Source organism: Stenotrophomonas sp. LM091, assembly GCF_001806305.1.
Classification (GTDB): Bacteria; Pseudomonadota; Gammaproteobacteria; order Xanthomonadales; family Xanthomonadaceae; genus Stenotrophomonas; species Stenotrophomonas bentonitica_A.
In genome coordinates, this window is sequence record NZ_CP017483.1 from 1,832,452 (window position 1) to 1,887,659 (window position 55,208).

Annotated in this window: 55 protein-coding genes, 2 tRNA genes and 1 pseudogene (2 of these 58 only partly in view); 30 read left to right on the forward strand and 28 right to left on the reverse strand. The window is 67.2% G+C overall.

Translation table 11 applies throughout. The annotated features are described in order from the left end of the window. The 7 genes from BIZ42_RS07940 to BIZ42_RS07970 all read left to right on the forward strand — a co-directional run. On the forward strand, positions 1 to 1,495 hold the 3' portion of the coding sequence (locus tag BIZ42_RS07940) for an efflux RND transporter permease subunit (protein WP_070426098.1). 1,745 nt of this gene lie to the left of the window's left edge; 1,495 of the gene's 3,240 nt are visible here — the last part of the coding sequence; the start codon falls outside the window, past its left edge; it ends in the stop codon at positions 1,493 to 1,495. 34 nt (positions 1,496 to 1,529) lie between these two features. Continuing rightward, positions 1,530 to 4,655 (forward strand): efflux RND transporter permease subunit, encoded by a 3,126-nt coding sequence (locus tag BIZ42_RS07945; RefSeq protein ID WP_070426099.1) that lies wholly within the window; start codon positions 1,530 to 1,532, stop codon positions 4,653 to 4,655. 257 nt (positions 4,656 to 4,912) lie between these two features. Beyond that, entirely contained in the window at positions 4,913 to 6,982 is a 2,070-nt protein-coding gene (locus BIZ42_RS07950) for a TonB-dependent receptor (protein ID WP_070426100.1), read from the forward strand. A gap of 181 nt (positions 6,983 to 7,163) precedes the next feature. Further along, positions 7,164 to 9,341, forward strand: a complete 2,178-nt coding sequence (gene yccS / locus BIZ42_RS07955; RefSeq protein ID WP_070426101.1) for a YccS family putative transporter — start codon at positions 7,164 to 7,166, stop codon at positions 9,339 to 9,341. Positions 9,342 to 9,457: 116 nt separating this feature from the next. Next, a complete protein-coding gene (locus BIZ42_RS07960) occupies positions 9,458 to 11,347 on the forward strand; it encodes an MFS transporter (protein WP_070426102.1) in 1,890 nt (629 codons plus the stop codon). 214 nt (positions 11,348 to 11,561) lie between these two features. Further along, on the forward strand, positions 11,562 to 11,921 hold the full coding sequence (locus BIZ42_RS07965) for a CD225/dispanin family protein (RefSeq protein WP_019185331.1): 360 nt from the start codon (positions 11,562 to 11,564) through the stop codon (positions 11,919 to 11,921). Further along, complete coding sequence (locus BIZ42_RS07970) at positions 11,921 to 12,340, forward strand: DUF2752 domain-containing protein (protein WP_070426103.1); 420 nt, start codon at positions 11,921 to 11,923, stop codon at positions 12,338 to 12,340. Before BIZ42_RS07965 ends, BIZ42_RS07970 begins: the two co-directional genes overlap by 1 nt. A gap of 9 nt (positions 12,341 to 12,349) precedes the next feature. On the opposite strand, the gene ampE is transcribed toward BIZ42_RS07970, so the two are convergent. From ampE to BIZ42_RS07995, 5 genes and pseudogenes are all read right to left on the reverse strand, one after another. Beyond that, positions 12,350 to 13,243: a regulatory signaling modulator protein AmpE gene (ampE, locus tag BIZ42_RS07975; protein ID WP_070426104.1), complete on the reverse strand. Its 894-nt coding sequence runs from the start codon at positions 13,241 to 13,243 to the stop codon at positions 12,350 to 12,352. 120 nt (positions 13,244 to 13,363) lie between these two features. Beyond that, entirely contained in the window at positions 13,364 to 14,269 is a 906-nt protein-coding gene (gene nudC / locus BIZ42_RS07980; protein WP_070426105.1) for an NAD(+) diphosphatase, read from the reverse strand. Between the two features lie 69 nt (positions 14,270 to 14,338). Continuing rightward, positions 14,339 to 14,728 (reverse strand): iron-sulfur cluster insertion protein ErpA, encoded by a 390-nt coding sequence (gene erpA / locus BIZ42_RS07985; protein ID WP_019185327.1) that lies wholly within the window; start codon positions 14,726 to 14,728, stop codon positions 14,339 to 14,341. 150 nt (positions 14,729 to 14,878) lie between these two features. Beyond that, positions 14,879 to 15,244 (reverse strand): annotated as a pseudogene (locus tag BIZ42_RS07990) (polymer-forming cytoskeletal protein); the annotation flags it as partial. A 4-nt stretch (positions 15,245 to 15,248) separates the two neighbouring features. Then, positions 15,249 to 15,998, reverse strand: coding sequence for a DUF6776 family protein (locus BIZ42_RS07995; RefSeq protein ID WP_019185325.1), 750 nt, complete (start codon positions 15,996 to 15,998; stop codon positions 15,249 to 15,251). Between the two features lie 180 nt (positions 15,999 to 16,178). Here BIZ42_RS07995 and BIZ42_RS08000 point away from each other — a divergent pair, with 180 nt between their 5' ends. Genes BIZ42_RS08000 through BIZ42_RS08010 form a run of 3 tightly spaced genes read left to right on the forward strand, consistent with a single transcriptional unit; the run spans position 16,179 to position 21,040 of the window. Next, entirely contained in the window at positions 16,179 to 16,805 is a 627-nt protein-coding gene (locus tag BIZ42_RS08000) for a DUF4126 domain-containing protein (RefSeq protein WP_070426106.1), read from the forward strand. A gap of 57 nt (positions 16,806 to 16,862) precedes the next feature. Next, complete coding sequence (locus BIZ42_RS08005) at positions 16,863 to 18,722, forward strand: EAL domain-containing response regulator (RefSeq protein WP_070426107.1); 1,860 nt, start codon at positions 16,863 to 16,865, stop codon at positions 18,720 to 18,722. A gap of 2 nt (positions 18,723 to 18,724) precedes the next feature. Continuing rightward, the gene (locus BIZ42_RS08010) at positions 18,725 to 21,040 is read left to right on the forward strand and encodes an ATP-binding protein (protein ID WP_083279818.1); all 2,316 of its coding nucleotides are present in this window, start codon (positions 18,725 to 18,727) and stop codon (positions 21,038 to 21,040) included. A 1-nt stretch (position 21,041) separates the two neighbouring features. On the opposite strand, the gene bfr is transcribed toward BIZ42_RS08010, so the two are convergent. From bfr to BIZ42_RS08025, 3 genes are all read right to left on the reverse strand, one after another. Then, positions 21,042 to 21,512: a bacterioferritin gene (gene bfr / locus BIZ42_RS08015; protein WP_070426108.1), complete on the reverse strand. Its 471-nt coding sequence runs from the start codon at positions 21,510 to 21,512 to the stop codon at positions 21,042 to 21,044. A 146-nt stretch (positions 21,513 to 21,658) separates the two neighbouring features. Next, positions 21,659 to 21,865, reverse strand: a complete 207-nt coding sequence (locus BIZ42_RS08020) for a (2Fe-2S)-binding protein (RefSeq protein ID WP_019185320.1) — start codon at positions 21,863 to 21,865, stop codon at positions 21,659 to 21,661. Between the two features lie 116 nt (positions 21,866 to 21,981). After that, positions 21,982 to 22,611, reverse strand: coding sequence for an RNA pyrophosphohydrolase (locus tag BIZ42_RS08025; RefSeq protein ID WP_019185319.1), 630 nt, complete (start codon positions 22,609 to 22,611; stop codon positions 21,982 to 21,984). 121 nt (positions 22,612 to 22,732) lie between these two features. On the opposite strand from BIZ42_RS08025, the gene BIZ42_RS08030 reads away from it, so the two are divergent. After that, positions 22,733 to 22,809: transfer RNA gene (locus BIZ42_RS08030), tRNA-Met, on the forward strand. A 49-nt stretch (positions 22,810 to 22,858) separates the two neighbouring features. Continuing rightward, positions 22,859 to 22,933, forward strand: a tRNA-Gln gene (locus BIZ42_RS08035). Between the two features lie 256 nt (positions 22,934 to 23,189). Here the strand turns inward: BIZ42_RS08035 and rpsI are convergent. Together rpsI and rplM are read right to left on the reverse strand one after the other, a co-directional pair. Next, entirely contained in the window at positions 23,190 to 23,582 is a 393-nt protein-coding gene (gene rpsI, locus BIZ42_RS08040; protein WP_019185318.1) for a 30S ribosomal protein S9, read from the reverse strand. Positions 23,583 to 23,584: 2 nt separating this feature from the next. Continuing rightward, positions 23,585 to 24,013, reverse strand: coding sequence for a 50S ribosomal protein L13 (gene rplM, locus BIZ42_RS08045; protein ID WP_017354548.1), 429 nt, complete (start codon positions 24,011 to 24,013; stop codon positions 23,585 to 23,587). A gap of 181 nt (positions 24,014 to 24,194) precedes the next feature. On the opposite strand from rplM, the gene coq7 reads away from it, so the two are divergent. After that, positions 24,195 to 24,839 carry a 2-polyprenyl-3-methyl-6-methoxy-1,4-benzoquinone monooxygenase gene (gene coq7 / locus BIZ42_RS08050; protein WP_019185317.1) on the forward strand — a complete coding sequence of 215 codons (645 nt, stop codon included), beginning with the start codon at positions 24,195 to 24,197 and terminating at the stop codon, positions 24,837 to 24,839. 102 nt (positions 24,840 to 24,941) lie between these two features. Here the strand turns inward: coq7 and sugE are convergent, their stop codons facing one another. Further along, a complete protein-coding gene (sugE, locus tag BIZ42_RS08055) occupies positions 24,942 to 25,259 on the reverse strand; it encodes a quaternary ammonium compound efflux SMR transporter SugE (RefSeq protein WP_046273055.1) in 318 nt (105 codons plus the stop codon). A gap of 172 nt (positions 25,260 to 25,431) precedes the next feature. Next, positions 25,432 to 26,226: an adenosylmethionine decarboxylase gene (gene speD / locus BIZ42_RS08060; RefSeq protein WP_019185315.1), complete on the reverse strand. Its 795-nt coding sequence runs from the start codon at positions 26,224 to 26,226 to the stop codon at positions 25,432 to 25,434. A 170-nt stretch (positions 26,227 to 26,396) separates the two neighbouring features. Between speD and crp the strand changes: the two genes are divergently transcribed. Next, positions 26,397 to 27,062, forward strand: a complete 666-nt coding sequence (gene crp / locus BIZ42_RS08065) for a cAMP-activated global transcriptional regulator CRP (RefSeq protein ID WP_019185314.1) — start codon at positions 26,397 to 26,399, stop codon at positions 27,060 to 27,062. Positions 27,063 to 27,185: 123 nt separating this feature from the next. Then, on the forward strand, positions 27,186 to 27,947 hold the full coding sequence (locus BIZ42_RS08070) for a sulfite exporter TauE/SafE family protein (protein ID WP_070426109.1): 762 nt from the start codon (positions 27,186 to 27,188) through the stop codon (positions 27,945 to 27,947). Between the two features lie 50 nt (positions 27,948 to 27,997). Here BIZ42_RS08070 and BIZ42_RS08075 read toward each other — a convergent pair whose 3' ends face one another. The 6 genes from BIZ42_RS08075 to BIZ42_RS08100 form a co-directional block, all read right to left on the reverse strand. Next, the gene (locus tag BIZ42_RS08075; protein ID WP_070426110.1) at positions 27,998 to 28,714 is read right to left on the reverse strand and encodes a haloacid dehalogenase-like hydrolase; all 717 of its coding nucleotides are present in this window, start codon (positions 28,712 to 28,714) and stop codon (positions 27,998 to 28,000) included. Then, positions 28,711 to 29,505 carry an indole-3-glycerol phosphate synthase TrpC gene (trpC, locus tag BIZ42_RS08080; protein ID WP_070426111.1) on the reverse strand — a complete coding sequence of 265 codons (795 nt, stop codon included), beginning with the start codon at positions 29,503 to 29,505 and terminating at the stop codon, positions 28,711 to 28,713. The genes BIZ42_RS08075 and trpC overlap by 4 nt, the downstream gene beginning before the upstream one ends. Positions 29,506 to 29,568: 63 nt before the next feature. Continuing rightward, positions 29,569 to 30,606 (reverse strand): anthranilate phosphoribosyltransferase, encoded by a 1,038-nt coding sequence (trpD, locus tag BIZ42_RS08085; protein WP_070426112.1) that lies wholly within the window; start codon positions 30,604 to 30,606, stop codon positions 29,569 to 29,571. Positions 30,607 to 30,639: 33 nt separating this feature from the next. After that, the gene (locus BIZ42_RS08090) at positions 30,640 to 31,218 is read right to left on the reverse strand and encodes an aminodeoxychorismate/anthranilate synthase component II (RefSeq protein WP_019185309.1); all 579 of its coding nucleotides are present in this window, start codon (positions 31,216 to 31,218) and stop codon (positions 30,640 to 30,642) included. Positions 31,219 to 31,293: 75 nt separating this feature from the next. Further along, positions 31,294 to 32,769 (reverse strand): anthranilate synthase component I, encoded by a 1,476-nt coding sequence (gene trpE / locus BIZ42_RS08095; protein WP_070426113.1) that lies wholly within the window; start codon positions 32,767 to 32,769, stop codon positions 31,294 to 31,296. A gap of 222 nt (positions 32,770 to 32,991) precedes the next feature. Continuing rightward, positions 32,992 to 34,116: a hypothetical protein gene (locus tag BIZ42_RS08100; protein ID WP_152663720.1), complete on the reverse strand. Its 1,125-nt coding sequence runs from the start codon at positions 34,114 to 34,116 to the stop codon at positions 32,992 to 32,994. A 34-nt stretch (positions 34,117 to 34,150) separates the two neighbouring features. Here BIZ42_RS08100 and BIZ42_RS08105 point away from each other — a divergent pair, with 34 nt between their 5' ends. Genes BIZ42_RS08105 through BIZ42_RS08115 form a run of 3 tightly spaced genes read left to right on the forward strand, consistent with a single transcriptional unit; the run spans position 34,151 to position 36,142 of the window. Beyond that, positions 34,151 to 35,044: a hypothetical protein gene (locus BIZ42_RS08105; protein WP_156785708.1), complete on the forward strand. Its 894-nt coding sequence runs from the start codon at positions 34,151 to 34,153 to the stop codon at positions 35,042 to 35,044. 29 nt (positions 35,045 to 35,073) lie between these two features. Beyond that, on the forward strand, positions 35,074 to 35,415 hold the full coding sequence (locus tag BIZ42_RS08110; protein ID WP_070426115.1) for a hypothetical protein: 342 nt from the start codon (positions 35,074 to 35,076) through the stop codon (positions 35,413 to 35,415). Positions 35,416 to 35,425: 10 nt separating this feature from the next. Continuing rightward, positions 35,426 to 36,142 (forward strand): hypothetical protein, encoded by a 717-nt coding sequence (locus BIZ42_RS08115; protein ID WP_070426116.1) that lies wholly within the window; start codon positions 35,426 to 35,428, stop codon positions 36,140 to 36,142. A 66-nt stretch (positions 36,143 to 36,208) separates the two neighbouring features. Here the strand turns inward: BIZ42_RS08115 and yegS are convergent, their stop codons facing one another. The 4 genes from yegS to BIZ42_RS08135 all read right to left on the reverse strand — a co-directional run bounded on the left by yegS (position 36,209) and on the right by BIZ42_RS08135 (position 38,913). Continuing rightward, positions 36,209 to 37,141 carry a lipid kinase YegS gene (gene yegS / locus BIZ42_RS08120; RefSeq protein WP_019185303.1) on the reverse strand — a complete coding sequence of 311 codons (933 nt, stop codon included), beginning with the start codon at positions 37,139 to 37,141 and terminating at the stop codon, positions 36,209 to 36,211. 227 nt (positions 37,142 to 37,368) lie between these two features. Then, entirely contained in the window at positions 37,369 to 37,851 is a 483-nt protein-coding gene (locus BIZ42_RS08125) for a GNAT family N-acetyltransferase (protein WP_070427482.1), read from the reverse strand. Positions 37,852 to 37,863: 12 nt separating this feature from the next. After that, on the reverse strand, positions 37,864 to 38,541 hold the full coding sequence (gene rpe / locus BIZ42_RS08130; protein WP_070426117.1) for a ribulose-phosphate 3-epimerase: 678 nt from the start codon (positions 38,539 to 38,541) through the stop codon (positions 37,864 to 37,866). A gap of 42 nt (positions 38,542 to 38,583) precedes the next feature. Next, positions 38,584 to 38,913 carry a DnaJ domain-containing protein gene (locus BIZ42_RS08135; protein ID WP_019185299.1) on the reverse strand — a complete coding sequence of 110 codons (330 nt, stop codon included), beginning with the start codon at positions 38,911 to 38,913 and terminating at the stop codon, positions 38,584 to 38,586. A 143-nt stretch (positions 38,914 to 39,056) separates the two neighbouring features. On the opposite strand from BIZ42_RS08135, the gene BIZ42_RS08140 reads away from it, so the two are divergent. From BIZ42_RS08140 to BIZ42_RS08175, 8 genes are all read left to right on the forward strand, one after another. Then, positions 39,057 to 39,983, forward strand: a complete 927-nt coding sequence (locus BIZ42_RS08140; protein ID WP_019185298.1) for a phosphoribosylaminoimidazolesuccinocarboxamide synthase — start codon at positions 39,057 to 39,059, stop codon at positions 39,981 to 39,983. A 185-nt stretch (positions 39,984 to 40,168) separates the two neighbouring features. Next, entirely contained in the window at positions 40,169 to 40,648 is a 480-nt protein-coding gene (locus BIZ42_RS08145; protein WP_070426118.1) for an Mpo1-like protein, read from the forward strand. Between the two features lie 359 nt (positions 40,649 to 41,007). After that, positions 41,008 to 43,833: a monovalent cation/H+ antiporter subunit A gene (locus BIZ42_RS08150; RefSeq protein WP_070426119.1), complete on the forward strand. Its 2,826-nt coding sequence runs from the start codon at positions 41,008 to 41,010 to the stop codon at positions 43,831 to 43,833. Then, on the forward strand, positions 43,833 to 44,216 hold the full coding sequence (locus tag BIZ42_RS08155) for a Na+/H+ antiporter subunit C (RefSeq protein WP_019185295.1): 384 nt from the start codon (positions 43,833 to 43,835) through the stop codon (positions 44,214 to 44,216). Before BIZ42_RS08150 ends, BIZ42_RS08155 begins: the two co-directional genes overlap by 1 nt. Continuing rightward, positions 44,213 to 45,748: a monovalent cation/H+ antiporter subunit D gene (locus BIZ42_RS08160; protein ID WP_046273052.1), complete on the forward strand. Its 1,536-nt coding sequence runs from the start codon at positions 44,213 to 44,215 to the stop codon at positions 45,746 to 45,748. Before BIZ42_RS08155 ends, BIZ42_RS08160 begins: the two co-directional genes overlap by 4 nt. Further along, complete coding sequence (locus BIZ42_RS08165; protein ID WP_070426120.1) at positions 45,745 to 46,251, forward strand: Na+/H+ antiporter subunit E; 507 nt, start codon at positions 45,745 to 45,747, stop codon at positions 46,249 to 46,251. Before BIZ42_RS08160 ends, BIZ42_RS08165 begins: the two co-directional genes overlap by 4 nt. Then, the gene (locus tag BIZ42_RS08170) at positions 46,248 to 46,532 is read left to right on the forward strand and encodes a K+/H+ antiporter subunit F (RefSeq protein WP_019185292.1); all 285 of its coding nucleotides are present in this window, start codon (positions 46,248 to 46,250) and stop codon (positions 46,530 to 46,532) included. The genes BIZ42_RS08165 and BIZ42_RS08170 overlap by 4 nt, the downstream gene beginning before the upstream one ends. Continuing rightward, on the forward strand, positions 46,529 to 46,942 hold the full coding sequence (locus tag BIZ42_RS08175; RefSeq protein WP_070426121.1) for a Na+/H+ antiporter subunit G: 414 nt from the start codon (positions 46,529 to 46,531) through the stop codon (positions 46,940 to 46,942). Before BIZ42_RS08170 ends, BIZ42_RS08175 begins: the two co-directional genes overlap by 4 nt. An 84-nt stretch (positions 46,943 to 47,026) precedes the next feature. Here BIZ42_RS08175 and BIZ42_RS08180 read toward each other — a convergent pair whose 3' ends face one another. Then, complete coding sequence (locus BIZ42_RS08180) at positions 47,027 to 47,983, reverse strand: sodium:calcium antiporter (RefSeq protein ID WP_070426122.1); 957 nt, start codon at positions 47,981 to 47,983, stop codon at positions 47,027 to 47,029. A 100-nt stretch (positions 47,984 to 48,083) separates the two neighbouring features. Continuing rightward, a complete protein-coding gene (locus BIZ42_RS08185) occupies positions 48,084 to 48,692 on the reverse strand; it encodes a hypothetical protein (RefSeq protein WP_070426123.1) in 609 nt (202 codons plus the stop codon). 129 nt (positions 48,693 to 48,821) lie between these two features. On the opposite strand from BIZ42_RS08185, the gene BIZ42_RS08190 reads away from it, so the two are divergent. From BIZ42_RS08190 to BIZ42_RS08200, 3 genes are all read left to right on the forward strand, one after another. Next, positions 48,822 to 49,352 carry a hypothetical protein gene (locus BIZ42_RS08190; protein WP_070426124.1) on the forward strand — a complete coding sequence of 177 codons (531 nt, stop codon included), beginning with the start codon at positions 48,822 to 48,824 and terminating at the stop codon, positions 49,350 to 49,352. A 140-nt stretch (positions 49,353 to 49,492) separates the two neighbouring features. Continuing rightward, positions 49,493 to 49,960: a hypothetical protein gene (locus BIZ42_RS08195; RefSeq protein WP_070426125.1), complete on the forward strand. Its 468-nt coding sequence runs from the start codon at positions 49,493 to 49,495 to the stop codon at positions 49,958 to 49,960. Between the two features lie 68 nt (positions 49,961 to 50,028). After that, a complete protein-coding gene (locus BIZ42_RS08200; protein WP_083279819.1) occupies positions 50,029 to 50,256 on the forward strand; it encodes a hypothetical protein in 228 nt (75 codons plus the stop codon). A gap of 8 nt (positions 50,257 to 50,264) precedes the next feature. Here BIZ42_RS08200 and hmgA read toward each other — a convergent pair whose 3' ends face one another. Together hmgA and hppD are read right to left on the reverse strand one after the other, a co-directional pair. After that, positions 50,265 to 51,566, reverse strand: a complete 1,302-nt coding sequence (gene hmgA / locus BIZ42_RS08205) for a homogentisate 1,2-dioxygenase (protein WP_019185285.1) — start codon at positions 51,564 to 51,566, stop codon at positions 50,265 to 50,267. Between the two features lie 119 nt (positions 51,567 to 51,685). Then, positions 51,686 to 52,801, reverse strand: a complete 1,116-nt coding sequence (hppD, locus tag BIZ42_RS08210; protein WP_070426127.1) for a 4-hydroxyphenylpyruvate dioxygenase — start codon at positions 52,799 to 52,801, stop codon at positions 51,686 to 51,688. Positions 52,802 to 52,928: 127 nt separating this feature from the next. Between hppD and BIZ42_RS08215 the strand changes: the two genes are divergently transcribed. Beyond that, positions 52,929 to 53,417, forward strand: a complete 489-nt coding sequence (locus BIZ42_RS08215; RefSeq protein WP_026070113.1) for a MarR family winged helix-turn-helix transcriptional regulator — start codon at positions 52,929 to 52,931, stop codon at positions 53,415 to 53,417. A 4-nt stretch (positions 53,418 to 53,421) separates the two neighbouring features. Here BIZ42_RS08215 and BIZ42_RS08220 read toward each other — a convergent pair whose 3' ends face one another. Next, on the reverse strand, positions 53,422 to 54,564 hold the full coding sequence (locus BIZ42_RS08220) for a hypothetical protein (protein WP_070426128.1): 1,143 nt from the start codon (positions 54,562 to 54,564) through the stop codon (positions 53,422 to 53,424). Positions 54,565 to 54,683: 119 nt separating this feature from the next. Continuing rightward, positions 54,684 to 55,208, reverse strand: partial view of a thioredoxin family protein gene (locus tag BIZ42_RS08225; RefSeq protein ID WP_070426129.1) — the 3' portion only. The gene runs 84 nt beyond the window's last position; only the last 525 of its 609 coding nucleotides appear in the window; the start codon falls outside the window, past its right edge — the gene reads right to left on this strand; it ends in the stop codon at positions 54,684 to 54,686.

Genomic DNA, 55,208 nt, shown 5'->3' on the forward strand with positions numbered 1-55,208 from the left:
CACCAAGGCCGTGGCCGAAGCCCTGCGCAGCGATCCGGCGGTGACCGGCGTGTCCGCCTTCATCGGCGCCGGCACGATGAACCCCACGCTCAACCAGGGCCAGCTGTCGATCGTGCTCAAGGAGCGCGGCGACCGCGATGGCCTGGATGAGATCCTGCCGCGCCTGCAGAAGGCCGTGGCCGGCATCCCCGGCGTGGCGCTGTACCTCAAGCCGGTGCAGGACGTCACCCTGGATACCCGCGTGGCGGCCACCGAGTACCAGTACTCGCTGTCGGACGTGGACAGCGCGCAGGTCGCGCTGCAGGCCACCCGGCTGACCGAAGCGCTGCGCCAGCGCCCGGAACTGGCCGACGTGGACAACAACCTGTCCAACCAGGGCCGCGCGCTGGAACTGACCATCGACCGCGACAAGGCCAGCGTGCTCGGCGTGCCGATGCAGACCATCGACGACACCCTGTACGACGCCTTCGGCCAGCGCCAGATCTCCACCATCTTCACCGAGCTCAACCAGTACCGCGTGGTGCTCGAAGTGGCGCCGGAATTCCGCACCAGCACCGCGCTGATGAACCAGCTGGCGGTGGCCTCCAACGGAGCCGGTGCATTGACCGGCAGCAACGCCACCAACTTCGGCCAGGTCACCTCGTCCAACTCGTCCACGGCCACCGGCATCGGCGCGCAGAACACCGGTATCCCGGTCGGTGCGGGCAACATCATTCCGCTGGCCGCGCTGGCCGAAGGCAAGGTCACCAGCACCCCGCTGGTGGTCAGCCACCAGCAGCAGCTGCCGGCGGTCACGGTGTCGTTCAACATCGCGCCGGGCTACTCGCTGTCCGATGCGGTCAAGGCGATCGAGGAAACCAAGGCCGGCCTGAACATGCCCTCGCAGGTGCATGCGCAGTTCATCGGCAAGGCGGCCGAGTTCACCGGCAGCCAGACCGACGTGGTGTGGCTGCTGCTGGCCTCGCTGGTACTGATCTACATCGTGCTGGGCGTGCTGTATGAAAGCTACATCCACCCCTTCACCATCATCTCCACCCTGCCACCGGCCGGTGTCGGCGCGCTGCTGGCGCTGATGGTGTGCGGGCTGCCGCTGTCGGTGGATGGCATCGTCGGCATCGTGCTGCTGATCGGCATCGTCAAGAAGAACGGCATCATGATGGTCGACTTCGCGATCGAGGCACGCCGCACCGGGGCCAACGCGCATGAAGCGATCCGCCGCGCCTGCCTGCTGCGCTTCCGCCCGATCATGATGACCACCGCTGCCGCGATGCTCGGTGCATTGCCGCTGGCGCTGGGCACCGGCATCGGCTCGGAGCTGCGCCGCCCGCTGGGCATCGCCATCGTCGGCGGCCTGCTGCTCTCGCAGCTGGTCACGCTGTACACCACCCCGGTGATCTACCTGTACATGGAGCGCTTCTCCGAGCGCCTGCGCCAGCGCCGCGAACAGCGCGCGCTGCGTCACGGCCATGGCCCGGTGCAGGAGCCGCAGGCGTGATGACGAGCACCGCAGACTGCCGCCGGGGCGTTCGATGAACATCTCCGGCCCGTTCATCCGCCGCCCGATCGGCACCGCCCTGCTGGCCATCGGCCTGTTCGTGGTGGGCGTGATCTGCTACCTGCAGCTGGGCGTGTCGGCACTGCCGAACATCCAGATCCCGGTGATCTTCGTGCACGCCAACCAGGCCGGCGCGGACGCCACGACGATGGCCTCCACGGTGACCGCGCCGCTGGAGCGCCACCTCGGCCAGCTGCCCGGCATCGACCGCATGCGCTCGTCCAGCTCCGAAGGCAGCTCGCTGGTCTTCATGATCTTCCAGAGCGACCGCGACATCGACTCGGCCGCGCTGGACGTGCAGACCGCGATCAACTCGGCCCAGTCCGACCTGCCCGCCGGGCTGGGCACGCCGATGTTCCAGAAGGCGAACCCGAACGACGACCCGGTCATCGCGATCGCCCTGACCTCCGAAACGCAGTCGGCCGACGACCTCTACAACGTGGCCGACTCGCTGCTGGCCCAGCGCCTGCGCCAGATCACCGGGGTCTCCTCGGTGGATATCGCCGGCGCCTCCACGCCGGCGGTGCGGGTGGACGTCAACCTGCGCCTGATGAATGCCCTCGGCCTGACCGCCGATGACCTGCGCAATGCGGTACGCGCGGCCAACGTGACCTCGCCGACCGGCTTCCTCACCGATGGCAACACCACCACCGCGATCATCGCCAACGATTCCGTCGCGCGCGCCGCCGATTTCGCCCAGCTGGTGATCAAGACCGCCGACGATGGCCGCGTGATCCGCCTGCAGGACATCGCCAACGTCTACGACGGGCAGCAGGACGCTTACCAGGCCGCGTGGTTCAACCACAAACCGGCGGTGGTGATGTATGTGTTCACCCGCGCCGGCGCCAACATCGTGGAAACCGTGGACCGGGTGAAGGCGCAGATCCCGACCCTGCGCGACTACCTCGAACCGGGCACCACGCTCACCCCGTATTTCGACCGCACCCCGACCATCCGCTCGTCGCTGCATGAAGTGCAGATCACCCTGCTGATCGCGCTGGCCATGGTGGTGCTGACCATGGCGCTGTTCCTGCGCCGGCTGGCCCCGACCCTGATCGCGGCGGTGACCGTGCCGCTTTCACTGGCCGGCGCAGCGCTGGTGATGTACGTGCTGGGCTTCACCCTGAACAACCTGAGCCTGCTGGCGCTGGTGATCGCGATCGGCTTCGTGGTCGACGATGCGATCGTGGTGATCGAGAACATCATGCGCCACCTCGACGAGGGCATGCCGCGCATGCAGGCCGCCCTCACTGGCGCGCGCGAGATCGGCTTCACCATCGTCTCGATCACCGCCTCGCTGGTGGCGGTGTTCATTCCGCTGCTGTTCGCCGAAGGCATGATGGGCGCGTTCTTCCGCGAGTTCACCGTCACCCTGGTCGCGGCCATCGTGGTCTCGATGATCATCTCGCTGACGCTGACCCCGGCGCTGTGCAGCCGCTTCCTGAGCGCGCATGCCGACGCCGGTGCGCCGAGCCGCTTTGGCCGCCTGCTCGATGCCGGCCACGACCGCATGCTGCGGATCTACGTGAAGCTGCTGGATTTCTCGCTGCGCCACGCGCTGCTGCTGTCGCTGACCCCGCTGCTGCTGATCGGCGCGACGGTGTTCCTGTTCGGTGCGGTCAAGAAGGGCGCCTTCCCGCCGCAGGACACCGGCCTGATCTGGGGCCGCGCGAATTCCAGCGCCACGGTCTCGTTCGAAGACATGGTCAACCGCCAGCGCCGCATCACCGACATGCTGATGGCCGACCCGGCGGTGAAGACCGTGGGTGTGCGCCTGGGCAGTGGCCGCCAAGGCTCGAGCGCGCAGTTCAACGTTGAACTGAAGTCGCGCAAGGACGGCCGCCGCGAAACGACCGCCCAGGCCTTGGCCCGCCTCAGCGCGAAGGCCGATCGTTACCCCGACCTGCAGCTGCGCCTGCGCGCCATCCAGGATCTGCCCAGCAACGACGGCGGTGGTTCCAGCCAGGGCGCGCAGTACCGCGTCTCGCTGCAGGGCAACGACCTGGCCCAGCTGCAGGAGTGGCTGCCCAAGCTGCAGGCCGCGCTGAAGAAGAACCCGAAGCTGGCCGACGTCGGCACCGACGTGGACGCCGCCGGCCTGCGCCAGAACATCGTGATCGACCGGGCCAAGGCCGCCCGCCTGGGCGTGTCGGTCGGTGCCATCGACGGCGCGCTGTACGGCGCCTTCGGCCAGCGCCAGATCTCCACGATCTACTCGGACATCAACCAGTACAGCGTGGTGGTCAACGCCCTGCCGGAGCAGACCGCGACACCCGGCGCGCTGGACCAGATCTACGTACGCGCCGGCAATGGCGAGATGGTGCCGATCACCGCGGTGGCCGAGCAGGTACCGGGGCTGGCACCGTCGCAGATCACCCACGAGAACCAGTACACCACGATGGACCTGAGCTACAACCTCGCCCCCGGCACCAGCATGGGCGAGGCCAAGGCCATCATCGACAGCACCGTCAACGGCATGCGCATGCCCGGCGACATCCGCCTGGCCGACGACGCCGGGTTCGGCTTCGATTCGGACCCGATGGCGATGCTGATCCTGGTGATGGCGGCGATCATCACCGTGTACCTGGTGCTGGGCATGCTGTACGAGAGCCTGATCCACCCGGTCACCATCCTCTCCACGCTGCCGGCAGCCGGTGTGGGTGCGCTGCTGGCGCTGTACGGCACCAACACCGAACTGTCGGTGATCTCGATGATCGCGCTGGTGCTGCTGATCGGCATCGTCAAGAAGAACGCGATCATGATGATCGACTTTGCGGTGGTCGCGCAGCGCGAGCACGGCAAGACGCCGCTGGAAGCCGCCCGCGAAGCCAGCATCGTGCGCTTCCGTCCGATCATGATGACCAGCATGGTGGCGATCCTGGCGGCGGTGCCGCTGGCGATCGGCCTGGGCGAAGGCTCCGAGCTGCGCCGCCCGCTGGGCATCGCGATGATCGGTGGCCTGCTGTTCTCGCAGAGCCTGACCCTGCTCAGCACCCCGGCGCTGTACGTGATCTTCTCGTGCCTGCGCGAGCGCTGGGTGGCCCGCCGGGCGCGGCGCCGCGAGAAGCGCGCGTTGAAGCGGGCCGCCGCCGCGCGGTAGGCATTGCACCGGTAGGTACCGACCGTTGGTCGGTACGCCGCTGTCGGTACGCCTCTGTCGGCACCCCCGGCCGGTGCGCCCCGGTTTGACGCCATGTAACAAAACGACAACAATTCTCATCCAGCCACGGTCCTGCATCGCCCTCTGCGATGCCCCCGCTGCCGGTTCCCGGCCAGCCTGCGCGATCCAGCCATCGACCCTCCCCCGCCCTCTGTAGATCGCGGACGGCGTTGTGCTGTCCGCCAAGGAACCCATCGATGCTGTCGTCCTCCCTGCCCCGCCTGGCCACGTTGGCCGTCGCGCTGTCGCTGGCCTGCGCCGCCCATGCCCAGTCCGTACCGGACGGCACCGCGCGGGCGCGCTCGGCCACCGACCTGGATGCGATCAAGGTCACCGCCGAACGTACCCACACCGATACCGGCGCCCTGGGCGACCGCGCCGTGCGCGATACCCCGTTTGCGATCTCGGTGGTCGGCCGCGAGGACATCGAAAAGCGCCAGGTGGTCTCGCTGGGCGAAGCCTTCCTCACCGATCCTTCGGTGGTCACCCAGGTCAGCGCCTACGCCAGCGGCTGGAGTTCGCCGATCCGCAACCGCGGCATCGATCTCAGCTACGACAGCTACCGCGTCAACGGCCTGCAGGTGTCCTCGTGGGGCACCGAGTGGCCGCTGGAAGTGATGGAACAGGTGGAACTGCTCAAAGGTCCCGGCGGCTTCATGTACGGCTTCGGCCAGCCCGGCGGCATCGTCAACTACGTCACCAAGAAGCCGACCGAGGTCACCACGCTGTCGGCACAGCTGGGCTGGCGCGAGGCGGGCATCGTCAGTGGGCAGCTCGATGTGGGCGGACGCTTCGGCAACGAGGACATGTTCGGCTACCGCTTCAACGCGTACCAGGAGAAAGGTGAAACCTTCAACGGCGGGGAGGTGAACCGCAAGGTCGGCGCCCTGTCGCTGGATGCACGCCTGACCGACCGGCTGACCTGGACCTTCGATGGCGTGTTCCAGTCGCGCGATCTCAGCAACGAGTCGCCGCAGTATTACTTCATCGGCCTGACAGAGCTGCCGCGCCCGCTCGCGGGCGACATCGACAACAGCATCGATGGCAGCTACTACGACACCCGTTCCAGCCTGCTCTCCACGGCGTTGAACTGGCAGATCAACAGTGACTGGAAGGCCAGCCTGAGCTATGGCGTGACCACCTCATGGAACGACGTCAACAAGATCTTCGCCTATATCGATGACGTCAACGGCGATTACAACGTCAACACCTACGAGCTCGGCGGCAAGAGCGAGTGGAAGCTGGCCCAGGCGATCGTGCAGGGCCGCTTCCAGACCGGCCCGCTGTCGCACCAGGTGGTCGCCGGCGTCTCCCACCAGACCGGGCTGGGCTGGGACCGTCCCTACGAGTGGAACACCATCGGCCGCGGCAACCTCTACCAGCGCCCGACACTGCGTCATGATGCGGTCGGCTCGCGCGTGCTCAGCCGCGGCAGCGAAACGGTGCAGCAGGCGGCGTTTGTCAGCGATACCGTCAGCTTCGCCGATGGCTGGTCGCTGCTGGCCGGCGCGCGCTACAACGACTTCGAGAACAAGGGCGCGTACCACACCTATCCCGTCACCCCGACCTACGCCCTGATGTACAAGCCGGCCGATGCAGTGACGCTGTATGCCAGCTACGTGGAATCGCTGGAAGCCGGCAGCCGCGTGGGCAGCGATTACATCAACGCCGGTGACGTGCTCGACCCGACCATCAGCAAGCAGTACGAGATCGGCGCCAAGATCGAGTACCCGCGCTGGAGCGCCAATGCCGCCGCCTTCCGGCTGGAGCGTGGCGCGAACATCGACCTGCTCACGCCCGCCGGCAAGCTGCTGGTGCAGGACGGCATCACGCTGTACGAAGGCGTGGAAGTCAGCGGCGACGTACGCCTGACCGATGCCTTCACGCTCGGTGGCGGCGTGACCTGGCTGGACCCCACCTACGACAAGCTCTCCCCCGACAGCGTCGCCCAGGAAGGCAACCGCACCGTAGGCGCCGCCCGCTGGCAGGGCGTCCTGCACGCCGACTACAGCGTCCCGCAGGTCGAGGGCCTGAGCGTGTATGCACTGGCCCGTTACTACGGTGACGTCTATTACGACGCCGACAACACGCTCAAGCTGCCCGACTACACGCTGGTCAACGCCGGTGTCGGCTACCGGATGCAGGCCGCCGGCCATCCCGTCACCTGGCGCGCCGGCGTGGAGAACCTGGCCAACAAGAAGTACTGGTCCAACGCAGGCGTCGGCCTGCCGCGCACCTTCGCGGTAAGCGTGCGCTGGGACATGTAACCGGAAGCACACAGGTAGTGCCGGCCGCTGGCCGGCTCTCCACACAGCGGTAGTGCCGGCCGCTGGCCGGCTCCTCGGCATTCTCGGGAGCCGGCCCGCGGCCGGCACTACCGTCGGTGGTAGAGGTGTCCCCTTCACTCCGCACCGGCAATAATGGCGGCCTCTCTTCCGCCGAGTCGCCATGCCCTCGTTCGAAACCCGCGTCAGCCGCCTCTGGGCACATGAAAAGGCCAGCTATGGCCTGCGGGTATTCATCGCGTTGTCGGCGGCCATGGGGCTGTGCTGGTACCTGGACCAGCTGCCCGCCCTGCCCGGCGTGTTCCTGGGCATCATCGCCAGCGCGATCGCCGAGACCGACGACAACTGGTGGGGCCGGATCAAATCGGTGGCGCTGTCGCTGCTGTGCTTCGTGGCGGCCGCCGCGGCGGTGGTGGTGCTGTTCCCGCATCCGTGGTGGTTCATCACCGCCTTGGCCGCGGCCACCTTCGGGCTGACCCTGCTCGGCGCGCTCGGCGAGCGCTATGCCTCGATCGCGCAGGCCACGGTGACCCTGGCCATCTACACGATGATCGGGCTGGAACAGCACGGTGCGGCCGATCTGCCCCAGGCGATCAATGCCGTGAGCCACCTGCTGGCCGGCGCGGTCTGGTACGCCCTGCTCTCGATTCTGTGGACGGCGTTGTTCGCCAATCGCCCCGTGCGCGAGCGCGTGGCACGCCTGTATCTGGAGCTGGGCCGCTACCTCAAGCTCAAGGCCGATCTGTTCGAACCGGTCCGCGATGCCGACGTGCAGAAGCGCCAACTCGCCCTGGCCGAGCAGAACCGGCGCGTGGTCGAGGCGCTGAACATTGCCAAGACCGCCATCCTGGCGCGCTTCGGCCGCTCCGGCCGGCCGGGCGTGCAGTCCGGCCTGTACCTGCGCCTGTATTACATGGCCCAGGACTTCCACGAGCGCGCCAGCTCCTCGCACTACCCCTATGGCGCGCTGACCGAAGCGTTCTTCCACAGCGACGTGCTGTACCGCTGCCAGCGTCTGCTCGCGCTGCAGGGTGAGGCCTGCGCCAACCTGGGCCAGGCGATCCGCCTGCGCCAGCCGTTCCAGTACGGCGAGCGCACCAAGCAGGCCACCGCCGACCTCACCGATTCGCTGAGCTGGCTGCGCGCCCAGCACAATCCCCAGTGGCAGCGCCTGCTGGCCTCGCTGGAACTGCTGGGCCACAACCTGCAGAGCATCGAACGCCGCCTGTCCGAAGCCGAGAAGTCCGAGTCCACGCTGGACAACGTGGACACCCGCCTGCGCGATACCAACCCGCACACCCTGCGCGAGATGGGCGTGCGTATCCGCCAGCAGCTCACCCCCGGCTCGGTGCTGTTCCGGCACGGCCTGCGCATGGCGCTGGCGCTGATCGTCGGCTTCGCGGCGATCCGCCTGTTCAACGCCCAGAACGGCTCCTGGGTGCTGCTGACCATCGTGTTCGTCTGCCGCCCGCACTTCGGTGCCACCCGCCAGCGGCTGGCGCAGCGGATCGCCGGCACCCTGATCGGCCTGGTGCTGACCTGGGCGCTGATGCAGTTGTTCCAGGACCTGCGCATCGAGCTGCTGATCGCCCTGCTCTCGGCGCTGCTGTTCTTCTTCACCCGCAGCGATCGCTACCTGGTGGCCTCGGCGGCGATCACGGTGATGGCGCTGACCTGCTTCAACCTGATCGGCGATGGCTTCCTGCTGATCTGGCCACGGCTGGTGGATACGCTGCTGGGCTGTGCGATCGCCGCGGCGGCAGCCTTCCTGATCCTGCCCGACTGGCAGGGCCGCCGCCTGAATCTTGTGATGGCGCGGGTGCTCGACAACTGCGCCAGGTACCTGCACGCCGTGCTCGGCCAGTACGGCAGTGGCATGCGAGACGATCTGGCCTACCGCATCGCACGGCGCGACATGCACAACGCCGATGCGGCGCTGTCCACGGCCCTGTCGAACATGCTGCGCGAGCCGGGCCACGTACGCCGCAACCTGGATGCGGGGTTCCGCTTCCTGGCGTTGTCCAACACGCTGCTCGGCCATCTCTCCGCGCTGGGTGCGCACCGCACCCAGCTGGACAGCTACGGCCAGGACCCACTCGCCCTGTCCGGCGGGGAACGCGTGGAGCAGGCGATGCAGCAGATCGCCAGCGCGCTGCAGCAGCGCGAGCCGGTGGCCGAGGACGCCAACGACGGCGACCGCGCCCTGGCCGAACAGCTCGAGCAGATCCCGGACGACATGCCGCCCCAGCTGCAGCTGATCCGGACCCAGATGGGCCTGATGCTGCGCCTGCTGCCCAAGCTGCGCGGTGCCGCCAACGAGGCTGCGCGCACGCTGCGGTAGGTATCGACCGGTGGTCGATACGGATGTTGAACGGGGCTGCCTGCCCCGAACCGCGGCGCTGCCATGCTGCGCCAACAGGGAGAATGCTAGGCTGCGCCGGTTCGCAAGGAGTCTCCATGTCCGGCCATAGTCAGTTCGCCCTGCTCAGGCAACGCCGTTTCCTGCCGTTTTTCATCGTCCAGTCGCTGGGCGCGTTCAACGACAACGTCTACCGCCAGGCGATCATCGCGCTGCTGTTCTTCCTCGGCACGCCGATCGAAGAGCGCTCGCTGTACACCAACCTGGCACCGGCGATCTTCATCCTGCCGTACTTCCTGTTCTCGGCGCTGGCCGGGCAGATCGCGGAGAAGCTGGAGAAGTCGCGGCTGATCGTGATCACCACGACCATGGAGATCGCGATCATGTCGCTGGCCGCGGTCGGCTTCCTGACCGAGAGCATGCCGGTGCTGCTGGTCGCGCTGTTCTGCACCGGCATGCAGTCCACCCTGTTCGGGCCGGTGAAGTACTCGGTGTTGCCCTCCATCCTCAAGCCCGAGGAGCTGACCGGCGGCAACGGCCTGGTCGAGATGGGCACCTCGCTGTCGATCCTGACCGGCATGATCGCCGGCGGCCTGATCTTCACCCTGGCGGGCAGCCATGGCCCGATCGTGGCGGCCACCGCGGTGATCGTGCTCGCCATCGCGGGCAACCTGACCGCACGGATGATTCCCAAGGTCGATGCGGGCGCGCCGGACCTGAAGATCAACTGGAACCCGCTGCCGGAGTCGCTCGCGGTGCTGCGCATGGCCAAGAAGCAGAAAGCCGTGCGCAACGCGATCCTGGGCGTGTCCTGGTTCTGGTTCGTCGGCACCATGCTGACCTCGCAGCTGCCCACCTACGCCGAAATCAATCTAGGCGGTGGCTCCACGCTGTACATCTTCGCGCTGGCGCTGTTCTCGCTCGGCACCGGCACCGGCTCGCTGCTGTGCGAAAAACTGTCCGGGCGCACCGTGGAAATCGGCCTGGTGCCGCTGGGCGCGTTCGGCATGACCGCCTTCATGCTCGACCTGTACTTCGCACGTGTCGGGGAAGCCGCCGCCGCCGGGCTGTCGATCTGGCAGTTCGTACAGGCGCCGGGCAGCGTGCGCATCATCATCGACCTGATCGGCATCGGCCTGTTCACCGGCTTCTTCGTGGTGCCGCTGTTCGCACTGATCCAGAGCCGCACGGCCAAGTCGGAGATGTCGCGCGTGTTCGCCGCGCTCAACATCCAGAACTCCGGTTTCATCGTGCTGGCCGCAGGCCTGGGCCTGCTCACCCAGCGGGTGCTGGACTGGACCATTCCGCAGCTGTTCCTGGCCCTGGCGATCGCCAACGCCGTGGTGTCGATCTACATCTTCACGATCGTCCCCGAATTCCTGATGCGCTTCCTCAGCTGGGTGATGGTGCGCGCGCTGTACCGCCTTCGCCCGCACGGGATCGAGGCCAACGTGCCGGACGAGGGCGCGGCGCTGATCGTGTGCAACCATGTGAGCTACATGGACGCGCTGATCCTCTCGGCCACGATCCCGCGCCCGGTGCGCTTCGTCATGTACTACAGGATCTTCAACATCCCGGTGATGCGCTGGATCTTCCGCACCGCCAAGGCGATCCCGATCGCCGGTGCACGCGAGGATCCGGCGCTGATGCAGGCCGCGTTCGACGAGGTGGACAAGGCATTGGCCGAAGGCGAGCTGGTCTGCATCTTCCCCGAGGGCGCTTTGACCCGTGATGGCCAGATGGGCGCGTTCAAGTCGGGCGTGGAGAAGATTCTCGAGCGCCGCCCGGTGCCGGTGGTGCCGATGGCGCTGCGCGGCATGTGGTCGAGCATGTGGAGCCGGCGCGACACGCGCCTGGGCCGGATGCGCGTGCCACGTCGGTTCCGCGCGCATGTCGGGGTGGTTGCGTCGGCACCGATCGCCGGCGAGGTCGCCACGGCCCCGATGCTGGAGACACAGGTGCGGCAGCTGCGGGCTGACCAGGCGTGAGTCCCGCCCTGCCTGCATGTAACCGTATACATGGACGCGGGTACATCGGTTAGATTACCGCCCGGGGCACCTCGCCCGCGCTGGCCGGCGCGGGCGGACGCTCGATGCCGGACATTGCCGTCGTGTCACCTGTTGCCGATCGTGCCTCATCGCGTGTGTTGTTCGCCCCGGATCCATCCCGTACACACCCACCCAAGCAAATGGAGCTTCGCTGATGAATGCCACCGCCCCCCTGCCGCCCGCCCCGGGCAGCATTCCGAACCACCTGATCTGGTCGATCGTCGTCACCATCCTGGCGTTCTTCGTATGCTGCCTGTCGTGCCTGAGCTTCCCGGGCATCGTCACCGGCGTGGTCGCGATCGTGTTCGCCAGCAAGGTCAACGGCCTGCTCAACCAGGGCGACCTGGAAGGCGCGCGTCGTGCCTCCAAGAACGCCAAGATCTGGGCGTGGGTCACCACCGGTTTCCTGATCGCCGGCGTCGTGCTGTTCGTGATCTCGCTGGCCTTCATGGGCGTTGACGGTTACATGCAGCAGATGCAGCAGTTCCAGCAGCAGATCGAAAGCGCCAGCTGATGATCGCGCTGCACGGCAAGCGCTGGTTGCTGGCGGCCCTGCCGCCGGCCGCCTTGGCCGCCGGCGCGGGGTTCTGGGTGCTGCGGCACTACGACCCCAACAGCGCCAGCAGTCCGTTCCCGCCGTGCAGCTTCCTGGCCGTTACCGGGTACTACTGCATCGGCTGCGGGCTGACGCGTGCACTGCACGCGCTGGCCCACGGCGATGTGGTCGCCGCGTTCTCGATGAATCCCCTGGCGATGCTGATGCTGGCCATCGCCCCGCTGGTGATCGGCTGGGCGATGGGCTGGCGCCCACGCGTGCTGCAGCCGCTGATCACGCTGTTGATGAAACCGGCGTTCTGGCTGATCCTGCTGCCGGCGTACTGGATCGCACGCAACCTGCCGTGGGTGCCGTTCACCTGGTTGGCGCCGGGCTGAGCTGAACCGCTAGGTCACCCAGCCGGCGATGACCAGCAACGCCAGCACTGCCATCCACAACAGCAGCATGCGCCACACCAGGCTCATCGCATCGCGCAGTTCCGGCAGCCGACGCCATACCGGCACCATGCCCGCATCACTGTAATCGTGCGCATCCTCGCGCAGCTCGGCACTGACGCTCGCCCGCGCGACAGCGCCAAGGAAGTGCGTGGAGGCGGCCCACTGGTTGCCATGCGCCTCGCGCCACGCCTTGAACGCCGTATCGAAGTTGCCGACCAGCGCCATCGACAACGACATCAGCTGCGCCACCGGCCATTCCAGCCAGGACAGCACCACGCGTGCACCGGCGACCGCTTCCACGCTGGCCAGCGAGCGCATCGGGCCGACCGCCAGCAACGCCAGCAGGCGATACAGCAGCGCGCCGACCGGGCCCAGCAGCAGGAACCAGAACAGCACCGCGAACCAGCGCCGCAGCGCGTTGAGCACGGTCGCTTCCACCAGTGAGGGGACGTCTTCGTGCAGGCTGCCACCGGCGGACTGCAGCTGCGCGATCGCCAGGTGGCGGGCGTGGGCGTCATCGGCATCGATCACCGCCTCGACATCGCGGTCCAGATCGCGCGGGCCCCAGCACATCACCAGCACCAGCACGCCCAGCAGCAGTGACGGCAGGCCGTACACCCGATCATCGAAGAGCCACTGGACCAGGCCCAGCACCACGACGAACGGCAGCACCGCCAGCCAGGCACCCTTGCGTCCGCGCCAGGCGCCGTCTTCGGCGGCATGCCGGTCCAGCCACTGCAGCCAGCGCCGGTAGAGGCCGAAACGCCGCAGCGCGACGGCCGCGCCCGGCGCGACATGGCCCAGGGCCAAGGCAACCAGCACGGCGACCAGGGTGGTGAACATGTAAGCCTCCGGCTCGGGACGTGGAACGCGCCGCTACTATGCCTTGCGGCCCGGCAATTCCCCGGGCCGTAGGTAATGTAACGCGCCGCGTGTTCAGCCTGCGGCAACGGCAGGCGACGGTCAGGCGACCTGCTGGCGGTACCAGTGTTCGATCAGGCTGCGCGAGATCGAGATGGGCGGGGACAGGCGGATGCCTTCGCCGTCGTCCTCGACATCCCGGGCCAGGGCAGCGCCCACTTCCTGGGCGGTGAACCAGCGGGCATCTTCCAGCTCGCCGTTCACGGTCGGCACGTCGTCTTCGGCCGTCGCGGCGAAGCCGAGCATCAGCGCGCCGGGGAACGGCCATGGCTGGGTCCCCAGGTAGCGGCACTCGCGCACGCGCACCCGGCTTTCCTCGAACACCTCACGGACCACGGTCTGCTCCAGCGATTCACCAGGCTCGACGAAGCCGGCCAGCACCGAATAGCGACGCGGGGCCCAGTTGGCCTGGCGGCCCAGCAGCAGCCGACCCTGGTTTTCCACGGCCACGATCACGGCCGGATCCACCCGCGGGTAATGTTCGGTTGCGCACTGGCCGCAGCGGCCGACGAAGCCGCCGCGGCTGAAGGTCACCGCGCCGCCACACACGCCGCAGAAACGGGTGCGCGACTGCCAGTAGGACATGCCACGGGCGTAGCAGAAGGCGGTGGAATCGGCGATGGACCAGGTCGCGGCGGACTGCCGCAGGTCGACCCGCTGCGGGGCCGTCACCGACAGGCCGGCGGCCTCCATCGAGAACCACGCCTGCTCGCCGCGCAGGCCGAGGAAGATCGCGGTACCCGGGCCACCGCCCAGCTCGGCGCCGGTCAGTGGCAGGGGCTGGCCGTCGTTGCCCGCCAGTGCGGTACCGTCCTGGTCGAGCACCAATACGCGCGCGTCCGGCCACAGCCGCAACAACGCATCGGCGTCATCGCGCAGGGTATCGGCGCGCTCCAACGGCTCGCTGACGAAGGCGAAACCGGAAAGCTGCGAAGAGAATTTGGACATCGCAAGAGCCTGCCCACATTCGGCGGGACTGGCAAGCGGCAACCGAGCCTCAGGCCGGTTGCGCGCGCATCACATGCTGAAACTGCTGCCGCAGCCGCAGGTGGTCTTCGCGTTCGGATTGCGGATCACGAACTGCGCGCCGGTCAGGCTCTCGGTGTAATCCACCTCGGCGCCCATCAGGTACTGCAGGCTCAGCGGATCCACCAGCAGGGTGACGCCGGCGGTATCCACCGCCAGATCGTCCTCGGCCCGGTTCTCATCGAACTCGAACCCGTACTGGAAGCCGGAACAGCCACCGCCTTCGATGTAGACGCGCAGGGCGAGGGCAGCGTTGCCCTCATCCTGGATCAGCTCCTTGACCTTGGCCGCAGCGGCCTCGGTGAAGTTCAGCGGACGGTCCAGGGACTGGTAGTTCGGCGCGGCGGCGGGTGCGCCGGGCAGGGAAACAAGCGTGCTCATGCCCCCAGCATGGGGCTGCATGAGCACGGTTTCAAGGTGTGGCGCCGGCGCGATTCAGGCCATCGCCTCGGCCAGCTTCCTGCGGGCGGCGGTGTCCTTGCCCTTGCCCTCGTCCGCATCCCCGGACGGCGGCGGCAGGGCCATCTGCGCCGAGGTGTGGATCAGGCGGCCGGTCAGCTGGGCACCGGCGTGCATTTCCACCACCTGGTAGTGGATGTTGCCGGTGACCCGGGCGCTGGGGGTCAGTTCGACCCGCTCGGTGGCGTGCACATCCCCATCCAGGCGGCCGCTGATGACCACCACCTGGGCGCGGATCTCGCCCTCGATGGCGCCGTGCTCGGCCACCGTCAGGGTGGCGTTGCTGGCGCCGTCCTGGGCGATCACCTTGCCCAGGATGGTGCCTTCCACATACAGGCCACCGCTGAATTCCACGTCCCCGCGGATCACCACCTGCGCGCCGATCAGCGCGTCCACGACCAGATGTCCGTCGCGGTTGGACTTGTTGCTGCCAAACATGGGCTTACTCCCCTTCTTTTGCCGATGCCGCCGGTGCCCCGGCCTGTTTCCAATCGAATACCTGGGTGGCGCCCCCCGCGCCCGATCCCAGCGTGACCCGCACACGTTGCGGGGTGAAGCCTTGGGGCAGCATCACGCTGCCGGTGAGCTGCTGGAAGTACCGGAAGGAATAGTCCTGACCCGGTACCTTGGTGCGCTGGTGCAGCTCGTCCCAGCTGACCGAAGTCAGCTTGCCGTCCTTGACGCCTTCCACGGTGAAGCGCATCTGCCCCTGGCTGATCGCCCCGCGGTTCAGGTTCTGGGTCAGCACCACGGCGTACTGCCAGGTGCCGCCGGTTTCCGGCGAAAACTCCACCGAATGGGTGTTCAGGCCCTTGCGCTGGCTGGTCGCCCCGACCAGGCGCTCGTAGAAGGCCACGTCGGCGCGCAGGCCGGCGATCTCTTCATCGCGCTCACCCAGCGAGGCCTGGACCTCGGTATTGGCAGCACGGCTGATGCGGTCGGAGGCCTGCAGGGTCGCCTGGCGCTGCTGCAGTTCGATGAGCTGCTGCTGGAGGCGCTCGTTGCGGGTCTCGGCGGCCTTGAGCTGGGTGCCGACGTCGCCGCCGGGCGAGCCCAGCCAGGCGCCGAGCAGCGCGGCCAGGATCAGCGACAGCAGCCAGGCACCGCCCAGCACCAGCAGGCGCTTGCGGTCCTGCACGGGCGGCGTGCCCGGCCGACGGATCTGGATGCGGGAAGGTGTGGGCTTATTCATGGCAGTCCTGGGCGACCGCGCCTGCCGGCGCTGTCGCAACGGCCCCTGTCTGGAACGACGGGCTAGTGTAAGTCAGGGGAAAGGCCTTGTCCGCGCAGGCTCGGGATCCGGGCAGTAGCGTTCATGGACGTCATCCACGATAGTGTGCGCCTGTGCACATCTGCCACCGGAGCGCGTGCCATGACCGAAGCCCACCTGTTCGTGATCGGCATCCTGCTGGCCTGGCTGGCCGGTATCCGCGTGTACCTGACCGTGTTCGGCGTGGGGCTGGCCGGCCTGCTCGGCTGGGTCGACCTGCCGCCCGCGCTGCAGGCCACCGAATCGTGGTGGGTGCTGGGCACCTCGGCCGCGCTGGCCATCGCCGAGTTCTTCGCCGACAAGATCCCCGGGGTCGATTCAGTCTGGGACCTGGTCCAGACCCTGGCCCGGGTACCGGCGGGTGCGTTCCTGGCCGCGGCCACGCTCTCGCCCAGCGGTGAACTCAGCGGTACCGCCCTGGTGGCCGGGGCCGGCGTGGCGCTGGCCAGCCACGGGCTGAAGTCCGGCACCCGTGCCCTGCTCAACACCTCGCCCGAACCGGCCAGCAACTGGGTCGCCTCGGCTGCCGAAGACACCGTGGTGGTCGGCGGGCTGGCGCTCGCACTGGCGCACCCGTGGCTGGCGCTGATCCTGGTGGTGGCGTGCAGCCTGATCGGCGCGTTGATCGTGTGGATGATCTGGCGGACGCTGTGGAAGGGGATGCGCTGGCTGATGCGCCAGGCCGACAGTGGGCAGACGCAGGTGAATCCGGGCACCCTGCCCCGGTAAGGCGCGCCCTGCCTCCGGGCGTTCATCGCATAATTGCGGCGCAGACTGGGAGTACGGATGGCCGTTCACGACAACGTTGTTGCACCCGCCCGCGCCGTGCGCGCTGAAACGCCGCCGGCCGAGCACTGGCAGCGCTGGCAACGCCAGGCCACGCCCGCCGCGTTGCCGCACAGCAATGTCGTCGCGCTCAATCCCGTGCCGGCCAGCCCGCCGCCGTTGCTGCCGCCAATGACCACCGATGCCAGCGACCTGGTGCCGCCAGGCATCGATTCGCCGTACCGCGTCCTGATCGTCGAAGACGACCGCTCGCAGGCGCTGTTCGCACAGAGCGTACTGCACGGCGCCGGCATGCAGGCGCTGGTGCACGGCGATGCCGAAGGCGTGCAGCAGGCCATCGCCGAGCATCGCCCCGACCTGATCCTGATGGACCTGCACCTGCCCGGCCTGGACGGCATGCGCCTGACCGCGTTGATCCGCCAGCAGCCTGGCCAGCAGCTGCTGCCGATCGTGTTCCTCAGTGGCGACCCGGATCCGGAGCGCCAGTTCGAGGTACTCGACAGCGGTGCCGATGATTTCCTCAGCAAGCCGATCCGCCCGCGCCACCTGATCGCGGCCGTCTCCAACCGGATCCGCCGCGCCCGTGCGCAGGCCGCCTCGCAGGCGGGCAACGCGGGTGCGCCGGCGATGAACAATCCCGAGACCGGCCTGCCCACCCGCCATCACGTGATGCAGGAGCTGGGCACCTCGCTCGCGCACCGCGATCGCGGCGGCCTGTTCTTCATCGAGATCGCCAGTGCGCTCGGCCTGCGCGAACGCTATGGCTATGCCGCCTTCGAACGGCTGATGACCCAGGCCGGCCAACGCCTGGCCGATGCCGCGCAACCGCACCTGCTGGCGCGCTTGAACGACAACAGCTTCCTGGTCCTGGCCCGCGATGCCGACGAGGACACGCTGGATACGATGGCGCACGCGCTGCGCGAACAGTTGTCCACGCGCGCGTTCGTGATCCGCGATGACGAATCGGTGCACCTGCGCGGCGTGGTCGGCCATGCCCAGCTCTCGCCGGGCTTCTCCGATGCGGGCAGCGCGCTGGAAGCGGTCGAACGCACGACGCTGCAGGCGCGCCTGCTGACCGCCGGCGTGGCCGCCTATGTGCGTCGCGAAGATGTGGCCGCACAGGAACATCTTGCGTTGCTGGAAGGGCAACTGGAACTGGCCTATCAACCCATCGTCGCCGTCGCCGGCGGCAACACCGCGCAGTACCAGGTGCTGCTGCGGCTGCGCCAGGCCGATGGCAGTGTGCTGGCCGCCGGCCAGGTGATTCCGGCGGCCGAAGCGGCCGGGCGCATCGCCGATCTTGACCAGCAGGTGCTCGACCACGCACTGGGCCTGCTGGATCTGTATCGCCACGCCGCACAACCGCTGCACCTGTTCGTCTCGCAGTCGCTGCGCACGCTGGCCCGCGATGCGTTCGGCGATTGGCTGCTGGAGTCGCTGGCCAGCCGCCAGATCGACGGCAGCGCGCTGGTCATCGACGTGCGCCTGCCTGATGCCCTGATCCACACCGTCACCCTGCAGCAGTTCTGCACGCGCATGCATGCAGCCGGCGTGCGCTTCTGCCTGAGCCAGTTCGAGCCGGGCGATGAGGCCAACGCCTTGATGGCGCAGCTGCCGCTGGCGTATGTGCGCATGGCCGCGCGCTTCTCCAACAGCCATGCCAACCAGCAGACCCGCGACGAACTGCGCGCAGCGATCGACCGGGCGCACCGCGCCGGGCTGCGCATCATCGGCCAGCAGATCGAAGATCCGCAGGCCGCGGCCGCGATGTGGATCAGCGGCGTTGATTTCATCCAGGGCAACATGGTCCAGTCCGCCGGCAGCGAACTGAACTTCGACTTCCAGAACTCGGTGCTCTGAGCATGGGACGCCACGGACGGACGGCCCCCTCGCCCACCCCGGCCTCGCTGTGGATCGCCGCCGGGTCGGCCGCGGCCTGCGCGACCGCCGGCGTGATGGCACGGATCGGCGCCAATGGCCCCTGGATCGACATCGCCGCGGGCACCGCCGTGCTGGCGCTGCTGGCTGCGCTGCAGGTGGTGCGCCGCTGGCGGGAGACGCAGGATCAGCTCCACACCCTGCAGCAGCGCAGCGAGTCGCTGCTGCTGGAGCGCGATCACCTTCAACAACGCCGGCAGCAGCAGAACCAGCTCGAACAGGAACTGCTCAGCGCCAAGCAGGCCGCCGAAGCCGCGGCGCTGGCCAAGGGTGAGTTCCTGGCCACGATGAGCCATGAGATCCGCACGCCGCTCAACGGCATCCTGCCGATGCTGGACCTGATCGCGCGCGGCCAGCTCGGCAGCGACCAGCGGCAGATGCTGCAGACCGCCGCAACCAGCTCGCAGCAGCTGCTTCGCATCGTCGATGACATCCTCGATTACTCGCGGCTCGAAGCCAGGGGCCTGAACCTGGAGATCACCACGTTCAACCTGCGCGAGCTGCTGGAAGGACTGGTGCAGCTCATGCAGCGTGCCGCCGATCCCAAGGGCCTGCAGCTGTCGCTCGAGCTGGACCCGGCGGTGCGGCTGTCGGTTCGCGGCGATCCGGTGCGGCTGCGCCAGGTGCTCAGCAACCTGCTGGTCAACGCGATCAAGTTCACCGAGCGCGGCCAGATCCGGCTGCGCGTGCAGCGCCAGGGCGAGACCAACGCACAGCACCAGCTGCGGTTCGAGATCGCCGACAGCGGCATCGGCATCGATGACGCCCTGCAGGCGCGCCTGTTCCAGTCCTTCAGCCAGGCCGATGCCTCGACCACGCGCCTGTATGGCGGCACCGGCCTGGGGCTGGCGATCTGCAAGCGCATCATCGATCTCATGCACGGCCGCATCGGCGTGCATTCCACGCCCGGGCGGGGCGCCACGTTCTGGTTCGAGATCCCGTTGCTCAAGGTGATCGGCGACCTGCCCGCCATCGGCACCGTGCGCCGCGCCCTGCTGATCACGCGCGATGCGTTGCTGGCCCAGCGCATCGAGCGCGTGGCCCAGCACCATGACCTGCGACTGCACACGGTGGAGACCGCCGCCGAAGCGATCGACGCCCTGCGCGCGCCGCAGCGCCCCGGCATCGACCCGGTGCTGGCCTGGGTCATCGCCGACACTGACGGCCTGCGTCACGGCACCCAGGCGCTGCAGAAGGCGCTGGTCGGCAACGAGCGGCATGCCGGAGCGCAGCTGTTGTGGCTGTACGGCGAGGAGGCACCCGCGCCCGAGGCCCTCGGCCCGGGACCGGCGCTGCCGCGGCAGGTTGCAGACAGCGAGCTGCATGCACTGCTGAGGCCGGTGGTCGCCAGCGCCCGGCCGGCCGCGCTGCTGGCCGAGGTGGAGTACGCCGGCTCGCCCATGGCCCTGCCGCAGTTCCCATTGCGCGTGCTGCTGGTGGAGGACAACAGCGTGAACCTGCTGGTCGCCCAACGCCTGCTGCAGGTATTGGGCTGCGAGGTGGAGCCCGCCACGCAGGGCGAGCAGGCGCTGGCGGCGCTGCACGCGCGGCCATTCGATGTGGTGTTGATGGATTGCCAGATGCCGGTGCTGGATGGCTACGACACCACCCGCCGCTGGCGCGCGCACGAGGCTGCACTGGGCACGGCGCGCCTGCCGATCGTGGCGATGACCGCCAACGCGATGGCCGGCGACCGCGAGCGCTGCCTGCAGGCCGGCATGGATGACTACCTGTCCAAGCCGATCAACCGCGAAACGCTGCAGGCCGTACTGGCGCGCTGGGGCAGTGCGATGGCCGATGACCCGGCAGTGCAGCCACCGTCCCTGCCTCAGCACGCGCCGGCTCCGCCCGCCGCTTCGCCAACCCGCGACGAGTCGCCGGCCCCGGTGCTCGATCAGGAGGTGCTGGATGAACTGCTGGAGGTAGTCGGCGCCGACACCGCGCGCATCATCGGCGTGTTCCTGGATGACACGCCACCGTTGATCCGGCAGCTGCAGGACGCCTCGGTCGCCGCGGATCTGGACCAGCTGCGCGCGTTGGCGCACAGCCTCAAATCCGCCAGTGCGAATGTGGGTGCGATGGCCTTGTCGGCCGCGGCCTGGCGGATCGAGCACGATGCCCGCGCCGGCACGCTGGAGCGCCCCGCGGTCGCGGTGGCGCTGTTGATCGCCGAGTTCGCGCGTGCACGGATCGCGCTGGGCGGCTATCACGCCCGCCTGCGCGCCCCGTTGCAGGGCTGACTCAGTCTTCGATCTTGGTCAGCAGGTAGTTCGGTTCGCCGATGCGCTCGATCAGATCCAGCTGGGTTTCCAGCCAGTCGATATGCTCTTCCTCGGACTCGAGGATCTTCACGAACAGCTGGCGGCTGACGTAGTCACCGATCGAATCGGCATAGGCCACCGCTTCGCGCAGGGTCACCACGCCATCGCGTTCCAGGGCGAGGTCGCACTGCAGGATCTCGGCCGGGTTCTCGCCGATGCGCAGCTTGCCCAGTGCCTGGAAGTTCGGCAGGCCTTCGAGGAAGAGGATGCGGTCGGACAGGATGTCCGCATGCTTCATCTCTTCGATCGATTCCTTGTACTCGTGATCGGCGAGCTCCTTCAGGCCCCAGTTCTTCAGCATCTTGGCGTGCAGGAAGTACTGGTTGATGGCGGTCAGCTCGTTGTAGAGGACCTTGTTGAGGAATTCGATGACTTTCGCGTCGCCCTTCATGAGCGTGCTCCTGCTGCGTGGAATCGCGGGCACTGTAGCGCGTCGCGCGGGAGCATGAAGGAACGCGAATCGTGCTCAGTTGCGACCCGGCAGAAGGGTGGCAAGCCCACCCTGGGCGGCCGGCGGCTCGCGGGCACGCCGCCCGGTCAGGCGGCCTGGAGGCCCAGGACCGGCAGGGGAAGATCGTGGGTGGCGCTGAACTTGGCCAGCAGGTCCGCCGCCATGTCCAGGCAGGAGCCGCAGGTGGCGCCGCAGCCGGTCCGCATCGTCAACTCGGACACGCTCGCGACACCGCTCTGGGCGGCTTCACGGATCTGATGGTCGGTAACCCCGTTGCAGATGCAGACGTACACGTGCGGACTCGGCAGGCAGGCCCGGATCGGCCTGCTGCTATTCCAATCGAAACGAGAATGGTTGTCAATTTCGAACCTGAATCATTCTCGATACGGTTCACGGCCACCGGGATCGCTCAGACCGCGCCCGGCTCGCCCTTGGTCTTGCGCGGCCAGTAGCCGCCGCCCCGCTTGGGCGTGGTGCGCTTGCGTGGCCGGTCGTGGCCGGCCGCATTGCCGGGCATCCAGGCTTCCTGGGCGGATTTCGGCATCGATTCCACCCCCGTCCCGGCCACTCCCCGGGCCAGCGGCGCCAGATGGCGCAGGGCGCGTGCGTAGACGCCCCGCTTGAACATCACCACGTGCTCCACCGGGTACCAGAAGTCGACCCAACGCCACTGGTCGAATTCGGGGCTGTCGGTATGGTCCAGGGTGACGTGGGATTCGTCCCCGGCCAGCCGCAGCAGGAACCACACCTGCTTCTGGCCGATGCAGACCTGCCGTTCATTGCGGCGGATGGCCCGTGCCGGCAGCCGATAGCGAAGCCAACCCGGCGTCGCCCCGAGCACTTCAACGTGCTCCGGCAACAGCCCGGTCTCTTCCTGCAACTCGCGATACATGGCTTCGACAGGCGTCTCGTCGGTGTTCATGCCGCCCTGCGGGAACTGCCAGCCATCCCGGCGCACGCGTCGTGCCCAGAAAACCTGCCCATCCTGCCGCATCAGCACAATACCGACGTTCGGTCGATAGCCGTCCGGATCGATCACGATGCGGACTCCTAGAAAAATCTACTGATCGGGACTGTGCCACGCCCGCTGCCCACTCACAAGCGCGGTGAAAAAGTGTTGACAGATTCCAGATACATCTCCAGAATTACCGGCTCCCTGAGGCTATGTAGCTCAGCCGGTTAGAGCACAGCACTCATAATGCTGGGGTCGGTGGTTCGAGTCCACCCATAGCCACCAAGTTCGCTTGGTTTTTCAGGGAGAAAGTGCAATAATTGCACGCACATTTTGCCCCGTCGCCAAGCGGTAAGGCACCTGACTCTGACTCAGGCATTCGGTGGTTCGAATCCATCCGGGGCAGCCAAACAAACAGAAAAGGCCGATCGAAAGATCGGCCTTTTCTGTTTGTTTGGGCGTTTGTCCGGGCGCGAAGCGCCCGGACCCCACACCTTGCGCAGCAAGGCATGGGCGCCGGCCCTCCCCTGCCACATCCCCGCGCCTGACGGCGCGCGCCCCTGGAGGGGACACCCACCCGCGAAAACGACAAAAGCCCGGCCGAAGCCGGGCTTTTGCGTACCTCCCAGGGGGATCCCGAAGGATCCCACGCCAGGCGCGATGGATCAGCGCTTGGAGAACTGGGTGGCGCGACGTGCCTTGTGCAGGCCGACCTTCTTACGCTCGACTTCACGGGCGTCACGGGTCATGAAGCCAGCCTTGCGCAGCTCGGACTTCAGGGTTTCGTCGTACTCGATCAGCGCGCGGGCGATGCCCAGACGGATCGCACCGGCCTGACCGGTGGTACCACCGCCAGCAGCGGTGACCATGATGTCGAAGGTTTCGGTGTTCTTGGTCAGTTCCAGCGGCTGACGCACGATCATGCGTGCAGTCTCACGGCCAAAGAACTCGTCCAGCGGACGGCCATTGACGGTGATGTTGCCGGCGCCCTTGCGCAGGAACACGCGGGCGGTGGAGGACTTGCGGCGGCCGGTGCCGTAGTTTTGCGTGATAGCCATGATTAGATATCCAGAACCTGGGGCTGCTGAGCGGCGTGCGGGTGCTCGGAACCCGAGTACACCTTGAGCTTGCGGTACATGGCGCGGCCCAGCGGGCCCTTCGGCAGCATGCCCTTGACGGCGGTCTCGATGACGCGCTCCGGGTGGCGCTCAAGCGCCTGGGCCAGAGTTTCGGTCTTCAGGTTGCCGATGTAGCCAGTGAAGCGGTGGTACAGCTTGTCCTGCAGCTTGTTGCCGGTGACGGCAATCTTTTCTGCATTGATGACAACCAGGTAATCACCGGTATCAACGTGGGGGGTGTAGACCGGCTTGTGCTTGCCGCGCAGACGGCGGGCCAGCTCGGTGGACAGACGGCCCAGCGTCTTGCCGGAAGCGTCGACGAGATACCAGTCGCGCTGGACGGTCTCGGACTTTGCAGTGAAAGTGCTCATGAAAGAACTCAAGTAGGTCGGGCTCATTACGGCGCAGTACGGCCGGAACTCTGCCACGCGTTGTGAAGAGGCGGGATTGTACTGGCCATCCCCACCACATGCAAGTTGACCCCGATCCCGGCTTGGCACACCGGCCCCATGGGGCGAGAATCGACGATCCCCCGCCGCGACACCGCCTGCCATGACCGCGCTCCGCCAGATCACCCCGCTCGACCACCTGCTGACCGAAGCCCAGCGGGCCCTGGATACGGTGTTCGGCAATCCGCCGGCCAGCCGCCCCTACCCCGCCGAGGGCACCCCGGACGTGCAGATGGCCGCGCCCGAGCGCCGCCACGCCGCCGGCCTGATGCGCATCAACCACGTCGGCGAGGTCTGCGCCCAGGGCCTGTACTTCGGCCAGGCCGCGGTCGCCCGCGAGCCGGAAACCCGCGCCCACCTGCTCGATGCGGCCCAGGAAGAGACCGACCATCTGGCCTGGTGCGCCCAGCGCCTGCGCGAACTGGACAGCCGTCCCAGCCTGTTCAACCCGATCTGGTATGCCGGCAGCTACACCATCGGCACCCTGGCCGGCCTGCGCGGGGACGGCTGGAACCTGGGCTTCGTGGTCGAAACCGAGCGCCAGGTGGAAGCCCATCTGGACGAACACCTGGACACCCTGCCGCCGGCCGACCTGCGCAGCCGCGAGGTGATCAAGGTGATGAAGATCGACGAGGCCCGGCATGCCGACCACGCCGAGCATGCCGGGGCGCGCAGGCTGCCCGCCCCGATCCCATCGGTGATGGCGCTGGCCTCCAAGGTCATGAAGACCATCGCGTACCGGTTGTAACGGCGTATCGACCAACGGTCGATACCTGCCGGAACGGCGCGCGCGGCATGGGTTGCGGGCCGACTTGCCACCGGTAGCGCCCGACCGTTGGCCGGGCGACGATCAGGCCGAGACCAGCTTCAGCCCGATCACCCCGGCCACGATCAACGCGATGCAGGCCAGCCGCGACGGCGAAGCGCTGTCGCCGAACAGGAAGATGCCCAGCATCGCCACGCCCAGTGCGCCGATCCCGGTCCAGATCGCATAGGCGGTGCCGACCGGAATGGATTTCATGGCCTGGCTCATCAGGTACAGGCTGACCAGGGCGGCGGCGACGGTGGCCAGCGTGGGAAGGGGCTTGCTGAAGCCTTCGGAGTACTTCATTCCGATGGCGAAGCCGATCTCGAACAGACCGGCCACAAGAAGATAGATCCAGGGCATGGGGGATTCCTTGGGTTAACAAAAACAAAACGGCCCGGTGTTTTCACACCGGACCGTCGTCGGTAGCTGCCGTGGAACCCGGTTTTGCGCAAACACCGGTTCCACAGGGCGGGCCGTCCCGCCTGGACGACGCCGGCCGGGGCCAGGCCCGGACGACATCGCAGGGTGTGCCTTACTCGGCCAGGTTGCGCCCGTGGAACAGCTCTTCGATCTCACGACGCAGCAGCGCCTCGATCTTCATGCGTTCCTTGAACGACAGGTTCTTGGCCTTCTCTTCGAACAGGTACTGGTCCAGGTCGAAGTCCTTCAGGTGCATCTTCGTGTGGAAGATGTTTTCCTGATAGACATTGACGTCGAACATCTCGTAGCGCGACTTGATGTTCTTGGCCAGGAAGTTCTGGATCGAGTTGATCTTGTGATCGATGTAGTGCTTCTTGCCCTTCACGTCACGGGTGAAGCCACGCACGCGGTAGTCCATGATCACGATGTCCGATTCCAGACTCTCGATCAGGTAGTTCAGCGCTTTCAGCGGGGAAATCACGCCACAGGTGGCCACATCGATGTCCGCGCGGAACGTGGCGATGCCCTCCTGCGGATGGGTTTCCGGGTAGGTATGGACAGTGATGTGGCTCTTGTCCATGTGGGCGACCACGGCGTCGGAGATCAGCTCCTTGCCGGCCTGCTTCTTGTCGATCACCGGCTCTTCCGAGATCAGGATCGTCACCGACGCACCCTGGGGATCGTAGTCCTGGCGGGCCACGTTCAGGATGTTCGCGCCGATGATCTCGGCAACGTCGGTCAGGATCTGAGTCAGCCTATCGGCGTTGTACTCTTCATCAATATATTCGATGTAACGCTGACGCTCCTCTTCGGTGCGGGCGTAACAGACGTCATAGATGTTGAAGCTCAGCGCCTTGGTGAGGTTGTTGAAACCCTGCAACCTCAGGCGAGGCAACGGCTTGACCACGGCGGTCGATCCTGTGTGTGGTGGGAAAGAAGTAATTATGGGGCAAAGTGATCGGGGGCGAAACTTGCATTGAAACGAGTACCTGTGCTCGGTTTGCCCTTAACAATTCGGATCGTTAAGCTCCCGGCACATAGCCGTGAATTCTTCATGAGCAATCGGAGCGCCTCAACGTGTCAACTGTGCGCCTTGCCACAAGTCCATTGGCCCTGGATATCGCAACAATCGATCGCTTCCTGGCCCACAGCCACCGCCGCCGTTATCCCGCCCGTACCGACGTGTTCCGTCCCGGGGATCCGGCAGGCACCCTGTACTACGTCATCAGCGGCTCCGTCTCAATAATGGCTGAGGAAGATGACGATCGTGAGCTGGTGCTGGGCTACTTCGGCTCGGGAGAGTTCGTCGGCGAGATGGGGCTGTTCGTGGAATCGGACCGCCGCGAGGTGATCCTGCGCACCCGCACCCCGTGCGAACTGGCCGAGATCAGCTACGAACGCCTGCATCAGCTGTTCCTCGGCCCGCTCTCGGCCGATGCCCCGCGGCTGCTCTACTCGATCGGCCAGCAGCTCTCCAAGCGCCTGCTCGACACCAGCAGGAAAGCCAGCCGCCTGGCCTTCCTGGACGTGACCGACCGCATCGTGCGGACCCTGCACGACCTGTCCCGCGAGCCGGAGGCCATGAGCCACCCGCAGGGCACCCAGCTGCGCGTCTCGCGCCAGGAGCTGGCGCGCCTGGTCGGCTGCTCGCGTGAAATGGCCGGCCGCGTGTTGAAGAAGCTGCAGACCGACGGGCTGCTGCATGCCCGCGGCAAGACCGTCGTTCTGTACGGCACCCGTTGACCCTGCCCGCGTAGTGCCGGCCGCTGGCCGGCAACCATGCAGATCCCCCCTTGCCCGTCGACCTGGACGAGGTGGCCGGCCAACGGCCGGCACTACCTGCCCATTTGCCGCTAGGCTGTTCGCATGGAACTTGGCAGCGAATTCTATTGGTTCATCCTGATCGGCCTGGGCGCACAGCTGGTCGATGGCGCATTGGGCATGGCCTTCGGGCTGGTGTCCTCCTCGGTGATGCTGAGCATGGGCGTGCCGCCGGCAGCCGTGAGCGCCAGCGTGCACACCGCTGAAGTCTTCACCACCGGCGCCTCCGGGGTGTCGCACCTGGTCGCCGGCAATGTGGATCGCCGGCTGTTCCTGCGCTTGGCCCTGCCCGGCGCGGTCGGTGGTGTGGTGGGCGCCTACGTGCTGACCCAGCTGCCCGGTGACGTGATTCGCCCCTTCATCTATATGTATCTGCTGGTGCTGGCGATCTTCATCCTGCTACGCGCGGCCGGGCGGATGCTGCCGGCGCAGGAAGTGAAGCGTGTCCCGCTGCTGGGCTTCGTGGCCGGCCTGCTGGATGCCAGCGGCGGCGGTGGCTGGGGGCCGGTGGCCACCTCCACCCTGCTCGCCCGCGGCGGAAAGGCCCGCACCACCATCGGCACGGTCAATGCCGCCGAGTTCGTGGTGACCCTCGCGGTGTCGATCACCTTCCTGCTGACCATGGGCGTGCAGTACCTGAACATCGTCGCCGGCCTGCTGATCGGCGGCATGATGGCCGCGCCGATCGCCGCGATTCTGGTCAAGAACGTCAAGGAACGCTGGGTGTTGATCGCCGTCGGCGTGCTGGTCCTGGGCATCAGCCTGTTCCAGATCAGCCACGCAATCGCGCAGTGGCGCGCAGGCTGAGCCGGACGCGACACGCTTTTCAGCCCTTCCCGGGCGTTTTCAGCGCCGGATCAGACCGGGTCGCCGGCCCGGTCCACGCAGCCCCAGTTGAGCACCGGGGTACCCGGTGGCAGCACCTGGCGGAAGTACGCCACCCGCGAGGCCTTGGGATTGACCACGACCGGCGCGGCCGCGGCCAGCAGCAGCGGCAGGTCGGCACTGCTGTCGGAGTAGGCAACGTCGATCTCGCCATACCCGCGCTCGCGCAGCATCCGCATCTTTTCTTCGTTGTGGCAGTGCCGGGTGGCGATGACCGCACCCAGGAACGGGCCGACTTCGCTGCCGATCACCGGCACGCCCTGGTGGGCGACGAAGGCCAGGATCGCGCGGGCCAGTTCCGGCGGCGCACCGGTGGCGACCACCACGCGGTCACCGGCGGCCCGGTGGCGGGCAAACACCTCCAGCGCGACCGGCAGCAGGCGGCGGCGGATGTCGGCCTCGTGCTTGAGCACGTAGCGGTCGATCACCTTGTTGAACTCGCGCGCCCGGTGCAGGCCGAACGTGGCGATCCAGACATAGCCGGAGATGCCGCGGCGCCGGGTCGGCAGGAACGCCACCAGCGGGCCGAGCAGCGGCGTGGCGATGAGGGCGGCCAGCAGCCGCAGCGGGTTGCGCTTGATCAGCCAGGCGAACAGATGGCTGCCGGAATCGCCGTCATACAGGGTGTGATCGAAATCGAAGACCACCAGCGGGGCGTCGTCGCGCGGCGTTGGGTAGATCGCTGTCATGCGCTGAAGAATAGCTGACGCAGGCCCTCGCCGGGCTCTTCCACGCGCATGAAGGCCTCGCCGACCAGGAACGCATTGACCCCGGCCTCACGCATCACCGAGACATCGGCCGGGCCGAGGATGCCGCTTTCGGTGACCAGCAGGCGGTCGCGCGGTACGGCCTGGCGCATGTCCAGCGTGGTCTGCAGCGAGACCTCGAAGGTGCGCAGGTTGCGGTTGTTGATGCCGATCAGCGGCACCGGCACCTGGATGGCACGCTCCAGCTCGTCGATGTCGTGCACTTCCACCAGCACGTCCATGCCCAGCTGCATGGCCAGGTCGGAAAGCTCGGCCAGCTGGCGGTCGTCCAAAGCAGCCACGATCAGCAGGATGCAGTCCGCGCCGAGCACGCGCGCTTCATACACCTGGTAGGCATCGATCACGAAGTCCTTGCGCAGCACCGGCAGCGTGCAGGCCTCCCGGGCCTGCTGCAGATAGGCATCGCTGCCCTGGAAGAAGTCCACGTCGGTCAGCACCGACAGGCAGCTGGCGCCACCGAACTCGTAGCTCACCGCGATATCGGCCGGATGGAAGTCCGGGCGGATCACGCCCTTGGACGGACTGGCCTTCTTGATCTCGGCGATCACGGCCGGGTTGCCGGCGGTGATCGAGGCGCGCAGCGCATCGGCGAACCCCCGCACCGGCGGGGCCTGCTCCACGCCCGCGATCAGCGCTTCCAGCGGCACCTGGGCACGGCGTGCGGCGACTTCTTCGGCCTTGCGGGCCAGGATGGTATCGAGGATGTCGCTCATGTCATTGGGGTCCTGGAGGCCGGCCATTATCGGCCAGCCCCGCTGAATTCTGAAAACGCGGGCTCAGACGGCCCCGCGGATGCGGCGGGTGGCGGCTACGTACTGCTCCATCCGCGAGCGCGCACTGCCATCGGCCAGCACCGCGCGCGCGCGGGCCAGGCCATCGGCGATGCTGTCGGCGACACCGGCCACATACAGGGCGGCGCCGGCGTTGAGAGCGACGATGTCCAGCGCCGGGCCGGGCTGGTTGTCGAGCACGCCGCGCAGCATGGCGATGGATTCCTCCGGACTGTCGACCTTAAGGTTGCGGCTGGCCGACATCGCGATACCGAAGTCTTCCGGATGGATCTCGTACTCGCGCACCTTGCCGTCGCGCAGCTCGCCGACCAGCGTGCCGGCGCCGAGCGAGATCTCATCCATGTTGTCACGACCCCACACCACCAGGGCGCGCTCGGCACCGAGTTCGCGCAGCACGCGTGCCTGGATGCCGACCAGATCCGGGTGGAACACGCCCATCAGCACATTGGTCGCACCGACCGGATTGGTCAGCGGGCCGAGGATGTTGAAGATCGTACGCACGCCCATTTCGCGGCGCACCGGCGCGACGACCTTCATCGCCGGGTGGTGCATCGGCGCGAACATGAAGCCGATGCCGGTTTCGGTGATCGCGCGCGCGACTTCGTTGGGGGTGAGGTCGATGACCGCGCCCAGCGCCTCGACCGCATCGGCACTGCCGGACTTGGAGGAGACACTGCGGTTGCCGTGCTTGGCCACCTTGGCCCCGGCCGCGGACACCACGAACATCGCGCAGGTGGAGATGTTGAAGGTGTGCGAGCCATCGCCGCCGGTGCCGACGATATCCACCAGATGCGCCTTGTCCTCCACCGGCACCGCCAGCGCGAGTTCGCGCATCACGGTGGCGGCACCGGCGATTTCGCCGATGGTTTCCTTCTTGACCCGCAGGCCGGTCAGGATCGCGGCGGTCATCACCGGCGAGACCTCACCGCGCATGATCTGCCGCATCAGGTCGACCATTTCGTCGAAGAAGATTTCGCGGTGTTCGATGGTGCGCTGCAGGGCTTCCTGGGGGGAGAAGGTCATGCGGGGGTCCTTTGTGATGCAGGTGCGGCGCGCTCAGCGCTGCAGGAAATTCTTCAGCAGGGCGTGGCCATGCTCGGTGAGGATCGACTCGGGGTGGAACTGCACGCCCTCGACCGGGTACTCGCGATGGCGAAGGCCCATGATCTCTTCGATCGAGCCGTCCTCGTTCTCGGTCCAGGCGGTCATTTCCAGGCACGCCGGCAATGTGGTCTTGTCCACCACCAGCGAGTGGTAGCGCGTGGCCTGGTAGCGGTCCGGCAGGCCGGCGAACACGCCCTTGCCCTCATGCCGGATCGGCGAGGTCTTGCCATGCATGATGTTGGTGGCGCGGATGACATCGCCGCCGTAGACCTGGCCGATACTCTGGTGGCCCAGGCACACGCCGAGGATCGGTGTGGTCGGGCCGAGCCGGCGGATCAGCTCCAGCGACACGCCCGCTTCGTTGGGCGTGCACGGGCCGGGCGAGATCACGATGCGCTCGGGCGCCAGCGCGGCGATCTCATCGACGCTCAGCGCGTCGTTGCGCACCACCTTCACTTCGGCGCCCAGCGTCTGCAGGTACTGCACGAGGTTGTAGGTGAAGCTGTCGTAGTTGTCGAGCATCAACAACATGGTCAGGGTCCGTCTTGAATGGGGAAGTGGCGTGCACGCAACCGCGCACGGGTCAGGCCGTTCGGCAGTGCGCCGTTACAGGCCCTTGGCAGCCTGCGCGACCGCACGGAACAGCGCGCGGCCCTTGTTCATCGTCTCGTCCCATTCCTTGCCGGGATCGGAGTCGTAGACGATGCCGGCGCCGGCCTGCACGTGCAGGCGGCCGTCCTTGATCACCGCGGTGCGGATCGCGATCGCGGTGTCGGCATCGCCATGCCAGCCGATGTAGCCGATGCTGCCGGCGTAGACGTTGCGCTTGATCGGTTCCAGCTCGCGAATCACTTCCAGCGCGCGGATCTTCGGCGCACCGCTGACGGTGCCGGCCGGGAACGTCGCACGCAGCACGTCGGCATAGCTCAGGCCCGGCTGCAGCTGCCCGGTGACTTCGCTGACGATGTGCATGACGTGGCTGTAGCGCTCGATCACGAACTGCTCGCCCACTTCCACGGTGCCCGCCCTGGACACGCGGCCCGCATCGTTGCGGCCGAGATCGATCAGCATCAGATGCTCGGCGCGCTCCTTGGGGTCGGCCAGCAGTTCCACTTCCAGCGCGTTGTCTTCTTCGACCGTCGCGCCGCGCGGGCGGGTGCCGGCGATCGGACGCACGGTGACTTCCCCGTCCTGCAGGCGCACCAGGATTTCCGGCGAGGAACCGACCACCTGCACATCGCCGGTATCGAGGAAATACATGTACGGCGAGGGATTGAGCGCACGCAGCGCGCGGTACACATCCACCGGGCGCGCCTTGAACGGCACGCTGAGGCGCTGGCTCAGCACCACCTGGAAGATGTCGCCGGCGCGGATGTATTCCTTGGATTTGTCGACCGCGGCGATGAAGCCTTCGCGGGTGAAGCCGGAGACGAAATCGTTCTCGTCCAGCACGTCGCGGGTGATCGGCGCGGGGTAGCCGGCACCCGGGGCGCGCAGCTTGGCGACCAGCGCATCCAGACGGGCCTGGGCCTCCTCCCATGCACCGGGCTGGCCCGGGTCGGCATGCACGATCAGGTACAGGCGGCCCTTGAGGTTGTCGAACACCGCCAGCTCTTCGGAATGCAGCAGCAGGATGTCCGGCGTGCCCAGCTCGTCGCGGCCACGCGGCGGCGCCAGGCGCGGTTCGATGTAGCCGATGCACTCAAAGCCAAACCAGCCGACCAGGCCCCCGGTGAAGCCGGGCAGACCGGCCAGCTTCGGCACCGAGTGGGCGCTGCGCAGGGCCTCGACCTCGGTGAACGGGTCGGCGACCTCGCGGGTTTCCACCACGGTGCCGGATTCGCTGATGGTCAGGGTATGGCCGTGGAAGGCATACACCCGGCGCGCCGGCAGGCCGATGATGGAATAGCGCCCGAAGCGTTCGCCGCCCTCGACCGATTCAAACAGATAGGTATGCGGGCCGTCGGCGAGCTTCAGATAGACCGAGAGCGGCGTGTCCAGGTCGGACAGCACTTCACGGACGACGGGGATGCGGGTGTGGCCTTCAGCGGCCTGCTGCTGGAACTGCTCGAGCGTGATCAAGACGACTTTCCTTCCGGGAAACGGCGGTGGCGGGACGGACGACGGCAACAGGCCACCATCGCCACCAACGGCGAGCGGAAGAAAGGTTATGCGGGGTCGTCAGAATGGACACCCGGCGACTGTACCTCAGCCCGGCGCGGGGGGAACCCCGCCCGGGCCTGCGTGCAGCCGCTCCAAGGCCGACGTGGCGGCCCACTCCGGCATGGAGCGACTGCCCGGGCGTCAGTACAGCGGCAGCGGGCGCTCACTGGCCAGCATGCCGTTCAGGGTGTCCAGCATCCTGACCAGGTCCACCTGCCGATGCAGGCGGGTCTTCTCGAAAATGCTCTGCAGGCGGGTCCGCGCACTCCCGACACCGATGCCGCAGGTCGCTGCGGCGGCCGACAGCTCGCCCTGGTGATGCAGCGCCACGGCCAGCGTCGCTTCGCCCGGGGTCAGGCCGAAAAGCTCGCGCAGGGTGGTGGACAGCCCTGCCGAGGAGCGGCGCACCAGCGTGTTGACCGTCATGACAAAGCGGGCGGTACCGGTGCCGGGAATGTACTTTCCATAGGGCCGAAGCGATGCGAATCCTGCCAGGAGTCCATCTGCATCGTGCAGAGCGACGATATCCTCTCCGGGGTCCTGCGCCGGACCGCCCCGCAGCGCCAAGCGCCGGACCAGGGCATTCCAACCCGCCCGCGAGGCGGGATGCACCGGCTCCAATGCCGCCTTTCGGCGCACACGCAGGACGCGCGCCAGCAGCATCTCCTCGCCCCCGGCATTGACCGATACCGGCCGCAGGTTCTCATCGAGAAGCAGCAGGGCAAGCGTTCCTGCCTGCCGCCACGCGTCCTGCAGTGCCTGGCGCAGCTCGAAGGCATTGACGAAGTGAGGGGCCAACGCTTCGCACAGTGCCACCTCGCGGGCATCGAAATCGCCGCGCCGCTCGGTTCCCACGAAGGTCAGCATGGTGACCTGGTCCGGCTTGCGCGAGGCACACAATGCCACCGAACGCAGCGTGTCGATCTGGCGCAGGAAATCCAGGTAGTACCGCGTTCCACGCATCTCATCGAGCGTGGCCACCCGATCGCTGACGATGACGCTGCCAGCACGCATCGTCGGCGCGGCCCGGTTGAACCAGAGGTTGTCCACCGAGTAGAGCGTGTCTTCGTTGAAGCGCTCCACCGTACGCGGGTCGGCCATCGCGCCGGCCGCGACCAGCGCCCTGTGTCGCCCCCCGTGCACGTCGCGCAGGGTCACGCTGCCGGAGTGGCAACCGACCGCGCGACCGAGACGTTCAACGAATGACTGCATCCGCTCCGGGTCGGTGACCCCCGCGTACAGCTCTTCCATAAGCTCCGCTTTCACAACCATCTCCTGTGTTGTTCGTCAAGTCATGTCCATGACCTGCGTCGCTGCGCATCTGGACGCAGATTTGCCGCCATCCCATCACCACGTCAAGGACGCCATGGCCCTCTCTGCGCTGCGATCAGTTTCCACTGCGCTCACCCTGTCCCTGCTGCTCGTCGGATGCGGCGGCAAAGGCGATGCAGCCTCCCCGAGTACCGATAAGGACAGCAACGCCGCTGCGGCCGAGGGTGAGGCAAACGCCGATAAACCGGCGCCCACCACCCTTCCTCAAGCCGACCTGGCCAAGCCGCTGGCCGAGTACCGCAAGTTGGATAGCGGCCAGCAGGTCATGTTTCTTTATGCCGCCATGTCCAAGCTTCCGACGGATTTCGACACGATGGCCAGCCTTGCCTCGCAGGAATACCGCGGCACCGCCGATACCTTCCGCCGCAAGGACCTGATGGGGGCGCTTCGCCCGCAGCTCGAACAGAGCATCGCAGACGCTGGCCGCTCGCCCTATTACTGGAGCGAACTGGAGGATGCCGACCTGCAGGCCTATGACTTCGAGCGGAAGGGCTTCCCGGTCGGCGAATTCAACGGCGGCAAGTACCGCTACTTCATGGACATTCCGGAGTACAGCTACACCTGGGCCAATCCCGCGCAGGTCCAGCTCGCCCCGGTCGCTGACGAAACGGTTGCCCGCGAGCTCGAAGGGCTTCGCAGCCGATGGAACAGCAAACCCCGGCTGCGGACCTACTTCTTCGTCCAGTCTGCCGATCTGAACCAGCGTCGCATCAATGCCTATGTCACGCATGTCCAGCTTCTGGACCGCAGCGGACGCGTCCTGGCGTCCTACTCGCCCGATCCGGCGGTGGCAGCGCAGCCAGCGGAAGAGGATCCGTGCGTTTCACCGGAGGACTGCGCACGGCGTGCGTTGGGCAGCTGATCGTTTCCGAATCCACAGGGGAATCATCCATGAATCAACTCAATGAAAGCGACGTCCAGAACGCGCTGCAGCAGCGCCTCGTGCGCGAAGAAGCCGGGCGGCGCGCAACCGACGGCCTGATGCGCACGGCCAGGACGCTGCGATGGATCGGCTGGGGCTGCGCGCTGGTGCCGATCGTCGGCATCTTCGGTGTGGTGCTGTTCCTGCTCAGCACGATCCTGTGTTTCGCCTATGCGCAAAGCAAGGGGAACCCCGATGGCATCAAGCAGTTGTTGATCACCCTGGCCAGCCTGTTCGCTGCGGGCATCGTCTGGGTGCTGGTCAATCTCACCGTGCTCGGCCTGTTTGGCGCAGCCATGTCCATGCATTGAGGATCTGCACATGAACGGAATCACCTTGAAGCAGTCGCTGCTGTCGGCCGCTGCGGCGGCCGCATTGCTGGCCGGCCAGGCCGTGCCTGCCCACGCACAATCCGCCGACGCGCTCCGTCGTGAGAACGCACAGCTGCGTGCCCAGCTGGACGCGTTGAACCAACGCTGCGGCGTGCCGGCCCCCGACAACACCGGCGCACTGGAGCGGTTTGGCGATATCGAAGCGCGACTGGATTCGATCCGGGCAGGACAGCGCACGCGCGGCTCGGTGGAGATCACGGTGACGATGACACTGCGCAATGTGTCGTCGCAGCCGATGGTGTTGAATTATGAGTACGACACCTTCAACGCGACCGACAGCCACGGCTATACCTACCGCTTCTTCGGCGGGCAGGACAAAGACACGATCAAGGGCATCCCGATCGCCACCACGAACCGGGTCGACCCGACCTTCACCCTGCTGCCAGGCCGATCCAGCACGGTCACCTTCCTCGTGCAGCGCGCCATGAACGAGGCGCAGACCCCGGGCAGCCGCTTCGATATCAGTGCCAGCTTCGGCCAGTACGAAAACCTGGGCCAGGGACGACTGCGACGGCTGCAGACATTCCCCGTTTCCTTCAAGGATCGCTCAGTCACGTCGGCCGGCGTCGCCACGGGTATCGGCGGGCGCGCGGATCAGACGGTTGAAAACGCGGCCGGCCGGTTGCTGGACCGCCTGTTCAAGTGAGCCGGGCACGGCAGGCGCCACCACGCGCCAGCCGTATGCAGGACGGCCCCGCAGCCGCGCCGGAACTCAGGCTCTGGACAGCAGCGGGCTGTCCAGCGCCACATGCAGGTTGACCCGCCCCGGCACGCAGTCGATGCGGAAATGACGGGCCTGGACCGGCTCGCCATCCAGATTGAGGGTCAGCGGCGCCTCGGCCTCGATCTCCACCCACGGCGCCTGGACACGTTCGGCCACCTGTTCCAGCGCACCGCGCTTGCCGCCCTTGACCAGCGCAGCGAAGGTGGACGCCACCTCCCCGCTCAGCTCGGGAATCACGGTGATATCGAGCACACCATCGTCGATCAGGGCCTCCGGGCACAGCACCTGGCCGCCGCCGGCCTGGCGGCCGTTGCCAACGCCCAGCGCGATGAAGCCACCGGCCCATTCGAAGCCCGGCGCCCGGACCCGCGCCTGGATGGGATCGATCCGGCCCAGCCGCGAGACCCCGGTCACCAGATAGGCCAGCCCGCCGAGCACCTTCTTCAGGCCCTCATCGGTCTCCACCGTCACCTCGGTGCCGAAACCGCCACTGGCTACGTTCGCGCACCACCAGACCTTGCCGTCGGCATCGATGCGCAGCAGATCGACCGGCCGCGCCGGCGCGTGCCTGATCAGCTCCAGCGCCGCCAGCGGTTCGTCGGGAATTTCGGCCGCCGTGGCGAAGTCATTGGCCGTGCCCAGCGGCAACAGGCCCAGCGACGGCAGTGCATCGGCCGGCTCCTCGCGATGGGCCAGCGTCTCGGCCACCTCGCTGAGCGTGCCGTCCCCGCCGGCCGCGATGATCGTGTCGACCCCGTGTGCGATCGCCTCGGCCACGTAGCGCTCGGCATCGCCCGACTCCCAGGTCACCCGCACCTCCAGCTGCACCCCGCGCTCGCGCAGTGCTGCCACCGCCTCGCGCACATCCTCATTGCCGGTGGCCTTGCCGTTGAGGATCAAACGCCAATGGGGACGGCTCATGCGGTACTTCCAGGGAGTGGGGAAGCGAAGGCTAGCAGCGCGCGGGGTGGCCGTCGGTGAACGTCATCAAAGCGTCACCGATGGCCCGGAGAATGGAAGGCCATAGCAAGGAAGATGGATGGAGGCAGGATCAGCCTCCCGCTGTTCCCGGGGCCGCATCTGCAAGGGTGCGGTCTTTTTTTTGCCGCCGGGAGGGCAGCCGACCAACGGTCGGCTCTACCGGGTGCTCAGCCTTCGGCGAAGGTCCGCAATGCCTCGCCTTCCATCCGATACACCGTCCACTCGCTTTGCGGCTTCGCACCGGCGGCCTGGTAGAACTGGATCGCCGGTTCATTCCAGTCCAGCACCGACCACTCGAACCGGCCGCAGCCTTCGGCCACCGCGATCCGTGCGATGTGCTGCAGCAGTGCCTTGCCGGCCCCGCTGCCGCGCCGTTCCGGGCTCACGTACAGGTCTTCCAGGTAGATCCCGTTGCGGCCCAGCCAGGTCGAGTAATTGTAGAAATACACCGCATACCCGATGGCCACGCCGTCGGCCTCGCAGATCAGCGCGTGCGCTTTCGCTTCCGGCCCGAACAGGCTCGCGCGGATGCCCGCTTCGTCGGTCTGCACCGACAACTCGGCCCTTTCGTAGATCGCCAGCTCGCGGATGAAGCGCAGGATCCGCCCCGCATCCTCGGCGGTGGCCACGCGGATGGTCACGGCAGCCACCGAACCCATGGCTCAGCCCCGCGCCGCGGCGACGTTGCCGCGCATCTGCGCGATGATGTCCTGGTAGCTGGTCTTCGCATTGAAGATCGCCGAGCCGGCCACGAACGCATCCGCACCGGCCGCCGCGATGGCACCGATGTTGTCGGCCTTCACGCCACCGTCGATCTCCAGGCGGATGTCCTTGCCGCTGGCATCGATCTTCTTGCGGATCGCGCGCACCTTGTCCAGCGCCGAGGGAATGAAGGCCTGGCCGCCGAAGCCCGGGTTGACCGACATCACCAGCACCAGGTCCAGGTCATCGAGCACCCAGTCCAGGATGTCCACCGGCGTGGCCGGATTGAGCACCACGCCCGGCTTGCAGCCCAGCGAACGGATCAGCTGGATGGTGCGGTGCACGTGGCGGCTCGCCTCCGGATGGAAGCTGATGTAGGTCGCGCCGGCCTCGGCGAAATCCGGAATGATGCGGTCCACCGGCTCGACCATCAGGTGCACGTCGATCGGTGCGGTCACGCCATGCTTGCGCAGCGCCTGGCAGACCAGCGGGCCGATCGTCAGGTTCGGCACATAGTGGTTGTCCATCACATCGAAATGCACCCAGTCGGCGCCGGCCGCGAGCACGTTGTCCACTTCCTCGCCCAGGCGGGCGAAATCGGCGGACAGGATGGAGGGAGCAATGATGCAGTTGGACATGGCCGGGACCTTCAGGATGTTGAAAGGGGGCGCCGCGCGGAATCAGCGCTTGCGCAGGGTCTTGATGCGGTCATAGGCGGCATTGAGCTGGCGCGACTTGCGCTCGGCCTGCTGGCGCAGCTCCGGGGCGGCGCCGACCACCTTGTCGGGGTGGTACTGGGACATCAGCCGGCGGTAGGCCAGGTCGATCTCGGCATCGGTCGCCTCGGAGGTCAGCCCCAGCTCACGGTAGGGATTTTCCCTGTTCAGCCGGAACCAGTCGGCGTCGAAGGCATGCCCCAGCAACAGCCCGAACGCGGCCCCGAATAGCGGATTGGGCCTGAACAACAGGGCGCCAGCGATGAATCCGAGCAGTTTTCCGTACCAGCGCATGGTGGTCTGGGCAGCCGAGGCGACAAAGGATCCTCATTTTACGTCACAGCGGGCCCAACCCGCTTTACACTAGGCCGCCCGCTGTCTGTGCGGGCCCTCCGGGTCCCCTGGACAGCTGTCATGACGAAGCCTCAGGAGTGCCCGTGCCGACCACGTTGTTGCAATCCGATCTCCCCGGCCTGCCCTTGCGCCATCGCGGCAAGGTGCGTGATGTTTTCGACATTCCGCGCGACCGGCTCCCCGCCGGCACTCCGCCGGGGGACTACCTGCTGATGGTCGCGACCGACCGTCTGTCAGCCTTCGACGTGGTGCTCCCCGACCCGATCCCCGGCAAGGGCGAAATGCTCTGCCAGGTCTCGAACTTCTGGTTCGCCAAGACCGCGCACCTGATGCCCAACCACCTGACCGGCATCGATGTCGCCAGCGTGCTGCCCGAGGGTGTCGATCCGGCGCTGTACGCCAAGCGCGCGGTGGTCACCCGCAAGCTCAAGCCGGTCCCGGTCGAGGCCATCGCCCGCGGCTACCTGATCGGCAGTGGCTGGAAGGACTACCAGCGCACCGGCAAGATCAGCGGCATCGAGCTGCCTGACGGCCTGCGCCAGGCCGAGCAGCTGCCCGAACCGATCTTCACCCCCTCGACCAAGGCCGCCGTCGGCGACCATGACGAGAACATCGATTTCGATGCGATGGTGAAGGCGGTCGGTGCGGACCTGGCCGAGCGCGTACGCGATGCGACCCTGCGCATCTACGCCTTCGCCGCCGACTATGCGCGCGAGCGCGGCATCATCCTGGCCGACACCAAGTTCGAGTTCGGCACCGATGCCGATGGCCGTCTGTACATCATGGACGAGATGCTGACCCCGGATTCCTCGCGCTACTGGCCGGCCGACGAGTACGAGGTGGGCACCAGCCCGCCAAGCTACGACAAGCAGTTCGTCCGCGATTACCTGGAGACGCTGGACTGGGGCAAGACCGCGCCCGGCCCGAGCATCCCGGCCGAGATCATCGAACGTACCCGCGCCAAGTACGCCGAGGCGCTGCAGCGCCTGGCCGGGATCTCGGTCGACTGATTCGCCTGCGCCCCGGCCGTGATGGCCGGGGGTCCCGGCCGTAGAGTCGACCGTTGGTCGACTGCCGCGGACGTTGGTGGCCTATCGCGTGCAGCGCGAGGGGCATCGTCTGGGTGAGCGCAAGCCGACCAGCGGTCGGCTCCGCCCGCCCGGGGCGGTATGCTCTGCAGATCCTGGGAGGGACCATGGCCACCACCGTCGCACGCCCGATCGACCGCTACTTCGCCAGCTATTCCGACGACCACCGCAATGTGCTGAACCAGCGCATCCACGTCCTGGCCGTCCCGGCGATCGCGTGGTCGGTCATCGCCCTGCTGTGGTGCCTGCCGCCGCTGATCACCTGGTTCCAGAACGGGATCTGGGCCGGCCTGGCGATGTTCGCCGCCTGGTGCTTCTACAACCGTCTTTCGCGCACGCTGGGCTACGGCATGCTCGCGTTCTTCTTCGTCAGCGGCTGCGTCTGCCGGCTGCTGGAAGCCGAGATCGGCCTGGTGAACCTGTTCTGGCTGGCGCTGGGGCTTTTTGCCGTGGCGTGGGTGGCGCAGTTCATCGGCCACAAGCACGAAGGCCGCAAGCCGAGCTTCCTGACCGATCTGGTCTACCTGCTGATTGGCCCCCTGTGGGTATTGGCCAAGCTCTATCGCCGGATGGACTGGCGCTACTGACCCGCTTTTCCTGAACGAGCGCGGACACTCACCGGCACTCCACGCCGCACCCTCCAGCATCGTCCCCAGTGGCCTTTCGAGCGACGGCCACCGTTCATCTTCGTGCACACCGTTTCGGCCCCGCAGCCCCTGCGACGCCTGGTTCCGGATCCGTTTCCACAGGCGTCGGGAGGCCACAGTCGGCAAAGTCACCAGCGGGCTTCCATACGGCCGCCGACGGACCCGAATGGGGCCGGGCGCTGCCCGGAAAAAATGAATCAGTGCACGTTACATGCAATTGAGGGCGTATTCGGGTGTATCGGCAGCAATTGCCTGCCTGTTAGACTGAACGGCCTGCTCGTGAATCCCGCATTCCCTGCATGAATCCTAGTCTGCTCCTGCTGCTCGCCCTGCCCTTCCTGATGGCAGTGGCTGTCGCTTCATTCCGCCGCACCTCCCGCTCCACGGCCGCCTGGGTAGCCGCGGCCGCTCCGCTGGGGGGACTGGCGCTGTTGGCGACGATGACCCCGGCGATCATGGACGGCGGCATCGTCCGCAGTTACGGGGAGTGGATACCGCAGATCGGCCTGGCCTTCTCGCTGCGCCTGGATGGCCTGGCCTGGATGTTCGCCGGGATGGTGCTGGCGATCGGCGCACTGGTGGTGATGTACGCCCACTACTACCTCAGTGCCCGCGACAGCGCCCACCGCTTCTACTGCTACCTGCTGCTGTTCATGGGCGCCATGCTGGGCATGGTGCTGTCGGGCAACCTGTTGCTGCTGATGGTGTTCTGGGAAATGACCAGCATCAGCTCGTTCCTGCTGATCGGCTTCTGGTCGCACCGCCAGGACGCCCGCGAGGGCGCCCGGATGGCCCTGGTGGTCACCGGCGGCGGCGGCCTGGCCCTGCTCGGCGGCGTGCTGTTGATCGGCCGCATCGTCGGCAGCTTCGAACTGGATGCCGTGCTCGCCGCCGGCGATCTGATCCGCGCCAGTTCGCTGTATCCCTATGCGCTGTTCCTGGTCCTGGCCGGCATCTTCACCAAGAGCGCCCAGTTCCCGTTCCACTTCTGGCTGCCGCACGCGATGGCCGCGCCGACGCCGGTCTCGGCCTACCTGCACTCGGCCACGATGGTCAAAGCCGGCGTCTTCCTGCTGGCCCGACTGCACCCGGCGCTGGCCGGCACCGACCTGTTCTTCTATACGGTCAGCGGGATCGGTGCGATCACCCTGTTGATCGGTGCCTGGAACGCGATCTTCCAGCATGACCTCAAAGGCCTGCTCGCCTATTCGACGATCTCCCACCTGGGCCTGATCACGATGCTGTTCGGCCTGTCCGCGCCGATGGCGGTGGTGGCCGGTGTGTTCCACATCCTCAACCACGCCACCTTCAAAGCCTCGCTGTTCATGGCCGCCGGCATCATCGACCATGAAACCGGTACCCGCGACATGCGCAAGCTGGGAGGACTGCGAAAGCTGATGCCCATCACCAGCGCGCTGGCGATCATCGCTTCGCTGGCCATGGCGGGCATCCCGCTGCTCAACGGCTTCCTGTCCAAGGAAATGCTGTTCGCCGAAGCCCTGACCGCCGGGCCGGAGGCGATGCGCATCGCCATGACGATCGCCGCGCTGCTGGCCGGCGTGTTCGGTGTGGCCTACAGCCTGCGCTTCGTGCACGACACCTTCTTCGGCAAGGGGCCGCACGATCTGGACCGCGTCCCGCATGAGCCGCCGCGCTTCATGAAGGTGCCGGTGGAGATCCTGGTGGTGGTCTGCGTGGCCGTCGGCGTTGCGCCGGCGATCACCATCGCCCCGGTACTGCACGCCGCCGCCTCGTCCATCCTCGGCCCGGCGATGCCGGCTTACAGCCTCTCGGTCTGGCACGGGTTCAACATGCCGCTGGCGATGAGCGCAGCCGGTGTGGTCGGGGGCATCGCGCTGTACTTCGGCCTGCGCCGCCTGATCGACCTGCACGCGGTGGTCAGCCGCAGCATCGGCCGCAACATTTTCCACAAGCAGCTGGACCTGGTGTTCGGCTTCGCCCACCGGCTCACCCAGGGCCTGGCCAACGGCAGCCTGCAGCGCATGCTGATGGCGCTGGTGGTGGTGGCGGTGATCGTCGCCGCCGCCCCGTTCGTGGCCCATCCCGCCTCGCCCAACTGGCCCTCGCCGCAGCCGATCCCGCTGCTGGGCTGGGCTCTGTGGCTGGTGATGATGGCCTGCGCGCTGGGCGCGCTGTTCGTCTACCGGCAGCGTTTGCTGGCGGTGCTGGTAGTCGGTGGCGTCGGCCTGATGGTGTCGCTGACCTTCGTGTTCCTGTCCGCGCCGGATCTGGCCCTGACCCAGCTGCTGGTGGAGATGGTCACCCTGGTGCTGATGCTGCTGGGCATGAACTACCTGCCGATCCAGTCGCCGCCGGAGAAGTCGGTCTGGCGCAAGCGGCGCGATGCGGTGATCGCGATCGTCGCCGGTGGTGGCCTGGCTGCGATGGCGTACACCGCCATGACCCTGCCGCCCAACACCATGGCCGGCGAGCTGCTGGCACGTGCGCTGCCGGAGGCCTATGGGCAGAACGTGGTCAACGTGATCCTGGTCGACTTCCGTGGCTTTGATACCTTCGGTGAGATCACCGTGTTCGGCATCGCCGCGCTGGTGGTGCACGCCATGCTGCGCCGCTCGCGGATGGCACCGGAGCAGATCATGCCCGGCCCGCCGATCAAGCTGCCGGTGCCGGCCGATCTGGCCCAGATCATGTTCCCGCTGACCCTGACCGTTTCGATCTTCCTGTTCCTGCGCGGCCACAACGCGCCCGGCGGCGGCTTCATCGCCGGCCTGGTGCTGGCCGTGCCGCTGCTGATCCAGTACGTCATCCAGGGCACCACTTCGGTGGAATCGCGCTTCGGCTTCGATTACATCCGCTGCATCGGTGCCGGTCTGCTGATCGCCATCCTCAGTGGCTGCGCCTCGATGCTGTTCGGCGTGCCGTTCCTGACCAGCGGCCATCTGGACCTGCACATTCCGCTGATCGGCGAGGTGCCGCTGGCCAGTGCGATCGGCTTTGATACCGGCGTGTACCTGGTGGTGTTCGGCGGCGTGATGCTGATGCTCTCGATGATGGGCACGATCAAGCCCTCGCGCACCCGCAACGCCCGCAAAGGCGAGATCGATCCCACCCGCCGTTCGGCAAAAACCGGGGAGATGCACTGATGGAACTGGCCCTGGCAAGCGCCATCGGCGTACTGAGCGCGATCGGCATCTACCTGTTGCTGCGCGCGCGCAGCTTCGATGTGATCCTCGGCATGACCTTCCTGTCGTATGCGACCAACCTGCTGATCTTCGCCGGCGGCCGGCTGGTGCAGGGCAAGGCGCCGGTGCTGCGTGAGGGCATCGACAGCGACCTGGGCAACTACACCGATCCGCTGCCGCAGGCGCTGGTGCTCACCGCCATCGTGATCGCGTTTGCGATGACCGCGGTCAGCATCGTGCTGGCCATGCGCAGCCGCAGCGACAACCACAGCGACCACGTGGACGCGCACGAAGAAGAAGAGCTGCCTGCCGATACCGCGCCGGGCCGGGAGGGCGGCGCATGAACCATGCGGTGATCCTGCCCATCCTGATTCCCCTGTTCGGCGCGGCCTGCTCGCTGTTCGTCGAGCACCGCCGCTACGGGCCGAAGGTGCAGCGCACGGTGGCGTGGACCACGCTGACCGCGCTCGCCGCGGCGGTCGCACTGCTGTTCGCGCAGACCGCCGATGGCAGCATCGCGGTGTACCTGCTGGGCGACTGGCCCTCGCGGCTGGGCATCGCGCTGGTGGCCGACCGCCTCTCGGCATGGATGCTGGTGACCACCCTGCTGCTGGCCATCCCCTGCCTGCTGCACGCCTGCTCGGGCTGGGACCGGCGCGCGCCGCACTTCCATGCGTTGTTCCAGTTCCAGCTGGTCGGCCTCAACGGCGCGTTCCTGACCGGCGACATCTTCAATCTGTTCGTGTTCTTCGAGGTGATGCTGATCGCCTCCTACGGCCTGCTGCTCAGCGGCGGGCGCGGCCTGCGCATGCGCATCGGCCTGCACTACGTGGTGTTCAACGTCACCGCCTCGACCCTGTTCCTGATCGCACTCGGCCTGCTGTACGCCTCGCTGGGCTCGCTCAACATGGCCGAGCTGTCCCAGCGCATCGCCGAAGTGCCGGCATCGCACCTGACCCTGGTCAAGGCGACCATGGGGCTGTTGCTGCTGGTGTTCTGCAGCAAGGCCGCGCTGATGCCGCTGTACCTGTGGCTGCCCGAAGCCTACGCGCGTGCGCCGGCTGCCGTGGCCGCCCTGTTCGCGATCATGACCAAGGTCGGCCTCTATGCAGTGCTGCGGGTCAGCACCCTGTGGTTCGGCGACGGTGCCGGCCCGATGGCCGGCTACGGCAGCCAGTGGCTGCTCTGGGCAGGCGTGGCCACGCTGGTGCTGGGCGGCCTGGGTGTCCTGGCCGCGGCGCGCCTGCGCGTGCTGATTTCCTACCTGGTGGTGGTCTCGGCAGCGACGCTGTTCATCGCCTTCTCGGTGCGCACACCCGAAGTGCTCTCGGCCGGCCTGTACTACCTGCCGCACAGTACCTTCGTGGCTGCCGCGCTGTTCCTCATTGCCGATCTGATCCGCCGCCGCCGCGGCGGTGCCAGCGACAGGAAGGAAATCATCGCGCCGATGCCGGGCAAGGAAACGCCGGCGGTGCTGTTCCTGATCGGCGCCGTCTCGGTGGCCGGCCTGCCGCCGCTGTCCGGCTTCCTGGCCAAGGCGGCCCTGCTGGCCGGCATGCCGGCGCAGTACACCTGGGCGGTCTGGGCCGCGGTGCTGGGCAGCAGCCTGATGGTGATCATCGGCCTGACCCGCGGCGGCATCCGCCTGTTCTGGCGGGTGCCGGTGGTCGAAGAAGGCGCCCCCAAACCGCGCAAGGCGCCCACGCGCACCGTGGAGCTGTTCGCCGCGGCGCTGCTGCTCAGCTACGGCATCGCGATGAGCGTGTTCGCCGGCCCGCTGATGCAGCACACCGATGCGATGGCCACCCAGCTGCTGCAGCCGCAGGACTACGTGGGTGAGCTGCGCGCCACCACGCCGGAGATCCGCCAGCCATGACGCGCAAGCCTTCCCTCTACAAACGCGTGCTGCCCTCGCCCTCGCTGAGCGTGATGGTCGTGGTGTTCTGGCTGCTGATGTCCGACAGCTTCACCCTCGGCCAGATCGTGCTCGGCATGATCCTGGGCGTGGTGGTGCCGCTGTTCGCCGCGCGGCTGGATCGCGAGTTCGCCCGCATCGGCTCGCTCCGCCCGCTGCCCAAGCTGCTGTTCGTGACCCTGTGGGACATCCTGGTGTCCAACATCCGGGTGGCGATCCAGGTGCTGGGGCCGGAGCGGCGCATCCATCCCGGTTTCATCTGGCTGCCGCTGGATATCGCCAACATCCACGGCATCGCCGCGCTGACCAGCATGATCACGCTCACCCCGGGCACGGTTTCGGCGGCGTTGTCCGATGACCGCAGGTATCTGCTGGTGCATGTGCTGCACCTTGATGATCCGGACGAGCTGATCCGGCAGATCAAATCCCGCTACGAAGCCCCGCTGATGGAGATCTTCCCATGACCGGACATATGTTCATCCAGACCACGATGGTGGTGTGCATGCACGTGGTCGGCCTGGCCATGCTGCTGGCCACCTGGCGCCTGCTGCGCGGCCCGACCGTGCCCGACCGCATCCTCGCCCTGGACACGCTGTCGGTGACGGCGATCGCCGAGCTGATGCTGTTCGGCATGTACCTCAACTCGGCGGTGTATTTCGAAGCCGCGCTGATCATCGCCATGCTCGGTTTCGGCAGCACGGTGGTGCTGAGCAAGTTCGTGCTGCGCCGGGACATCGTCGAATGATCACCTTCATCCAGATCGTGCTGTCGATCCTGCTGCTGTTCGGCTGCTTCTTCATCCTGGTCGGCGCGCTGGGCCTGGTGAAGCTGTCCACCTTCTTCAAGCGGCTGCACGCACCGACCAAGGCCAGCACGCTGGGCGTGGGCTGCGTGCTGGTCGGCTCGGTGTGTTACCACATCTTCCTCGGCGAGGATCCGCAGCCGCGCGAGCTGCTGATCACCGTGTTCCTGTTCATCACCGCGCCGATCAGCGCGCACATGATGGCCAAGGCGGCGCTGTCGCTGCTGATGGAAACCCGGCCAGAGCTGCCGGGGCACAAGACCGCCAAGGAAGAACAGCTGCCGCCGCCGGAACCGCGCCGCGAGGACGAGACCGACGATGCCAAGGCCCCCGTTTCCCGGGATAGCCAGTAGAGCCGACCGTTGGTCGGCTGCAACACGCCTGTGAAACGGTAGGGCCGGCCGCTGGCCGGCTGCTTCAACGGTTGGCCGTCAACCTCACACGCTGCCGATCAACGCCAGCTCCAGCGCGATCCACCCGACGAAGGCCACCACCAGCACCGCGCCTTCGCGGCGGCTGATGGTGAGGTCACCGCGCAGCATGGGATAGAGCACCAGCACGAAGGCGATCGCCGCCGGCAGCTCCAGTTTCACGAACGATGCGGGCAGCGCCAGCGGGCGCAGGGCAGCCATGCCGCCGACCACCACCAGCAGGTTGAACAGGCTCGAGCCGATCACATGGCCCAGCACCATGTCACCCTGCCCACGCCGCGCTGCCGCGATCGCCGCCGCCACTTCGGGCAATGCGGTGCCGATCGCCACCGGCAACAGGCCAACCAGCAACGGCGACCAGCCCAGCCCGGCGCCGAACACCGGCGCGGCCTGCACAACCCAGCGCGCGCCGACATACAGGCAGAGCGCCGCGAACAGCAGCCGCAGGAGGTTCAGGAACAGCCCGGTGCGGGTCATGGCATAGCCGGCGATGGCCTCGCGCACCGGCTCGGATTCCAACCGCGCACGGCGCAGCAGGAACACCAGCAGCCCGACGAAGGCGAGCAGCAGAACCGCCCCTTCCCAGCGCGCGATGACGCCATCCAGGCCGAACAGGATCAGCAGCAGGCTTGCCGCCGCCAGGCACACCAGCAGCGGCGAGAGCAGGCGCGCACGGACCAGCAGCGGTGCGGCCAGCGCCGCCAGCCCCAGGGTCAGGCCGACATTGACGATGTTGCTGCCCACCGCGTTGCCCAGCGCGAGTTCTTCCGCCCCGACCACGAAGGCGCGGGCGTTGACCACCAGTTCCGGCAGCGAGGTGCCGAAGGCCACCAGCAGCAGCCCGGCCACGAACGGTGAGGCGCCAAAGCGCTGGGCCAGCCCGGAGGCGGCGCGGACGATGCTGTCCCCGCCCAGTGCCAACAGCACCAGGCCCAGCACGAACCAAACAGTGGCAGCGATCATCTGGTGCTCCCCGGTGACGGATGTGGGCCGATTCTAGGGCCCGCCCGGCCCGAACGGTGAACGCCCGCCCCGGCACCCGGGCCAGGGCGGTAGCGGTGGCTCAGGAACAGCCTTCCACGTAGTCGACCTGCGGTGTCTTGCCAACGCGCCACGCGGTCACGTTGCCATCGCCGTTGATCTCGAAGTTGATCAGCGCACCGCCCTCGGCCGCCGGGCGCACGCGCAGGTTGTGGCCCTGCGCGTCGTACTTGTGCGGGGTCAGATCGCCGCGGTCGGGGTACAGCGTCTGCAGCTGGCCCAGCGACATGCCGACCTTGCCGCCACCGGGGGCGACGGTGCGGTCGTTGCGCACGTCATAGCGGACCAGGCGCTTGCCCTCGATCATGAAAATGACGTCCTCGGCCTGTGCGCCTTCGGGTCGCAGCGCATGGCAGTAGTCGTCGGCGACCTCGCCCTGCAGCGGTTCTTTCCAAGCCGCGCGGACCTCCTCCAGCGTACTGCCCAACGCGACGGGGCCGTAGCCGTCCAGGCGTGCCGGGCCCGCTGTTGGCGTGCCCGATGCCGCCGTGGCGGGCGCGCTGGGCGCGGTGTCCGCTGCCGGCGCAGGCACCGCTGCCTCGGCGTCGCTGGACGGGGTTTCCGGCGCGCGTCCGCACGCGGCCAAGGCGAGCACCATCCCGAGTGCCATCACGCTTCCCAGCTGTTTCATGCCTGCATCTCCCGGTGAATGGGCGCAGCCTAGCGCGTGCGCCGTGTGGGCGGCATGCACACTGTCGTTGTCATCGGCGTTTCACCTGCCGCGTTCAGGCTCGGCCTGCACCGCATCGACCCCGCCCCCATGCAACCGCAGAAGACCGACCTCGCCCGCACCGCGCTGCAGGCCCACCGCGCTCCGCTGGACATGCGCCAGCGCCGGCTGTTGATCCTGTGCGATGGCCAGCGTGATCTGGTCCAGCTGGGCCAGCTGGTGGGCCCGGAGACCCCGGCGATGGTGATCCAGCTGATCCAGAGCGGGTATCTGGTGTCCAGTGCGGCCGCGGAGGGCACCGTTGTCGCCCCCGCCGCGCCCGCGCCCAGCGTGATGCAGACCGCGGCGCTGGCCCCGGTGACCGAACGCCGCCGCTCGCTGGTCGCCGCGCGGATCTACCTGCTCGACATCCTGGAACTGCAGCGCCATCCGCAGGCGGCGGCGCTGTTCCACACCCTGCAGCAGGCCCGCAGCGACGACGCGGTCATGGCCGCACTGCACGCCGCGCTGGAGGCGCTGCCCGGGCTGACCTCGACCGGCTACGCCGAACGGGTGCGGCAGCGGTTGCTGGAGGTGCTGCCGACGGCGCATGCCGAGCGGTTCCAGATCGCGGCGGTTTGAGGCTGTAGTGACCGGATCCGGTTTCGATGAGGACATTGAATTGGACGCGGCAAGAAGCTGCGCGCAGGGTAGGAGCCCTACCCGCCAGTGAGGTTTTACTAATATATGATTCCCAAATAACAGTTAAGTGGGAGTCGATCATGGTCGAAACGATCAAACTGGCGACTGCCCGGGAACTCGCCGACGCCGGAAGCCTGCGCGAAACGACGGTGACCGCGGAAGCGGGAGGCTACGTTGTCACCTTCGCCCTGGAGAACAGCGACCGTGCGTTGGCCACCAAAGATGGGACGCCGCGCATTTTCTCTGGCGTCGCGGCGGCCGCACGTGTCCTGGCCCGGTTGGGGATCACACGCTATCGCGTAGACGCCTCGGCGACGGCTGGCGCCGAGCCCCCGCGCCGCTCGCGACCGGATCGGGCTCGGATGCTGAAGCAGCTGCATGAAGACTCGGCCTATCTGGAACGCATCCGTGAAGCAGTGGCTGAAGCGCGCGCGGATTCACGGCCGGCACTGTCCGGTACCGATGCGCACCTGCACATGGCGGCGCTGAAAACGCGACTCGGTGACGAGTTGCAAACGGCATTGAAGCGCCGCCCGTCCACGAAATGACGGTTGCGTGGGGCAGGCTGGCCCTTGAGGATAGAACCCAACAACTTGTTGCCGCCTTCGAGCGCGCCATGGCACTGCCGGAACCGCGTCTGTTCATCGCAGCCGTAGCGCGAGACGATGCGATCGAGAACGAAGGAGAGGCCCTGGATGGCCCGGCGGTCTACCGCCTCGATGCCATCAAAGGGGCGTTCCTGTATGCAACGCGCGATGGCCGGTATCTGATCGCCTACCAACGCAACGGCAACGACGTTTACATTGACCGCGTGTTGCCTACCCGCAGGTCGGACGGCAGCTGAGCGCCCACTTATCCCGAGAAATTCGCCTTCAAGCCCTGCCAGCAGTGCTGGTACCCGCGCTGGCGGTGCGCTGCCGCCATGGCCTGGGCGGTCGGGCGGATCACGCCGCGGGTTTCGAACATGAAGGCCATGGTGTCCTTGATCACGTCCGGTCTGCTCAGGTCTGCGGCGGAGGCCTTCTCGAAGGTCGCCGCGTCCGGGCCGTGGCCGCTCATGCAGTTGTGCAGTGAAGCACCGCCGGGCACGAAGCCTTCGGCCTTGGCATCGTAGGCACCGTGGATCAGGCCCATGAACTCGCTGGCGATGTTGCGGTGGAACCACGGCGGGCGGAACGTGTTCTGCGCGACCAGCCAACGCGGTGGGAAGATCGCGAAGTCCATGTTGCTGGTGCCCGCTGTATCACTGGGCGAATGCAGCACCAGGAAGATCGATGGATCGGGGTGGTCGTGGCTGATCGAGCCGATCGTGTTGAAGCGGCGCAGGTCATAGCGGTACGGCGCGTAGTTGCCGTGCCAGGCGACCACGTCCAGCGGCGAATGATCGATGTCCGCGCGCCATAGCTGGCCCTCGAACTTGGCGATCAGTTCGAACGCGCCATCGACGTTCTCGAATGCGGCGTGGGGCGTCTCGAAGTCGCGCGGATTGGCCAGGCCATTGGACCCGATCGGGCCCAGGTCGGGCAGCTTCAGCAGGGCGCCGAAGTTCTCGCAGACGTAGCCGCGTGCATCGCCATCGGGCAGTTCGACCCGGAAGCGCACGCCCCGCGGGATCACCGCGATCTGCTGCGGTTCGATCTCGATCACACCCATTTCGGTGAGCAGGCGCAGGCGGCCGAGCTGCGGAACGATCAGCAGCTCGCCATCGGCGTTGTAGAAGTAGCGGCCCTGCATGTCGCGGTTGGCCGCATACAGGTGGATGCCCACGCCATGGTGGGCGTCGGGCGAACCGTTGCCGCCCATCGTGTACAGCCCCTCGACGAAATCCGTGGGCGTACCCGGCAGCGGCAACGGATCCCAGCGCAGCTGGTTGGGCGAGACCGCGCCCTGCGCGAAGTCACCGTGCAGGTGCGGCTGGGCGAAGGGGGTGAACTCGCCGTGGGTCACCGCGGGGCGGATGCGGTACACCCAGCTGCGGCGGTTGCTGCCGCGCGGCGCGGTGAATGCGGTGCCGGACAGCTGTTCGGCATACAGGCCATGGGCGACACGCTGCGGGGAGTTCTGCCCCACCGGCAGCGCACCAGGCACCGCCTCGGTGGCGAACTCGTTGCCGAAACCGGTCTGGTAGCCGCGCGATGACATCGGGTTGTTCATGGTCCTGCTCCGCCGGAGGCGTGGATGGCAAGGGAGTACAGCCGATGGCACCGGCGCGGACGCCGATGCCATCGTTGCAGCGTAACGCGGGCAGCTGCCGGTGCGTTACAGCGCGCGTCTTACAGCACGCCGCGCTTCATCTGGTCGCGCTCGATGCTCTCGAACAGCGCGGTGAAGTTGCCTTCGCCGAACCCTTCGTTGCCCTTGCGCTGGATGATCTCGAAGAAGATCGGGCCGATGCAGTTGGTGGTGAAGATCTGCAGCAGCTTGCGCTGCTTGGTCTCCGGATCGGCATCGATCAGGATCTTGTTCTTCGCCAGTCGGGCCACGTCTTCACCGTGGTTGGGCACGCGCATGTCGATCACGTCGAAATACGTCTCCGGCGTGTCCAGGAACTCCACGCCCTGGGCGCGCATCGCTTCCACGGTCTCGTAGATGTTCTCGGTGAAGCAGGCGATGTGCTGGATGCCCTCGCCCTTGTAGGCGTCGAGGTATTCGTTGATCTGGCTCTTCGGATCGGAGGATTCGTTGAGCGGAATGCGCACGATGCCATCCGGCGCGGTCATCGCCTTGGACACCAGGCCGGTCTTGAGTCCCTTGATGTCGAAGTAGCGGATCTCGCGGAAGTTGAACAGCCGCTCGTAGTAATCCGACCACTGCTGCATGTTGCCGAAGTACAGGTTGTGGGTCAGGTGATCGATGAAGGTCAGGCCGAAGCCCTTCGGGCGCGGGTCCACGCCCTCGATCGGCGCGTAATCGGTATCGAACATGCTGCCGTTGGCGCCGTAACGGTCGACCAGGTACAGCATGCAGTCGCCGATGCCCTTGATGATCGGGGCGGCGACGGCGCGGGTGTCAGGCTTGAAGTCGATCGCTTCGGCGCCGTTGCCCAGGGCCATCTGGTAGACCTCGTCGCCCGGCTTCTTGAAGCGGATCGCGAAACCGCAGGCGCACGGGCCGTGCTTTTCGGCGAAATCCGAGGCGAACGAGTCCGGCTCTTCATTGACCAGGAAGTTCACGTCGCCCTGGCGATAGACTGTGATCGCACGCTGCTTGTGGCGCAGCACGGCGGTGAAGCCCATCTTGCGGAAATAGTCGTGCAGTTCGGCGCCACGGCCGGCCGGGGCGGCGAACTCGACGAACTCGAACCCATCGATGCCCATCGGGTTTTCGAAGGTGGTGACCTGCATGCCCGGATCGGGTGCGTAGGACGCGGTGCTCGTTTGGCTGGTCATGCTGTGGCTCCAAAGCAGTCCGCATCGGAAAAAACCAGGTGCGGTAGGAAGGCAGACCCGCGAGAATGCGGAGTCCGGAACGTAGGTTATAGTTTCACATGAAACCACCATCAAGGTGCACCGCAACATGAGCCCGCCCGATCCCAGCAGTCACAGCATCCGCGCCTCGCACGCCCTGCTCGATCTGGAGCAGTTCCTGCCGTATCGGCTGAGCGTTCTGTCCAACCGTGTCAGCGGCAACATCGCCAAGCTGTATGGGGACCGTTATGGGCTGGCGATCCCCGAGTGGCGGGTGATCACGGTCCTGGCGCTGTACCCGGGCTCGTCGGCCAGCGAGGTGTCCGATCGCACCGCGATGGACAAGGTCGCGGTCAGCCGCGCCGTGGCCAGACTGCTCGAGCGGGGCTTCATCAAGCGTGAAACCCATGGCGACGACCGGCGCCGCTCGGTGCTGGCGCTGTCGGCGGCCGGTTTCGAGGTGTATGAAACCATCGCCCCGCTGGTGATCGACATCACCCGCAAGCTGATGTCCGTGCTCAGCGAGGAAGAGGAACAGATGCTGGAAACGCTGATCCTGCGCCTGGCCGGCGAAGGCCTGCAGCGGATGGACGAGTAGCGCCTCAGCTCAGGTGTTTGCGCCGCGCATGCACCCAGGGCGCGGCCAGGGCGCCGATCGCACCGCCGGCGAACCCCAGCGAGGCCGCCACGGCGGCCGCTTCGATCGCCCCGGGCAAGGCCAGCGCGGCCACCACCAGCAACAGGGATGGCAGACCGATGAAGGTCGCCATGAAGTAGCGCCAGCGCGGTGACCACGTGCCGACCTGGAGCAGGCTGACCGGCATCCATGCTTCGCCGGAGGCGTCCTGGGCGACCTTGGCGGCGACCTTGCCCAGGTCCGCTTCGACCGGCCCCTTGCCGCCACGCGCGGCAGCCAGCATCGCGGCCACCTCATCCACCGCCGGGAAGCTGGTCGGCCAGCTCTGCGGGGGGGTGACCCCATAGGCGGTCAGCAGCGGCACGCTGAGCCACGGCGCCAGCAGCGGGCGCACCTTGCGGCGATCCAGCACGCACCAGAGCTGCGTCACCCCGTGCGCGGTCACGCTGTACAGCGCCAGCTGCGCCGGCGCCGGGTACGGCAGCAGGTGCACGCGCGCGGCCATGCTGTCGTAGCCCATCGCACGCAGGAAGCCGGGGCGGGTACGCCCCTCGTGCGCCCAGGCCAGGCCGAGCGCACCGACCAGATACACCTCGGCAGGGTCCTTCGTACCGGCACTGGCGCGATCGTCGCTGGCCAGGAAGAACGCCAGCGATTTGGGTTCTTCGACGTCGTGCTGGTCCCAGCGGCCGGCATCACCGAGTACATGCCTGAGCGGCACGCGCGCCGGGGCGGTTTCGTCCTTGCTGGCGTTGTGCAGGAACGGGACCACGCTCAGCACGAAGCCCTGCAGGTCCACGCCACGGACGCCTGATCCCTGCCACTCGGCCGGGATCAGGCCGATCAGGCTGCCCTGGCGCGCCAGCGCGTCCAGCTGCGCCTTCTGCTCGACCAGTTTCTGCACCGCGGCCTTGAGCAGCACGTTGCCGGGCACGGAGACCATCGGCAGGCGGTAGCGGATCGCACCCGGCGCCGGCGTCCCGCCCTCGCCATCGAGCGCATCCGGCGCGGTCTGGTCGTCCAGCAGCACATCCACCGACGGCAGGCTCACGCCGGCCGGCGCATCGAGGGAAACATCGGTGGGGGTGTCACTGGTGCCCGGCTGCATGCGTCCAATTCCGTCGGTTGCCCGCCACGAACAGCGCGGCATGAGGTCCTTGGAGGTAGCGGCAGGGTGGCCGACAAATTGAGCGCAAAAAAAGGCCGCGGAATCCGCGGCCTCTTCGATCACGACGCCTTCGGTGGCGCCCATTGCTTGAGGAAGGCGAAGAAGCGGCCACGGTCATAGCCCTTCTTCTGCCCCTTGTCCGCTTCCAGCTCGCCGGTGAACTGCGAGTGCAGCAGCGTGCCGTCGGCGTCGAGCACGAACAGGTGCGGGTAGCCCTTCACTGCCGGGAACTGCGACAGGAACGCCGCGTTCTCGTTTTCTTCGCTGTAGTTGACCTTCATCCAGACGTAGTTGGCATCGCGGAAGCTGCGGATCTCCGCATCGCCTTCGATGAACCCGTCCATCAGATGGCACCACGGGCACCACTCGCCGCCCACATCCAGGATGATCCGCTTGCCACCGCGCTGGGCCTCGACCTTGGCTGTGGCCAGATCGGCGACCGGATCACGCGCAGGATCGAACTGGGCGTTGAGCGCCGCGATCGCGGCGATGTCCGCCGCGGCCGGGGTGTTGCCCGAGGCCACCGGTGCGCCGGGATCGGCGACCGGGGTTTTCTGCTCGGAGGTGTCCAGCGGCTGCGCAGG

Bases quoted from the DNA above. Each gene is read 5' to 3' on its own strand.
- BIZ42_RS07945 (WP_070426099.1), top strand. From the start codon at position 1,530: ATGAACATCTCCGGCCCGTTCATCCGCCGCCCGATCGGCACCGCCCTG.
- BIZ42_RS07950 (WP_070426100.1), top strand. From the start codon at position 4,913: ATGCTGTCGTCCTCCCTGCCCCGCCTGGCCACGTTGGCCGTCGCGCTG.
- yccS (WP_070426101.1), top strand. From the start codon at position 7,164: ATGCCCTCGTTCGAAACCCGCGTCAGCCGCCTCTGGGCACATGAAAAG.
- BIZ42_RS07960 (WP_070426102.1), top strand. From the start codon at position 9,458: ATGTCCGGCCATAGTCAGTTCGCCCTGCTCAGGCAACGCCGTTTCCTG.
- BIZ42_RS07965 (WP_019185331.1), top strand. From the start codon at position 11,562: ATGAATGCCACCGCCCCCCTGCCGCCCGCCCCGGGCAGCATTCCGAAC.
- BIZ42_RS07970 (WP_070426103.1), top strand. From the start codon at position 11,921: ATGATCGCGCTGCACGGCAAGCGCTGGTTGCTGGCGGCCCTGCCGCCG.
- ampE (WP_070426104.1), bottom strand. From the start codon at position 13,243: ATGTTCACCACCCTGGTCGCCGTGCTGGTTGCCTTGGCCCTGGGCCAT.
- nudC (WP_070426105.1), bottom strand. From the start codon at position 14,269: ATGTCCAAATTCTCTTCGCAGCTTTCCGGTTTCGCCTTCGTCAGCGAG.
- erpA (WP_019185327.1), bottom strand. From the start codon at position 14,728: ATGAGCACGCTTGTTTCCCTGCCCGGCGCACCCGCCGCCGCGCCGAAC.
- BIZ42_RS07995 (WP_019185325.1), bottom strand. From the start codon at position 15,998: ATGAATAAGCCCACACCTTCCCGCATCCAGATCCGTCGGCCGGGCACG.
- BIZ42_RS08000 (WP_070426106.1), top strand. From the start codon at position 16,179: ATGACCGAAGCCCACCTGTTCGTGATCGGCATCCTGCTGGCCTGGCTG.
- BIZ42_RS08005 (WP_070426107.1), top strand. From the start codon at position 16,863: ATGGCCGTTCACGACAACGTTGTTGCACCCGCCCGCGCCGTGCGCGCT.
- BIZ42_RS08010 (WP_083279818.1), top strand. From the start codon at position 18,725: ATGGGACGCCACGGACGGACGGCCCCCTCGCCCACCCCGGCCTCGCTG.
- bfr (WP_070426108.1), bottom strand. From the start codon at position 21,512: ATGAAGGGCGACGCGAAAGTCATCGAATTCCTCAACAAGGTCCTCTAC.
- rpsI (WP_019185318.1), bottom strand. From the start codon at position 23,582: ATGGCTATCACGCAAAACTACGGCACCGGCCGCCGCAAGTCCTCCACC.
- rplM (WP_017354548.1), bottom strand. From the start codon at position 24,013: ATGAGCACTTTCACTGCAAAGTCCGAGACCGTCCAGCGCGACTGGTAT.
- coq7 (WP_019185317.1), top strand. From the start codon at position 24,195: ATGACCGCGCTCCGCCAGATCACCCCGCTCGACCACCTGCTGACCGAA.
- sugE (WP_046273055.1), bottom strand. From the start codon at position 25,259: ATGCCCTGGATCTATCTTCTTGTGGCCGGTCTGTTCGAGATCGGCTTC.
- BIZ42_RS08070 (WP_070426109.1), top strand. From the start codon at position 27,186: ATGGAACTTGGCAGCGAATTCTATTGGTTCATCCTGATCGGCCTGGGC.
- BIZ42_RS08075 (WP_070426110.1), bottom strand. From the start codon at position 28,714: ATGACAGCGATCTACCCAACGCCGCGCGACGACGCCCCGCTGGTGGTC.
- trpC (WP_070426111.1), bottom strand. From the start codon at position 29,505: ATGAGCGACATCCTCGATACCATCCTGGCCCGCAAGGCCGAAGAAGTC.
- trpD (WP_070426112.1), bottom strand. From the start codon at position 30,606: ATGACCTTCTCCCCCCAGGAAGCCCTGCAGCGCACCATCGAACACCGC.
- BIZ42_RS08090 (WP_019185309.1), bottom strand. From the start codon at position 31,218: ATGTTGTTGATGCTCGACAACTACGACAGCTTCACCTACAACCTCGTG.
- BIZ42_RS08105 (WP_156785708.1), top strand. From the start codon at position 34,151: ATGACCTGCGTCGCTGCGCATCTGGACGCAGATTTGCCGCCATCCCAT.
- BIZ42_RS08110 (WP_070426115.1), top strand. From the start codon at position 35,074: ATGAATCAACTCAATGAAAGCGACGTCCAGAACGCGCTGCAGCAGCGC.
- BIZ42_RS08115 (WP_070426116.1), top strand. From the start codon at position 35,426: ATGAACGGAATCACCTTGAAGCAGTCGCTGCTGTCGGCCGCTGCGGCG.
- yegS (WP_019185303.1), bottom strand. From the start codon at position 37,141: ATGAGCCGTCCCCATTGGCGTTTGATCCTCAACGGCAAGGCCACCGGC.
- rpe (WP_070426117.1), bottom strand. From the start codon at position 38,541: ATGTCCAACTGCATCATTGCTCCCTCCATCCTGTCCGCCGATTTCGCC.
- BIZ42_RS08135 (WP_019185299.1), bottom strand. From the start codon at position 38,913: ATGCGCTGGTACGGAAAACTGCTCGGATTCATCGCTGGCGCCCTGTTG.
- BIZ42_RS08145 (WP_070426118.1), top strand. From the start codon at position 40,169: ATGGCCACCACCGTCGCACGCCCGATCGACCGCTACTTCGCCAGCTAT.
- BIZ42_RS08150 (WP_070426119.1), top strand. From the start codon at position 41,008: ATGAATCCTAGTCTGCTCCTGCTGCTCGCCCTGCCCTTCCTGATGGCA.
- BIZ42_RS08155 (WP_019185295.1), top strand. From the start codon at position 43,833: ATGGAACTGGCCCTGGCAAGCGCCATCGGCGTACTGAGCGCGATCGGC.
- BIZ42_RS08160 (WP_046273052.1), top strand. From the start codon at position 44,213: ATGAACCATGCGGTGATCCTGCCCATCCTGATTCCCCTGTTCGGCGCG.
- BIZ42_RS08165 (WP_070426120.1), top strand. From the start codon at position 45,745: ATGACGCGCAAGCCTTCCCTCTACAAACGCGTGCTGCCCTCGCCCTCG.
- BIZ42_RS08170 (WP_019185292.1), top strand. From the start codon at position 46,248: ATGACCGGACATATGTTCATCCAGACCACGATGGTGGTGTGCATGCAC.
- BIZ42_RS08175 (WP_070426121.1), top strand. From the start codon at position 46,529: ATGATCACCTTCATCCAGATCGTGCTGTCGATCCTGCTGCTGTTCGGC.
- BIZ42_RS08180 (WP_070426122.1), bottom strand. From the start codon at position 47,983: ATGATCGCTGCCACTGTTTGGTTCGTGCTGGGCCTGGTGCTGTTGGCA.
- BIZ42_RS08185 (WP_070426123.1), bottom strand. From the start codon at position 48,692: ATGAAACAGCTGGGAAGCGTGATGGCACTCGGGATGGTGCTCGCCTTG.
- BIZ42_RS08190 (WP_070426124.1), top strand. From the start codon at position 48,822: ATGCAACCGCAGAAGACCGACCTCGCCCGCACCGCGCTGCAGGCCCAC.
- BIZ42_RS08195 (WP_070426125.1), top strand. From the start codon at position 49,493: ATGGTCGAAACGATCAAACTGGCGACTGCCCGGGAACTCGCCGACGCC.
- BIZ42_RS08200 (WP_083279819.1), top strand. From the start codon at position 50,029: ATGGCACTGCCGGAACCGCGTCTGTTCATCGCAGCCGTAGCGCGAGAC.
- hmgA (WP_019185285.1), bottom strand. From the start codon at position 51,566: ATGAACAACCCGATGTCATCGCGCGGCTACCAGACCGGTTTCGGCAAC.
- hppD (WP_070426127.1), bottom strand. From the start codon at position 52,801: ATGACCAGCCAAACGAGCACCGCGTCCTACGCACCCGATCCGGGCATG.
- BIZ42_RS08215 (WP_026070113.1), top strand. From the start codon at position 52,929: ATGAGCCCGCCCGATCCCAGCAGTCACAGCATCCGCGCCTCGCACGCC.
- BIZ42_RS08220 (WP_070426128.1), bottom strand. From the start codon at position 54,564: ATGCAGCCGGGCACCAGTGACACCCCCACCGATGTTTCCCTCGATGCG.